At 29.2% G+C, this 49,178-nt stretch carries 44 protein-coding genes; 38 read left to right on the top strand and 6 right to left on the bottom strand.

Annotation, left to right across the window (positions count from 1 at the left end; all coding sequences use genetic code 11):
* The first annotated feature begins 131 nt into the window (after window positions 1–131).
* Window positions 132–734 carry a DUF1349 domain-containing protein gene (locus tag L1S49_RS19600; protein WP_238907059.1) on the top strand — a complete coding sequence of 201 codons (603 nt, stop codon included), beginning with the start codon at window positions 132–134 and terminating at the stop codon, window positions 732–734.
* 748 nt (window positions 735–1,482) lie between these two features.
* On the opposite strand, the gene L1S49_RS19605 is transcribed toward L1S49_RS19600, so the two are convergent.
* Window positions 1,483–2,847, bottom strand: coding sequence for a citrate/2-methylcitrate synthase (locus tag L1S49_RS19605; protein ID WP_238907060.1), 1,365 nt, complete (start codon window positions 2,845–2,847; stop codon window positions 1,483–1,485).
* 264 nt (window positions 2,848–3,111) lie between these two features.
* On the opposite strand from L1S49_RS19605, the gene L1S49_RS19610 reads away from it, so the two are divergent.
* From L1S49_RS19610 to scpB, 8 genes are all read left to right on the top strand, one after another.
* Window positions 3,112–3,336: a hypothetical protein gene (locus L1S49_RS19610; RefSeq protein WP_238907061.1), complete on the top strand. Its 225-nt coding sequence runs from the start codon at window positions 3,112–3,114 to the stop codon at window positions 3,334–3,336.
* A gap of 40 nt (window positions 3,337–3,376) precedes the next feature.
* Complete coding sequence (locus L1S49_RS19615) at window positions 3,377–3,901, top strand: NUDIX hydrolase (protein ID WP_238907062.1); 525 nt, start codon at window positions 3,377–3,379, stop codon at window positions 3,899–3,901.
* A 124-nt stretch (window positions 3,902–4,025) separates the two neighbouring features.
* Window positions 4,026–4,652, top strand: a complete 627-nt coding sequence (gene spoIIM / locus L1S49_RS19620) for a stage II sporulation protein M (RefSeq protein WP_073019696.1) — start codon at window positions 4,026–4,028, stop codon at window positions 4,650–4,652.
* A 45-nt stretch (window positions 4,653–4,697) separates the two neighbouring features.
* Entirely contained in the window at window positions 4,698–5,579 is an 882-nt protein-coding gene (locus L1S49_RS19625; RefSeq protein ID WP_073019694.1) for a tyrosine-type recombinase/integrase, read from the top strand.
* Window positions 5,580–5,714: 135 nt separating this feature from the next.
* Window positions 5,715–7,013 (top strand): pyrimidine-nucleoside phosphorylase, encoded by a 1,299-nt coding sequence (locus tag L1S49_RS19630; protein WP_238907063.1) that lies wholly within the window; start codon window positions 5,715–5,717, stop codon window positions 7,011–7,013.
* Between the two features lie 114 nt (window positions 7,014–7,127).
* Entirely contained in the window at window positions 7,128–8,312 is a 1,185-nt protein-coding gene (locus L1S49_RS19635) for a D-alanyl-D-alanine carboxypeptidase family protein (protein WP_073019691.1), read from the top strand.
* A gap of 151 nt (window positions 8,313–8,463) precedes the next feature.
* A complete protein-coding gene (locus tag L1S49_RS19640) occupies window positions 8,464–9,213 on the top strand; it encodes a segregation/condensation protein A (RefSeq protein ID WP_238907064.1) in 750 nt (249 codons plus the stop codon).
* On the top strand, window positions 9,206–9,802 hold the full coding sequence (gene scpB / locus L1S49_RS19645; RefSeq protein WP_238907065.1) for an SMC-Scp complex subunit ScpB: 597 nt from the start codon (window positions 9,206–9,208) through the stop codon (window positions 9,800–9,802). The genes L1S49_RS19640 and scpB overlap by 8 nt, the downstream gene beginning before the upstream one ends.
* Window positions 9,803–9,824: 22 nt before the next feature.
* On the opposite strand, the gene ytfJ is transcribed toward scpB, so the two are convergent.
* A complete protein-coding gene (gene ytfJ, locus L1S49_RS19650; protein WP_073019684.1) occupies window positions 9,825–10,253 on the bottom strand; it encodes a GerW family sporulation protein in 429 nt (142 codons plus the stop codon).
* A gap of 624 nt (window positions 10,254–10,877) precedes the next feature.
* Between ytfJ and L1S49_RS19655 the strand changes: the two genes are divergently transcribed.
* The 16 genes from L1S49_RS19655 to L1S49_RS23310 all read left to right on the top strand — a co-directional run bounded on the left by L1S49_RS19655 (window position 10,878) and on the right by L1S49_RS23310 (window position 31,463).
* Complete coding sequence (locus L1S49_RS19655) at window positions 10,878–11,942, top strand: D-alanyl-D-alanine carboxypeptidase family protein (RefSeq protein ID WP_238907066.1); 1,065 nt, start codon at window positions 10,878–10,880, stop codon at window positions 11,940–11,942.
* Window positions 11,943–12,006: 64 nt separating this feature from the next.
* Window positions 12,007–12,555 carry a YcxB family protein gene (locus L1S49_RS19660; protein ID WP_238907067.1) on the top strand — a complete coding sequence of 183 codons (549 nt, stop codon included), beginning with the start codon at window positions 12,007–12,009 and terminating at the stop codon, window positions 12,553–12,555.
* A 192-nt stretch (window positions 12,556–12,747) separates the two neighbouring features.
* Window positions 12,748–14,097 (top strand): FAD-dependent oxidoreductase, encoded by a 1,350-nt coding sequence (locus L1S49_RS19665; protein ID WP_238907068.1) that lies wholly within the window; start codon window positions 12,748–12,750, stop codon window positions 14,095–14,097.
* A gap of 29 nt (window positions 14,098–14,126) precedes the next feature.
* Window positions 14,127–15,431: a Na+/H+ antiporter NhaC family protein gene (locus tag L1S49_RS19670; RefSeq protein ID WP_238907069.1), complete on the top strand. Its 1,305-nt coding sequence runs from the start codon at window positions 14,127–14,129 to the stop codon at window positions 15,429–15,431.
* A 56-nt stretch (window positions 15,432–15,487) separates the two neighbouring features.
* Window positions 15,488–17,632: a hydantoinase/oxoprolinase family protein gene (locus L1S49_RS19675; protein ID WP_238907070.1), complete on the top strand. Its 2,145-nt coding sequence runs from the start codon at window positions 15,488–15,490 to the stop codon at window positions 17,630–17,632.
* A gap of 20 nt (window positions 17,633–17,652) precedes the next feature.
* Entirely contained in the window at window positions 17,653–18,318 is a 666-nt protein-coding gene (locus tag L1S49_RS19680) for a hypothetical protein (protein WP_238907071.1), read from the top strand.
* A 98-nt stretch (window positions 18,319–18,416) separates the two neighbouring features.
* Entirely contained in the window at window positions 18,417–19,289 is an 873-nt protein-coding gene (locus L1S49_RS19685; protein ID WP_238907072.1) for an aldose 1-epimerase family protein, read from the top strand.
* A 140-nt stretch (window positions 19,290–19,429) separates the two neighbouring features.
* Entirely contained in the window at window positions 19,430–20,296 is an 867-nt protein-coding gene (locus L1S49_RS19690) for a MurR/RpiR family transcriptional regulator (RefSeq protein ID WP_073019672.1), read from the top strand.
* A 295-nt stretch (window positions 20,297–20,591) separates the two neighbouring features.
* On the top strand, window positions 20,592–21,107 hold the full coding sequence (locus L1S49_RS19695; protein ID WP_238907073.1) for a sigma-70 family RNA polymerase sigma factor: 516 nt from the start codon (window positions 20,592–20,594) through the stop codon (window positions 21,105–21,107).
* Complete coding sequence (locus L1S49_RS19700) at window positions 21,104–23,017, top strand: beta-propeller domain-containing protein (protein ID WP_238907074.1); 1,914 nt, start codon at window positions 21,104–21,106, stop codon at window positions 23,015–23,017. Before L1S49_RS19695 ends, L1S49_RS19700 begins: the two co-directional genes overlap by 4 nt.
* Window positions 23,018–23,162: 145 nt before the next feature.
* Window positions 23,163–24,602, top strand: a complete 1,440-nt coding sequence (locus L1S49_RS19705; RefSeq protein ID WP_238907075.1) for a 6-phospho-beta-glucosidase — start codon at window positions 23,163–23,165, stop codon at window positions 24,600–24,602.
* 94 nt (window positions 24,603–24,696) lie between these two features.
* Window positions 24,697–26,076 carry an MATE family efflux transporter gene (locus L1S49_RS19710; protein ID WP_238907076.1) on the top strand — a complete coding sequence of 460 codons (1,380 nt, stop codon included), beginning with the start codon at window positions 24,697–24,699 and terminating at the stop codon, window positions 26,074–26,076.
* Between the two features lie 126 nt (window positions 26,077–26,202).
* Entirely contained in the window at window positions 26,203–27,141 is a 939-nt protein-coding gene (locus L1S49_RS19715; protein WP_238907077.1) for an ABC transporter ATP-binding protein, read from the top strand.
* 9 nt (window positions 27,142–27,150) lie between these two features.
* Window positions 27,151–27,894, top strand: a complete 744-nt coding sequence (locus L1S49_RS19720) for an ABC transporter permease (RefSeq protein ID WP_238907078.1) — start codon at window positions 27,151–27,153, stop codon at window positions 27,892–27,894.
* Window positions 27,891–28,868 carry an ABC transporter permease gene (locus L1S49_RS19725; RefSeq protein WP_238907079.1) on the top strand — a complete coding sequence of 326 codons (978 nt, stop codon included), beginning with the start codon at window positions 27,891–27,893 and terminating at the stop codon, window positions 28,866–28,868. Before L1S49_RS19720 ends, L1S49_RS19725 begins: the two co-directional genes overlap by 4 nt.
* Window positions 28,869–28,910: 42 nt before the next feature.
* A complete protein-coding gene (locus L1S49_RS23310) occupies window positions 28,911–31,463 on the top strand; it encodes a LuxR C-terminal-related transcriptional regulator (protein WP_275299643.1) in 2,553 nt (850 codons plus the stop codon).
* Between the two features lie 32 nt (window positions 31,464–31,495).
* Here L1S49_RS23310 and L1S49_RS19735 read toward each other — a convergent pair whose 3' ends face one another.
* Window positions 31,496–32,164 carry an NAD(P)H-dependent oxidoreductase gene (locus L1S49_RS19735; protein WP_238907080.1) on the bottom strand — a complete coding sequence of 223 codons (669 nt, stop codon included), beginning with the start codon at window positions 32,162–32,164 and terminating at the stop codon, window positions 31,496–31,498.
* 151 nt (window positions 32,165–32,315) lie between these two features.
* On the opposite strand from L1S49_RS19735, the gene L1S49_RS19740 reads away from it, so the two are divergent.
* The 5 genes from L1S49_RS19740 (at window position 32,316) to L1S49_RS19760 (ending at window position 38,435) form a co-directional block, all read left to right on the top strand.
* Window positions 32,316–32,663 carry a helix-turn-helix domain-containing protein gene (locus L1S49_RS19740; RefSeq protein ID WP_238907081.1) on the top strand — a complete coding sequence of 116 codons (348 nt, stop codon included), beginning with the start codon at window positions 32,316–32,318 and terminating at the stop codon, window positions 32,661–32,663.
* A 273-nt stretch (window positions 32,664–32,936) separates the two neighbouring features.
* Window positions 32,937–34,211, top strand: a complete 1,275-nt coding sequence (hisS, locus tag L1S49_RS19745) for a histidine--tRNA ligase (protein WP_238907082.1) — start codon at window positions 32,937–32,939, stop codon at window positions 34,209–34,211.
* Window positions 34,212–34,303: 92 nt separating this feature from the next.
* Window positions 34,304–35,005: a YjbE family putative metal transport protein gene (locus L1S49_RS19750; RefSeq protein WP_238907083.1), complete on the top strand. Its 702-nt coding sequence runs from the start codon at window positions 34,304–34,306 to the stop codon at window positions 35,003–35,005.
* A 141-nt stretch (window positions 35,006–35,146) separates the two neighbouring features.
* A complete protein-coding gene (locus L1S49_RS19755; RefSeq protein WP_238907084.1) occupies window positions 35,147–36,328 on the top strand; it encodes a cytochrome c biogenesis protein/redoxin in 1,182 nt (393 codons plus the stop codon).
* Between the two features lie 172 nt (window positions 36,329–36,500).
* Complete coding sequence (locus L1S49_RS19760) at window positions 36,501–38,435, top strand: [FeFe] hydrogenase, group A (RefSeq protein ID WP_238907085.1); 1,935 nt, start codon at window positions 36,501–36,503, stop codon at window positions 38,433–38,435.
* A 62-nt stretch (window positions 38,436–38,497) separates the two neighbouring features.
* Here L1S49_RS19760 and L1S49_RS19765 read toward each other — a convergent pair whose 3' ends face one another.
* Entirely contained in the window at window positions 38,498–39,337 is an 840-nt protein-coding gene (locus L1S49_RS19765) for a metallophosphoesterase (protein ID WP_238907086.1), read from the bottom strand.
* A gap of 190 nt (window positions 39,338–39,527) precedes the next feature.
* Between L1S49_RS19765 and L1S49_RS19770 the strand changes: the two genes are divergently transcribed.
* The 6 genes from L1S49_RS19770 (at window position 39,528) to L1S49_RS19795 (ending at window position 44,976) form a co-directional block, all read left to right on the top strand.
* Window positions 39,528–40,346: an AraC family transcriptional regulator gene (locus tag L1S49_RS19770; protein WP_238907087.1), complete on the top strand. Its 819-nt coding sequence runs from the start codon at window positions 39,528–39,530 to the stop codon at window positions 40,344–40,346.
* A gap of 91 nt (window positions 40,347–40,437) precedes the next feature.
* Window positions 40,438–41,388, top strand: coding sequence for an iron-hydroxamate ABC transporter substrate-binding protein (locus L1S49_RS19775; protein ID WP_238907088.1), 951 nt, complete (start codon window positions 40,438–40,440; stop codon window positions 41,386–41,388).
* A gap of 19 nt (window positions 41,389–41,407) precedes the next feature.
* Window positions 41,408–42,409, top strand: a complete 1,002-nt coding sequence (locus L1S49_RS19780) for an iron ABC transporter permease (protein ID WP_238907089.1) — start codon at window positions 41,408–41,410, stop codon at window positions 42,407–42,409.
* Complete coding sequence (locus tag L1S49_RS19785; protein WP_238907090.1) at window positions 42,406–43,428, top strand: iron ABC transporter permease; 1,023 nt, start codon at window positions 42,406–42,408, stop codon at window positions 43,426–43,428. The genes L1S49_RS19780 and L1S49_RS19785 overlap by 4 nt, the downstream gene beginning before the upstream one ends.
* 13 nt (window positions 43,429–43,441) lie before the next feature.
* A complete protein-coding gene (locus L1S49_RS19790) occupies window positions 43,442–44,239 on the top strand; it encodes an ABC transporter ATP-binding protein (RefSeq protein WP_238907091.1) in 798 nt (265 codons plus the stop codon).
* A 2-nt stretch (window positions 44,240–44,241) separates the two neighbouring features.
* Window positions 44,242–44,976: an alpha/beta hydrolase-fold protein gene (locus L1S49_RS19795; RefSeq protein ID WP_238907092.1), complete on the top strand. Its 735-nt coding sequence runs from the start codon at window positions 44,242–44,244 to the stop codon at window positions 44,974–44,976.
* A 96-nt stretch (window positions 44,977–45,072) separates the two neighbouring features.
* Here the strand turns inward: L1S49_RS19795 and L1S49_RS19800 are convergent, their stop codons facing one another.
* Both L1S49_RS19800 and L1S49_RS19805 read right to left on the bottom strand, forming a co-directional pair.
* Window positions 45,073–46,044, bottom strand: a complete 972-nt coding sequence (locus L1S49_RS19800) for a serine hydrolase (protein ID WP_238907093.1) — start codon at window positions 46,042–46,044, stop codon at window positions 45,073–45,075.
* Between the two features lie 172 nt (window positions 46,045–46,216).
* Window positions 46,217–47,986: a tetratricopeptide repeat protein gene (locus tag L1S49_RS19805; protein ID WP_238907094.1), complete on the bottom strand. Its 1,770-nt coding sequence runs from the start codon at window positions 47,984–47,986 to the stop codon at window positions 46,217–46,219.
* 161 nt (window positions 47,987–48,147) lie between these two features.
* Here L1S49_RS19805 and L1S49_RS19810 point away from each other — a divergent pair, with 161 nt between their 5' ends.
* The gene (locus L1S49_RS19810) at window positions 48,148–48,528 is read left to right on the top strand and encodes a hypothetical protein (RefSeq protein ID WP_073019622.1); all 381 of its coding nucleotides are present in this window, start codon (window positions 48,148–48,150) and stop codon (window positions 48,526–48,528) included.
* 90 nt (window positions 48,529–48,618) lie between these two features.
* Window positions 48,619–49,020, top strand: coding sequence for an Rrf2 family transcriptional regulator (locus L1S49_RS19815; RefSeq protein ID WP_021801507.1), 402 nt, complete (start codon window positions 48,619–48,621; stop codon window positions 49,018–49,020).
* The last annotated feature ends 158 nt before the right edge of the window (window positions 49,021–49,178 follow it).

Consider the following 49,178-nt stretch of genomic DNA (forward strand, 5'->3'; position numbering starts at 1 on the left):
AGGATAGTTTATCCATTATAGGTGGGTCAACTTTACTCGTTAAAGGTGGGTCAGTTTTAAGTATAAATCAACATATAATTAATTAAACAATTACAAATTATTATGTATTATAAAGGTATGGAGGATTTAACATGTTTGAATTTAATATTAAAGAGGCAAAATGGTTTTATAAGCCTGAGAGTTATGTGATTGAAAAAGATAGGGTTGAAATTACAACTGATCCAAATACTGATTTTTGGCAAAGAACTTATTATGGATTTAGAAATGATAATGCTCATGTGTTTTATGTTACAACAGATGAAAAACACTTTACTTTTACGGTAAAGGTTGATTTTAATAGTACAGCATTATTTGACCAGAGTGGAGTTGCGATTTATCAGGATAGCGATAATTGGGTAAAAGCAGGGGTGGAATTTCACGACAATAATACTGCATGGCTCGGAAGCGTAGTAACTAATCATGGATATTCTGATTGGGCAACCACCGACATTAGTTCATCTATAAAGTGTGTCTGGTATAGAATAAGTAGAAGAGAAAGTGATTATTGTATTGAGCATTCATTTGATGGTATAAACTTTAAACAAATGAGAATTTTTCACTTGTTCGAAGGTGGAGATGAAATTAATATTGGTTTACTTGCATGTTCTCCAAATAATAATTCTTTTAAATCTATATTTACTGAAATGAAAATAACAGAGTGTTTATGGGAAAAATATAATCCAATTACAAATTAAGAGTCTAAAGTTATAGGCTCTTTTTTTTATAGGAATTCTAGCATTAAGGCATCGAGGTAAAGAGGTAAAAAGAATTAATAACAGATAAATTAAACTTTTTGATAAAAAGATTGACAATAAATAATTGAAGAATTGCACTTCTGATCTGTAGAAGCGTTCCTCAGCTTCATCAATTCCTTTTAGCGGCTTATCTGTAGAAGTTCAAAGAACTTCATCAAATCCCTTCTCTTTCTCAGCGTCAGTCTAATCCATATTGGTATAAATAAATCTAATGAGACTTGCACCGCTAATCGGTAGAAGCTCTCCTCAGCTTCAATCTAATCATTTAAGTCTCTACAGAATAGAAGTGCAGCTTCAATCTAATCCTTTTAGAAGTTTAAGAATATTTTTTTATAAAAGATGAATAATGAGTAGGAAGAAAAGTAGACTACCTATGTCAAAATGTCAAAATGTCAAAATGTCAAAATGTCAAAATGTCAAAATGTCATTATGTTGTTGTGTCGTACTTAGAAGGAATCTAATGAGGATTGAGAAGAAGCCTCTACAGGGAAGTGGGGCAGCTTCAATCTAATCCTTTTACTTATATTTTGTAGATGAAATTATTTTTTGGATAAAAACAGCTTGCAAAAAAAGTCGCAGAAAAAGTTGACTGCCCTAAGAAAGCGAGAAAGCGAGAAAGCGAGAAAGCGAGAAAGCGAGAAAAATGAGAGCATACTAGACTTAAAAAAATCTAGTATGCTCTCAAATTTTATCGTTCATTAATCCCTTTATATAATTTTTCGGTAACTATACTTTCGTATGCTGGTCTTATTATTTTATCTGTATTTATAAGTTCTTCAAGACGATGCGCGCTCCAACCAACAATTCTTGCCATTGCAAAAATTGGAGTATAAAGCTCTAAAGGAATGTCCAACATACTATAAACAAAGCCGCTATAAAAATCTACATTAGCACTTACTCCTTTATAGATATTACGCTCTTCTGCTATTACTTCAGGAGCAAGTCTTTCTATAATTGAATATAGTTTAAAATCAGTATCTCTAGATTTTTCTATTGCTAGTTTCTCTACAAAACCTTTGAAAACAGTTGCTCTTGGATCGGAGATTGTATATACAGCATGTCCCATTCCATATATTAAACCTCTTTTATCAAATACTTCTTTATTAAGCATCTTTTTAAGATAAGCTCTTATTTGATCTTCATCATTTATATTATTAACATTTGATTTAATATCCTCCATCATTTCTACAACCTTAATGTTTGCTCCACCATGTTTACCTCCTTTTAAAGAGGATAAAGCTGCTGAGATAACTGAATAAGTATCTGAACCTGATGATGAAACCACTCTTGTTGTAAAAGTGGAGTTATTACCGCCACCATGTTCCATATGAAGCATTAAGGCTGTATCAAGTACACTTGCTTCAAGAGATGTATATTTTGTGTCAGGTCTTAACATTCTTAATATATTTTCAGCTGTTGAAAGATTTTCATCTGGTCTATGAATATAAAAACTTTCTTTAGCCTCATAGTGGTTATAGGCATGATATCCATAAACTGCAAGCATAGGAAATATACTTATAAGCATTAGACATTGTTTTAAAACATTGTCTAATGATAGATCAGAAACATTTTCATCATAGGATGAAAGTGTTAAAATACTTTTAGTTAAGGAATTCATGATATCATTACTTGGCGCTTTCATAATTACATCGCGTACAAAATTTTTAGGAAGCTCTCTTGTGATATTTAATACGCTTTTAAACTTAGTAAGCTCACTTTCAGTAGGAAGTTTGGAAAATAAAAGTAAATATGTAGTCTCTTCAAAACCGTAACGCTTGTCATTAACAAAACCCTTAATTAAATCTATGATATTATAACCTCTATAAAGAAGTTCCCCTTCACAAGGAATGCTTTTTCCATTAACTTCTTCATGTGATTTAATTGAAGATATACTTGTAATTCCAGTAACTACACCTTTCCCATTTTGATCTCTAAGCCCTCTTTTTACCCCGTATTTTTCATATAAGCTTATATCAATAAGACTAGTTTCACTACATATTTTGCTGTATTTATTTGTATACTGGTCAAGAGTTTCTCTTTCTATTTCTTTCATAATATTTTGCCCCCATTAATATTTTATTTGATGACTTAATTTTTCATATGAATATATATAACTGTTAATGATTTTCTGTTATTTAATATATTCATAGAATTATTAATGAATAGATTTACTTAAACAAAATATATTACAAAAACAATAATATATCAATCTTTTTTATATTATTTTACTATTACAAATATAGATTATAGGGGTATTTTTATTTAAAGTGGTAAATATAATAATGAATTTATTATTTATAAAAATAGGGGGACTACAATGAATAAAGAAAAATTAAAAAACGAAATAGAAAAAAATGATGTGATTTTTAGATATAATAATAGGTATTATTCTATATGTTATTTTGGAGATAAATACAGTGTATATGAAACAGATGTTGACTATAGTGAACAAAGGTTTAGCTCTTTTGAAGAAATGATAGAAAATTTTAATATAGAGGGAAAAGCATTTAAGGATGTAATAGGGGAGATTATTCTGGTATAATATACTAAATATTAATAAACTATGTTTTAAGAGGTGTCATATGAACTTAGTAGAAAAAACTTTAAAGAAAAGTACCGTTTATGAAGGTGATTTTCTAATATATGAAAAGATACAAGTAGAATTACCAGATGGAAATACAGCTAATAGGGATGTAATAAGACATCCAGGGGCAGTTGCGGTAATAGCTATTACTGAAGATAATAAGGTGTTGTTTGTTGAGCAATATAGGAAGGCATTAGACAAAATTACATTGGAAATACCAGCAGGAAAGATAGACAAGGGAGAATCTCCTGAAAAAAGTGTTGTTAGAGAATTGGAAGAAGAAACTGGATTTAAATCTGATAATATAAAATTTTTAGGGAAAATAGTTACGGCCCCTGGATTTTGTGATGAGTATATACATATTTATTTAGCGAAAGACCTAAAAACAGGAATTAAGGAAGGAGATGAAGATGAATTTATAAATGTTAAAGAATTTTCAATGGAAGAAATTAAGAAGTTGATATTAAATGGAGAAATATATGATAGTAAAACATTATCAGCTCTATTATATGTTTTAATTTAGAAAACTGCCTTTAGATAGTATTTATCTACTATTTCAAGGCAGTTTATTTTTTTATTTTTTTAATAAGAATAATTATATTCCTTATATCATAAAGATAATTATGGTAACAAGGAGGTATATAAGAATGAAGTTTAAAAGTTTGTTTGAGGAAAGTATGAGAAAAAATAAAGGGGCCTACTTAATGACATTTCTCTTCTTTTCAATAGGAATTGTTTTGGGAGCATATACCATAAAGTACATGGGAGATTTTAATAGATCAGAGTTAAGTAATTATTTTACTAGTTTTTCAACAAATTTAGGAAATGAAAATATAAATCATAGTGACATATTGTTTTCATCAATAAAAAACAATGCGATTCTTTTTATAGCAATAATTTTATTAGGAATCTTTATTTTTGGTTTTCCTTTTATATTATTAATAGATTTATGGAAAGGATATTCTATAGGTTTTACTTTTTCTTTTTTACTTACAACATATGAATACAAAGGTATTGGACTAGCCTTAGCCGCAATAATTCCTCAAAACATTTTCATTATACCCTGCTTAATACTTTTAAGTACTATATGTTTTAGTATGTCATTTGATAAATTTAAAAGTAAATTTACAAAAAATAAAAAAATATCTATAGATATAGCGGAGTTTGGGAATATATTGATAATATTTTCCATATTATTGGGTATAGGAATTTTTATAGAAGCCTTTATAAGTCCGAGTATAATAAGATTTATTATTACTACAATCTATCTTTAACAGTTCTTTGAATGGTTTTATTAAGTAATTTTATGGGAGAGAAAAATGAAGGAGATACTAAAAAGTTATGAGGAATATTTATATGATAGCTCAAAAAGTAAAAATACAGTATTAGCCTATGTTACAGATATAACATTATATAGTAAATTTTTATTAAATACGAAAAAAATTGAAATTCTAGAATCTGATAAAGACTGTATCAGTGAATACATTAAGTATTTAATTAGTCAAGGAAAAAGCGAAAGAAGTGTCAACAGGATAATTATTTCTATTAGAAATTTTTATGGATTTTTAAAGAAAAAAGCACTTATTAAAGAAGTACCAGAAATAACCTACAAAACTTCAAATTTATCCAAAAAAATACCGGAGATATTGACAGTAGATGAAATTGATAGGATAATCAATATTGTAGACAAAGATAGTCTTAAAGGAGTAAGGGACAAGGCTTTACTTGAGATTATGTATGCTACTGGTATGAAGGTAAGTGAATTAACGGCATTAAAAATCCAAGATATTAATACAGAGATGTCCTTTGTTGCATGTAAAGATAATAAAAGAACAGATAGATTGATTCCTATAGGAAGTTCGGCAGTTAGAGCTTTAAACGAATACTTATCAGAAAGAGATAGGGTTGGATACCTTACATCTCCGTATTTATTTATTAATTTAAATGGAAATAAGTTAACAAGGCAAGGAGTTTGGAGAATAGTAAAATCTTATTGTGAAAGAGCAGGAATTAGGAAAAGTGTTAATCTTAATACTTTCAGGCATTCTTTTGCAGTTCATTTATTGGAAAATGGAGCAAATGTTAGAGCGGTTCAAAAGTTATTAGGGAATCAAGTTTTAACATATATGGATACTTACTATGAAATAATAAACTCTGATAGATTAAATGTAATCTATAAGAGATCTCATCCAAGAGCTTAATTAGGGACCTTAATTGTGTCCCTTTAAAAGAAAATAATGTGTGAGCGATTACACAATTTTAAAAATATACTTAAACAATTATCCAAAAGGATAAAAAAGATGGATAGTGGAAAACTTAAAGCGGAGGTATATAAAATGAGAATGGTAGATATTATTCAGAAGAAAAAACAAGGTGAAGCTTTAACAGCATTAGAAATTGATTTTGCTGTTCAAGGTTATACTAAAGGTGAAATTCCAGATTATCAAATGTCAGCATTTTTAATGGCAGTATATTTTAAGGGTATGAATAAAGAAGAAATATCCAATATGACCTTATCTTTTGTTAATTCAGGAGATCAAGTGGATTTAACAGCTATTGAAGGAATAAAAGTAGATAAGCATTCAACAGGTGGTGTTGGAGATAAAATTAGCTTAATAGTTATACCACTAGTAGCTTCATTAGGTATACCTGTAGCTAAGATGTCAGGAAGAGGATTAGGGCATACAGGCGGGACTATAGATAAATTAGAATCTATAGAAGGATTTAAGACAGAGTTAACTAGTGAAGAGTTTATAAACAATGTAAACAAGTATAAAATGGCAATAGTTGGTCAGTCAGGAAATTTAACTCCAGCAGATAAAAAGATATATGCATTAAGAGACGTTACAGCAACAGTAGACAGTATACCACTTATTGCAAGTTCAATAATGAGTAAAAAAATAGCTTCTGGAGCTGATGCTATTGTTTTGGATGTAAAAGTTGGAGCTGGAGCTTTTATGAAGACAGTAGATGATGCTAGAGAATTAGCTAGAACTATGGTAGACATAGGTAAGATGCTAAATAGAAAAACCGTTGCTATAATTACAGATATGAATAATCCTTTAGGCCATGAAGTTGGTAATGCTAATGAAATTAGAGAAGCTATAGAAGTTTTAAAGGGGCATGGATCAGAGGATGAAACTACTGTAGCATTAACCATTGCATCTCACATGGCTGTATTAGGTGGAGCATTTAATGAATTTGAGGAAGCTTATAAAAACTTAGAAAGTATAATAAGGTCAGGAAAAGCTATAGAAAAGCTAAAAGAGTTTGTTAAGATTCAAGGTGGGAACTCTGAAGTTGTTGAAAATGTTGATTTACTTCCTAAAGCTAAATATCATATAGAAGTTAAAGCAAAAGAAGATGGATATGTTTCTCATATAGAAGCAGAAAAGATAGGTATTGCTGCAATGCTACTTGGAGCTGGAAGAAAAACTAAAGAAGATAGTATAGATTTTGCAGCTGGAATCACCCTAAACAAAAAGGTTGGAGATAAGGTAAAAGTAGGTGAAGCTATATGTACTCTCCATACTAATTTGGAGGTTTGCGAAGATGCAAAAAAAGTAGCTGAAGAGGCATTCTACATTAGTGATAAATGCAATACTATACAATATATCCATGATATAGTAATGTAGATAATGATGTGATTTTTGGATGAATATTACATACAAAAATAAGATGTTAAAGAGTCTTATTTTTGTATGTTTTTTTTTATTTTGGTAAAGATATTTCTGAAAGGAGGAGTACAAATGATGAAATTTGATAAAAAACTTATAGCAAAAATATTATTAATTACAAGTATATTTTCACTAGGAAGCACAAGCTTAAGAGTTAAAGCGGAAGACGCTGGCACTAATGGAGGAATAGAGGTTGAAGCAAAGAGTGCATTACTTATGGAGGCTAAAAGCGGTACAATAGTGTATGAAAAAAATTCCCATGAGAAATTTGCACCTGCATCAGTTACGAAAATAATGACTATGCTTTTAGCTATGGAGGCTGTTGACTCAGGAAAAATAAAAATTGATGATAAAATAACCGCATCAGAAAATGCAAAAAAAATGGGCGGAAGCACCATGCTATTAGATATAGGAGAGATAAGAACTGTAGAAGAGATATTAAAAGGGATAGCGATTGCCTCAGGTAATGATGCAGCTGTAGCTATGGGAGAATATCTTGCAGGAACACAAGAAGCTTTTGTTGAATTAATGAACAAAAGAGCACAAGAACTTGGAATGAAGGATACTACCTTCAAAAACTGTACTGGTTTGCCAGCAGAAGGTCATTTATCCTCAGCATATGATATATCAATAATGTCTAGAGAACTATTAAAGCACCCAACTATACTAAAATATACAGGCACTTATATGGAGACTATATCAGAAGGAAGAAAAGCACCAATTGAATTAGTTAATCATAATAAGTTAGTAAGATTCTTTAAGGGCTGTGATGGACTAAAAACTGGATATACTGAGGAAGCTAAATATTGTATATCTGCTACAGCAACTAGAGAAGGTGTAAGAATGTTAAGTGTAATTATGGGAGCACCTACATATAAAATAAGAAATAGAGATGCATCATTATTATTAAATTTTGGTTTCTCTAAATTTGAAGGTAAAAAGATTCTAGATAAGGATGCAGATGTAGTTAAAGTACCGCTTAATAAGAGCGAAGATAAATTCTTTATTGCAAAAGCTAAAGAAGAAGTGGTATTAGTATTCCCTAGAGGTTCAGGAGATAGCGTTGAACAAAAGATTTCTTTAGATGAAAGTAGAAGATCATACACAAAAGGTGAAAAAATAGGGGTATGTGAATACTACTTAGGAGAACAAAAAATAGCAGAAGTTGAGCTATATGCAGATAGAGATGTTAAAAAAGGTGGATTTATAGATAATCTAAAATACAACTTCAGGAACCTTTTTAAAGGTGGAGTTTAAATATATTAATGAGAAGGATTAGAATAATATAAATAAAGATGAGAAGGATTAGAATAATATAAATATTAATGAGCGTGACTTTTTTCTTGAACTAAGTTACGCTCATTGATATTATTATAAATGTGCTATAAAATGCAGGAGAGTAATTATTATGGATATTATGAAGATAAAAATAGAAAACTTTGAAGGACCATTTGATTTATTATTACATCTAATAAGAAAAAATAAAATGGACATATATAATATTAGAATTTTTGAAATTACTAATCAATATCTAGAACATTTAAAAACAATGAAGGAATTAGACTTAGAGATAACTTCAGAGTTTATTGTAATGGCTTCCACGTTACTGGAGATTAAATCTAAAACCTTACTTCCTAAAATAAAAAATGAAGAAGAGGATGAAAATCCTGAACTTTCCCTTGTAGAAAAACTTATAAGATACAGAAAGTTTAAGGGGGCAGCTGAATTTTTAAAAGAAAAAAGTTTATATAATGGAGTTGTCTTTTCGAAGAAACCTGAAATAATTGAAGAACCTAAAACTGATAAAAATAATGAAGACATATTTAAAAATATTACTATGTTAGATCTATATAACATATATAATAACCTTATTGAACAGATGAAAAATAAGATGAACGAATCTAATGTAAGTAATATGAGCAAAACTATTGAAATGGATAGATATAGAGTTGAGGATAAGATAGTGTACATAAAAGAATTGTTAGGTAATAAAAAAGTGTACAAGTTCAACGATATAATAAGTGAATGTGAAAGCAAAATAGAAACTATAGTTACATTTTTAGCTTTATTAGAACTTATTAAAGACAAGCAAGTAAAAGTATTACAAGAAAATAGTTTTGAAGAAATTTATGTTGAAAGGATTGAAGTAGATGAGTAAATTAGATATTAATCAATATGAATTTACTGAAGTTTCTAAAAAAGAATCGTTAAAATCTATAATTGAAAGCTTGTTATTTGTAGCTGGAGAACCATTAAAAATAAAAGACATTGGGGCTATTTTAGAATGCTCTGAAGAAGAGTGTTTGGAGTTGATTAAAGAAATGGAAAAAGAACTTGATAATGATAAATCCAGAGGGATTAAGTTAATCTCCATTGAAGGTGGATATCAATTTGTTACTAAGTCACATAATAGTGATTATATACAGAAATTACTTAAGAAAAATGTGAGACAATCTCTATCGCAAGCTTCTTTAGAAAGTTTAGCTATAATAGCATATAGACAACCTATCACAAGAGTAGATATTGATGATATAAGAGGAGTAAAAAGCGATTCAGCTCTTCATAGATTATTAGAAAGAAACCTTATAAAAGAAATAGGGAGGTTAGAGGTTCCAGGAAGACCGATACTTTTTGGAACTACGGAAGAGTTTTTAAGGGCTTTTGGTTTAGAAACCCTAAAAGAGCTACCTTCTCTTGACTTATTTAATACAGAAGAACAAAAAGAAGAACCAGAGTTTGAAGAATAATCTTTAAACTCTGGTTTTTTAGTTATTCTACATTAACATTAACTTTAGTATGACCATCTTCCTCAGAGTCTTTAGATAACTTGTTTTTAATCATTTCTATGACTTGAGGGATAGTATCAACAATTCTATCATAAGTATTATTAGCATCAACAGGTAATAATCTAACAGAATTATCACGCATTACTAAAAAAGCTACAGGTTTTACTGACACACCAGCACCAGAACCACCACCAAAAGGATAACGTTGATCTTTCTCACTGGCTATTTTTTCAGTTCCAAATTCACTTCCACCAGATGCAAATCCCACACTAACCTTAGATATAGGTATTATGCAGCTACCGTCTTTTGTTTCAATAGCATCACCTATTACAGTGTTAACATCAATCATTTCTTTTAAATTTTCCATGGTACATTTCATTAAATTTTCTATAGGATGATTATCATTGTTCATATGCCTCCCTTAAAGGGGACACCTCCTTTTTTATGCATTTTAATAAATTAATAGCAATAATGATTAGTTTTACAAAATTTATATAAATTATTCCTTTAAATTGAAATTCAATGTTAAATTCATTTTTAAATAAAGGATTTACTTGTATATTAAATTTCTTAATTTTAAAAAACCATAATAATAAATGATGAAGTGAACTTGATAATATATTTAAATATCCATTTAAAATTGCGGTGTAATAAGCATCAGAGGTATCGTAAAGAAGTTTATACTTGTAAGATAATCTAGGCTTAAATTTAGAATGTTTTATTATATGCAAAAATTTTTTCCAATTAAAAATAAAATTATAGTTTTTCTTTTTCTTTGGAGACTTTTTTTTCTTATCAGATTTTTTTATTTTTATCTCTTTATTATATAAATAAATTTTAATTATCTTATTATTAACATAAAGTGAAAATTTTATAGGAAAAGGGATAAAAATAAGAATAACAAGAACAAATATTATATACAAGTAAATCACCTCATTAACTATATCTTTAAGTTTATCCATAAGTGTTAAAATTAAACATTTATTAATTGAATTAAATTTAAATAATAATACACACTATAAAATGAGGTGATTTTATGGCAAAAAAAATATCATTGTTGTTTATTTGTTTTTTATTTATGATAACAACTGCAGCGCAAGCAAAAACAAAAAAAATATCAATTGACGCAAAGGCAGCTGTAGCTATAGACGGTAAAAGTGGCGTAATATTATATGCAAAAAATGCCCATGAAATAGTACCTATGGCTAGTACAACTAAAATTGTTACTTCATTAGTAGCCTTAAATAGAGGAAATGTAGATGAAAAATTTAAAATAAGTAAAAGTTCTGCAACCATTAATGGCTCTACTGTAGGTTATAGAGAAGGAGAAGAAATAGCTTTAAGAGAACTTTTATATGGACTTATGTATAAGTCAGGCAATGATGCTGCTATTGCAATAGCAGAAGGAATAGGGGGAACTAAAGAAAATTTTTATAAACAGATGAATGAATGTTCAAGAAATATAGGACTAATTAATAGTTCTTTTAACTCTCCCCATGGTTTAGATACAGAAAATCATTATTCTACAGCCTATGATTTAGCAATTGCTACTAAAAAAGCTATGGAAAATGATATTTTTAGAGAAATAGTAGGAACAAGAGAAATATCTAGAGTTAAATATAACTTCTCAAGAGACTACAACAATATAAATAAAATGCTTTTTCAAGTTCCGGAAGCTAATGGAGTTAAAACAGGATATACAGGTGGAGCAGGTAAATGTTTAGTATCTTCCTTTAGGTATCAAGACAGAGATATAATTACTGTTGTTTTAAACTGCCCAGAAAGATGGAGAGAAAGTACTAAATTGTTTGAATATGTAAAAGAAAATTATTCTGATTATTCGGTTAATGTTCATGATTATTTTAAGGATAAAAATAGCAAGTTTCTTGATTTAGTTAAGGATGACAAGATTAGTATTATGGCTCCTAAAGATGGAATAGAATCCGAAATGGTTCTTATAACTCCAACTAAAAAAATAATGAAAGATGATTATCTAGGATATATAAGCATAAAATCAAAAGTTGGAGATGAAATATATAAAAAAAATATATATTCTGAAGTATCGATGAAAAATAAAGAGTTTTTGGAGTTAATGAATTAATTAAGTTTGCAGGTAATAAAAAGTTACCTGCACTTTTAATAAGTTAATTGAAAGGAAATAATTTATGTTTGAACTAGAATATGAACTTTCAAAAAAAGATTATATAGAGTATGACCTCTTTACTTTAATGGCATCAAGTACAATGAAGAAATTACTGTTTATACAAAGATATATAATATCACTAATTTTTTTAGTTGCGCCATTTGTAGGAAGAAAGATAAGTACAATATCTTTTGAGATATGGCTTATTGTATTTATAATTATATATTTGGTTTGGGTTATTTTTTATCCAAAATTTTTTGAAGCCATGCTTAAAATAAGGCTAGAAAGAATGATTAATAGAGGAAAACAGGAGTATTTATTTGGTAATCATAAAATATTAATACGTCCTGAAGGAGTATTTGAAAATAATAAAACTGGGATATATGAAAGTCACTGGACTGCAATAAAAAAAATCGTTGAAACAAAAGAAAAGATATACATTTATAGAGAGGCTATAGGGGTAATCATTATACCTAAAAGATTCTTCTTTAGTTTAAATTATAAAGAGGAGTTTATTAAATTGGTTGAAAAGTACAGTGAATTAGAAAGAATAAGCATTGAATATCAATAAAAATCTTCATGAAATATAATCATGGAGATTTTTATTTTGACTCTAAAAAGGAGGATTAAGAAAATTTTATCCGAAAAAAACGAAAATAATGAAAATTATTTTTAAAAACTATTTACAAGAAAGAATGCGTGTGGTAAATTAAAAATGTAGTATTAAAACGATATCATGAATTTTGTTGAAGGGAGAGAATAAATGAAAAACTATGATTTAGTTATTGTAGGTGGTGGAATTTCTGGTTCAGTTGCAGCTATAGCAGCAGCTAGAATGGGTGAAAAAGTACTTATAATTGAAGGCGCAGGGTTTTTAGGAGGAGCATTAACTTCTTGTGGAGTAGGACCAATGATGACTTTTCATGCAGGAGAAAAACAAGTTATTAAAGGAATTACTGATGAGTTAATCGAAAGAATGAAGAAAGCAGGAAAATCACAGGGACATATAATTGATTCTACAACTTACACTTATACTGTAACACCTTTTGACTCGGAGGGTATGAAATATGAGTTAGAATGTATGTTATTAGAAAGTGGAGGAGAAGTTCTATATCACACTATGCTCACAGATGTAAACGTATATGAAAAAAAGGTTGAGAGTATAGAAGTATGTAATAAGTCAGGTAAAAGTTTACTTAGTGCTAAAGTATTCATAGATGCAACTGGTGATGGAGACCTTGCATATTTGTCTGGAGTTCCTTGTAAAAAAGGAAGAGAAAGTGATGGAGCTGCTCAACCTATGACATTAAAGATGAAGATGAGAAATGTTAATATGGAGGAAATTAAGGAATATATAAAAAATAATCCTGATAATTTTACTAGAATTCATAGAGACGTTTCGTTGATGGACAAGGTATCAAGGTTATCGGTAATAGGATTTGTAAAAGAATTCGAAGAAGGTAAAAAAAATAAAGAGATATCTATTAAAAGAGAAGATGTACTTTTCTTTGAAACAAATAACCCAGGTGAAGTAATAATAAATACAACTAGGATTTTAGGTTGTGATGGAACAGATGCTTGGAGTTTAACTAAGGCCGAAATAGAAGGAAGAAAACAATGTAGGGAATTAGAATTATTCTTGAAAAAGAGAATTAAAGGTTTTGAAAATGCAGTGGTTGTTTCAACAGGACCATCAATTGGAGTAAGAGGATCAAGGCAAATACAAGGTATATATACAATAACAGCAGAAGACTTACTAGAACAAAAGAAGTTTCAAGATGTTATAGCTCACTCTGGTTATCCAATTGATATTCATAGTCCAGATGGAGAAGGAACATCTCATGGGCATCTAAAGTGGGGAGAATATTACGGAATACCATACAGAAGCTTAGTAAGTGAGAAGATAGACAATTTAATTGTTGTTGGAAGATGTATATCAGCGACTTTTGAAGCTCAAGCTGCAATAAGGACAACCCCGACAGTTGGAGCAATAGGACATGCTGGAGGTATAGCAGCAGCTTTGGCAAGTAAAAATAATAAAGCAGTTAAAGATATAGATATTAATGAACTTCAAGAAAATTTATTAAATCAAGGGGCATATTTAGATATATAAAATTAATTATTTTAGGGAGGAATTATAAAATGGGTTCAATTCAAACAATTCAGGCTATCGGAATTTTAGCGGTATTTATAATATCAGTTATTCTTATGATGACAAAGAAGGTGCCAACAATATTAGCTTTACCTATAATGGGAGTTGTCTTTGCTTTAATTGCAGGGGTTCCATTTATGTCAAGTAATGCAGAGACTTATACAATTGCTAAAAATGTTTTAGAGGCTGGAGCTATGAAGATGTCAACAGCAATAGCTGGATTAATTTTTGGTGCTTGGTTTGGACAGATACTTAGCAAGGTAGGCGTGACTAAATCAATTATAAAAAAAGCAGCTGAACTTGCTGGAGATAAACCACTTGGAATAGCTATTACATTTTTTGTAGCAGCATCAGTAATATTTTCAGCATCTTCAGGTTTAGGTATGGTTATATTAGTTGGAACAATCATAATACCAATAATGCTTACAGCAGGGTTAAGTCCACTAGTAAGTGCTATGGTACTATTATTAGCAAATGCAGTAGGGGTAACCTTTAACGTTTCAAACTGGGGTGTTTACACAGATGTAGTGAAACTTCCAGTTAATACAGTTGCAGCTTATACTTTAATACCAGCGATTCCACTAATAGTAGTATCTCTAGCAATGATTGTATTTTATACAAAAAAAGGTGGAAGAAGCAAAAGAGCTTGGGCTATGCCAATAAAAAATGAAGTAATAAATAATGATAACAAAAATGTTAGAGCAATAGCTATGATAAGCCCAATTATACCAGTAGTATTAGTGTTTGCATTTAAGTTAACTATAGTTCCATCTATCTTTATAGGAGCAGCAATAGCAATATTACTTGCAACACCTAAAAGACCTATACATGTATTATCAAGTGCACTTATAGACGGAATTCAAGATGTTGCAGGTGCAATGGGACTTATGATAGGGATAGGAATATTATTAAATTCTGTTATGGCACCACAAGTTGCTACAATAATAGAACCATTAATAAAAGCAATAATACCTACAAGTCCAATAGCTTATATACTTATATTCACTGTATTAGCGCCTTTAGCAATCTATAGAGGACCACTAAATGTTTGGGGACTAGGAAGCGGTATAGCAGCTCTTATGATTTCAGCAGGAATGAATCCTATAGCTGCAATGTTAGCATTACGTATAGATAGTAATCTACAAGCAGTATGTGACCCTACAAATTCACACAATGTTTGGGCAGCGGACTTTACTAAAACAGATATAAATGAAATTTTAAAGAAAACAATAGTATGGATTTTAGTATCAGTATTAATTTCAATGATAATAGCAAGTTTTGTAGTATTTAAATAAATAAAAGAATGGGATGCGTTTAGTATCCTATTCCTATTCATAATAGGAGGTATAGTATGGGAAAGAAAGTTAGAATAGGTATAGATGTTGGAGGAACTTTTACAGATGCAGTTGTTATAGATAATGAAAGCTATGAAATTATAGCTAAGCAAAAGATCCCAACAACTCATGCTAGCAGTGAAGGAGTTGCTGGAGGAATAGTTAGAATAATAGATAAGGTATTAAGTGATAATAATATATCTCCTGATGATGTTATGTTTATAGCACATGGAACAACTCAAGCAACTAATGCATTACTTGAAGGTGATGTAGCTAAAATAGGAATCATTGGAATGGGAACAGGAATAGATGCAGGTAGTGCTAAAAATGAGACTAAAACCTCTGATATACAATTAGCACCAGGAAAGTTTTTGAAAACCTATCATAATTTCTGTGATTCTAAAACCTTAAATGAAACAAATATTAATAGTACAATTGATGGGCTAATAAAAGAAGGTGCAGAGGTTATAGTTGCCTCAGAAGCCTATAGTGTTGATGATCCATCAAATGAACTTAAAGTAATAGATATAGCTAATTCAAAAAATATATATGCAACTGGTGGACATGAAATTTCACAATTATATGGACTGAAAATTAGAACAAGAACAGCAGTAGTTAATGCAAGTTTAATACCTAAGATGATGGAAACTGCTAATATGACAGAAAAGGCTGTTAAGGATGCTAAGATAAAATCACAGCTTATGATAATGCGTTGTGATGGTGGAGTAATGAGTGTTGAGGAAGTTAGAAAAAGACCAATACTTACAATGTTATCAGGACTTGCTGCTGGAGTTGCAGGTGCACTTATGTATGAAAAAATATCTGATGGGATATTTTTTGAAGTTGGTGGAACCAGCGTAGATATATCAGTAATTAAAAATGGAAAAGTAATGATAAAAAATGCTCAAGTAGGAGGGCATAAAACCTACCTTCAATCTCTAGATGTAAGAACATTAGGAGTTGCTGGAGGAAGTATGATAAAGGTTGAGGATAAGAAAATAACTGATGTTGGTCCTAGAAGCGCTCATATTGCAGGCAAGGATTATGAATCTTTTGCAGCAGAAGATAAGATTAATAACCCTAAAATAAAATTTATAAGTCCAAGAGATGATGATCCTAAAAGCTATGTAATTATAGAATGTGAGGATGGGAAAGAGTATTCACTAACTTTAGCTGGAGCTTCAAATATATTAGGGTACATTCCAGAAGATGATTATGCTAGAGGGAATGTAAATAGTGCAAAAAAGGCATGGCAAGTTCTTGCAGACTACCTTGATATATCTGTTGAAGAGGCAGCTAGGCAGGCTATGGACATAGCTGTTAAAAAGGTTATGGAAATAGTAAATGAAATGATAGATGAATATGATTTAGATAGAAAGTTTATTACTTTAGTTGGAGGCGGAGGAAGTGGAGCAGTATTGGTTCCAGCTCTAGCAGACAAAGAAGATTTTAAATGGAAAATAGCAAAAAATGCACCATACATATCGACAATAGGGGTTGCACTTGCTATGGTTCGTGAGCAGATAGAGAAATCTGTATTAAATCCAAATGAAGAAGATATAAAGAGAATAAGAGAAGAAATTATAGAGAAGATAGTAAAGTCAGGAGCAAATGAAGCTACAGTTGATGTTACAATAGAAATAGATAGCCAGAAAAATATATTAAGAGCTATAGCTACAGGTTCAACAGAATTAAGATCTAAAGATCTTACTCAAAGTGAAGTATCCGAAGATAAGATGCAAGAGATAGTATCTGAGGCCTTAAGTGTAGAGAAATCAACGGTTCAAGGTATAGCTAAAACTGGAAGATGGAGTTTGTTTAAATCTGTACAGCAAAAGAAAATGTTTTTTGGGCTATTTAAGAAAAACTTAAATAATCTTTGTGTGGTGGATCGTGAAGGAATTGTAAGATTAAAGAAAGAAAACGCAAATAACTTAATTTTTAGAAAAAATCAACTAGGCAGTGTTTTTGATGAATTTTTAGATGACAACACCATATACTCAGATGCAAATGCAACAATTCCTAAAGTGTTTTTATTTTACAAAGAAAAGATGCTTGATTTAACAGGAATGCAGACCAAGGAACAGCTTTTATCAATAATAGAAGTAGAAACACAATATCTTCAAGAGGATAATGAGATTATTGCATTAGTTTATCAATAAAAAAGCAGGGAGTAATTGATATGGAGAAAATTCTTGATATTTTAGATAGGTTGGATGATGAAGTTTTAGCTTATGGAGAGCTAAAAAATGATCTGGTATTTCATAAAATTCCTAAAGATAAAGTAAGCTACTATATAACTGAATCTTTAAGACTAGGTGAAGAAAAGGGAAAACAGTATAAAACCTCAAATTTGATTAAATTATGTAATGAAAATGAGATTAAAGTAGAGTTTGTAAAAAAATCGGGTAAATTTTATAGCGTTCAGTTTAGAGCAGAAATAAACTTCTCAAAAAAAGAGAACATTATTAAAATATATGAAGACTCACTTATGGATCTTATGAATACCTATAATAAGATGGTTGAGGAAAAAGATAAACTCACTTATGAAGAGGTAATAAATATTCATCTAGCTCACGAATTTTATCACTATTTAGAACATAGAGATAAAAAATACACAAATGATATATTGGAACCTATCTGTACATTTCAATTACTAAGCTTTAAAAAAGAAGCTTCTGTTTTAAAGTGTTCAGAAATAGCTGCACACAAGTTTTGCAAAGAGGTATTAGGATTAAAATATCTTCCTAATATTTATGATTATGTATATTTAATTGAAACAGGAGAAATAAGTTTAACTAATTTCAATGATATGATAACTTCTTGGAAAAAAGAATTAATAAGTTAATAGGGTGAAGGGAATCTATATATTAACTCGGTAAATCTTAGTGTTTTATAATCTCAAAGCTTTATATTAAGGCTTTGAGAATTTTTTTGAGGTGATTTATGATAGAAAAAATAGAAAATGAGTATCTTAGTATAGAAATTAAAACTTTTGGAGCGGAGCTTACAAGTGTAAAGAGCATTAAAGATAAGTGTGAGGTTTTGTGGCAAGGAGATGAGAAGTATTGGAAAGGCCAGTCACCTATATTATTTCCCATTGTAGGAAAGCTGCCAGAAGATAAATATACACATATGGGAAAAACATATGAAATGATGGGACATGGTTTTGGAAGTAAAAGTGAGTTTGAAGTGGTTTATAAAAGTTCAGATTCAATAGCTTTTAGATTATGCAGTAATGAGGAAACAAGAAAAAGTTACCCCTTTGAATTTGAGCTAAATATTAAATATACCCTTTTAGAATCTTCACTTAAAACAGAATTTGAGGTTATAAATAGGGATAATAAGGACATGTTTTTTTCAATAGGAGCTCATCCAGCATTTAAGTGTCCACTTTTAGATAATGAATCCATGGAGGACTATTATTTAGAATTTGAAGTGAATGAAAATGTTAAACGCCTACTATTAGGGGAGAGACTTCTTACTGGAGAGAAAGTAGATTTTTTTGATAATGAAAAAATTCTAAGTCTTAATCATGCCTTGTTTTACAAAGGAGCTATAATATTAGAAAATCTAAAATCAGAATATATAATATTAAAAAATAGAAAAAACTCTAAAGAAATAAAATGTAGTATTAAGGGATTTCCTTATGTAGGAATATGGTCAGCAATTAATGATGCTCCATTCCTGTGTATAGAACCTTGGCATGGAATAAATTCAACCTATGGTGATGAGTATGATATAACAAAAAAAGAGGGAATAATAAAGCTAGAGGAAGATAAAAGGTTTAAAACTCAATATATAATTGAAGTTAATTAGCTATATATTTACATGAATATATAATAATCTATGTAAAATTTTGTTTTGATGGTATAATAAAGGTTATCGAGATAAATTTTATGTGGATTATTTTTATTTAAATGATTCATTTTGTTTGAAAGTGAAAGAAGGAGGACTTAATGAATACCAGTATTCCCGTTGTAATAACTAAGATTATATCAAAGCAGAAGAATTTTACCTTTAGTGAAAATGAAATAGCGAATTTTGTTATTAATAATCCTGAAGTAGTTGTTAATAACACAATAACATATATGGCTAATGAAACTGGCACATCAGAAACCAGTATTAATAGATTTTGTAAAAAGATTGGATTTAAAGGCTTTAATGATTTTAAGATAGCTTTAGCTCAAGATAATTTTTATAGAAACATGAGAGAAAAAGATAAAAGTAAAAAAAATGATAATATTATAGATTCTATTTCATCAGATTATAATGAACTTATATTAAATACAGCTTCTTTAATTAACGAAAAGGATTTAATAAAGGCAGTTGAATTAATAAAAGGTGCTAGAAGGATATACATATTTGGAGTATTCAGCTCTTGGCTTGCTGCTTTAGAATTAAAACAGAAGCTTAATATGATAGGTATAAGTGCTGAAGCCTATAATGATGGACCTAATATGAAATTAAGTAGCATTAATGCAAAAGAAAATGATTTGTTTATAACAATATCTAGATCTATTTCTGTTAGAGATATAATTGAGTCCTTAAACATAATAGAAGAAAGAAATGCTAAACTAGTTACAATTACAAGTTATGATTATCAGAAATCAAATGCTATTGCAGATGTAAAGATAGTTACTGCTGACAGACTTTCAATTAAACACAGCTCAGTAATTTCTGAACATATTCCTTTTTTATTAGCTATTGATTTGATTTTTGAAATGCTTATTGAATCAAATAAAAACTATTTAAAGATAAAACAAAACAGTGATGCTTTATTTGAAAGCGAACAAGTTAGTAATAGTTATTTTTATGATTTGTAATGCTAAAAGACCTCCAAGAGAAATTTTGGAGGTCTTTTTTTTAGAAGTTATAAAGAAATAAATATAAATTTATATATTCCTAAAAATTTAAGAAGTTAAGAATAAAAGAAGTTAAGAATATAAGAAGTTAAGAATATAAGAAGTTAAGAATATAAGAAGTTAAGAATATAAGAAGTTAAGAATATAAGAATATATAGTAAAAATGCGGGTTCCAAGGATTAATAGGAAAATTTCAAAAATTCTTGAACCAAAAGCATGATCCTTAAGTCTAATTTATGAGAGGAGGGATTTAACTTTGGATACAAGCCAATTGGTGAGAAAAGCTAAAGGTGGAGATGACAAAGCTTTTAGTAAACTTATAGAACCTATACAAGAAAAGTTATACGTTACAGCTTATTCTTATGTGGACAACAGAGAAGATGCTCTAGATATAGTGAGTGAAGGAGTTTGCAGGGCATATACCTCAATAAAAAAATTAAAAAATGAAGCTTTATTTAACACTTGGATAACTAGAATAGTTATTAATTTATCTATTGATGTCTACAACAAAAATAAAAAGAAAGCGCAAATTGTATACGAAGAAAATGATCAAGGCTATATAGAAGAGCATGATGAAAGAATAGATTTAAATAAAGCTATAGAAGCTTTAGATCCTAAATATAAAATTATCTTACAAATGAAGTATTATGAAGGACTAACCTTAGCTGAAATAGCAAAAATATTAGAGATACCGTTAGGAACAATAAAAAGCAGTCTTAATAAAGCTCTTAACATTCTTAGGTTAGAGCTTAAGGAGGAGGTTTTAGAATGAAGAAAGAAAATAACAAAAATGATATTGAGGATTATTATAAAAATATAGAGATACCGAAAGAATTATCTAGTGCGGTTAAAAGAGGGCTTGAAAAAGGGAAAAGGAAAAAAAGAAAAATACATTTTAATAAAGGGTTAAAAATTGCATGTAGCTTTTTATTAATAATTACACTTGGGGTAGCTGGGAAGAGTTTAAAACTTGGTAATAGCGAAATGAGAACAGCAAATGTTAGTGGGAGGATAGACTTGCCAAAGGTTAAAAATGAAAAAGAGCTGATCTCTATGTTGTCAAGAGAAAGATTGGCTATAGATTACGATACAGCAAATGAAGTAGCTAAAGGTTCAAGCAACATAGAGAGGAGTGGGAAAAGATCAGACTATTCAGAAACTAATAACCAGGTAGAGAATGTTGAAGAAGGGGATAAAGTAAAAACTGATGGTAAATATATATACACAGTTAAACATGACTATAAAGGAGGAAATGTCTCTGAGGTAATAATTGTTAAAGGTGATGACCCAACTAATATGAAAATAGAAACAAAAATTACTTTAGAGGGATTTATTCAGGATATTTATATAACTCAAAATAAGCTACTAGTAATTTCACAAAACAATAATTCTTTAGCAACCGATCTTAGCATTTATAATAAAGAAGATATTGAAAATTTAAAACTTGAAAGAAAACTAAATTATAGTGGACAGATAGTAAACAGTAGATTAATTTCAAATAAATTAATAATGATAACAAATAATAATCCATTTTCAATCTATCCAATGATGGAAGATAATAAATCTGGAGTTATAAAAGATAATGGGAAAACAATATCTCTACCTAGATATTATGACTCTCTTAATGATAAAGAAGAAGTTACAAACATTAAGGATATTTCTTATTTTCCAGATACTAAGGGAGAGAGCATAATTAATATAGCTTCAATAGATATAAATAATTATAATGAAAAAATTAAAACTGAAACAGTTTTAGCTAGTGCAGGAAGCGTATATTCAACAGCGGATAATATATATATTACTGCATCTAAGGGAAGTTTTTCTGACTTTGCTACTAAGAATACTATATTCTCTGATGGAGATACATTGATTTATAAATACTCTATTAAAAATGGACAAATAAATCCAGTTGCTAGTGGTGAGGTAAAGGGGAGATTATTAAATCAATTTTCTATGGATGAAAATAATAATACTTTTAGAATAGCAACAACTAAGGGTTTTTCAGAGGGAAGTACAAATAATTTATATATATTAGATGAAAATCTTAAGGAATTAGGAAAGTTAGAAGGTCTTGCACCAAGGGAGAGAATTTATTCAGTTAGATTTTTAGGAGATACAGCATATATGGTTACTTTTAAACAGGTAGATCCATTATTTGTTATAGATTTAAAGGACTCAAAAAATCCAAAAGTTACTGGGGAACTTAAGATACCTGGATTTAGTAACTATCTTCATCCACTAGATGGGGAAAATTTAATAGGGTTTGGTGAAAATAGAGATGAGCTGGGTAGATATAGAGGACTAAAGCTTTCTATATTTGATGTTAAGGATGGAACATCTCCAAAGGAAAAATCTACACTTGCCTTTGGAGGAAATAAGACTCATTCAGAGGTGAATTATAATCATAAAGCTTTCTTTTTAAATAAAGAAAAATCTATTATAGGTATACCAATGGTGAACTTCACTGATTATGGGGAAAATAGAGAAGGAATAGTATATTTAGCTAAATACTCAGAAGATAGAGTGATGTCAAAGTTTGGTGAGCTAAAATTTAATACGGGTTATTATGGTTATGAAAATAGAATAATTTATATTAAAAACAATCTATATGTAGTTACCAATGAAGGGATTTTTTCATATAACATTGATAGTTTAGAGTCTTTAGGAAAAATTGAATATTAAATTATAGGCAAGTTTTTAAATTTATAGGATTTAAAAACTTGTCTTTTCATATTCTGAAAATAATATTTTTCTTCATTTGATAAAATAAAAAAGTTAATTATTATGTATAATAATATTTGAGAAGATGATGAAGGAGGAAATAAAAATGAGTTTTCCAAAAGAATTTTTGTGGGGTGGAGCGGTTGCTGCACATCAATTAGAAGGTGGATGGAATAAGGGAGGAAAAGGACCAAGTGTTGCTGATGTTATGACAGCAGGAGCCCATGGAGTGCCAAGAGTAATTACAGAAGGGGTAATTCCAGGTAATAACTACCCAAACCATGAAGCTATAGATTTTTATAGTAGATATAAAGAGGACATAGCACTATTTGGAGAGATGGGATTTAAATGCTTTAGAACATCTATTGCCTGGTCAAGAATTTTTCCAAATGGAGATGAATTAGAGCCAAATGAAGAAGGCTTAAAGTTTTATGATGATATGTTTGATGAATTACATAAACATGGTATAGAACCTGTAATAACTTTATCTCATTTTGAAATGCCTTATGGACTTGCAAAAAAATATGGCGGATGGAGAAGTAGAGAAGTTATTGACTGTTTTGTAAGATTCTCAAAGGCTGTATTTACTAGATATAAGGATAAAGTTAAGTATTGGATGACTTTTAATGAAATAAATAATCAAAAAAATGTTGCTAATGGAATATTTGCTTGGACTTGTTCAGGAGTTCTTTTTGAAGAGGGAGAAAACAGAGAAGAAGTTATGTATCAAGCAGTTCATCATGAATTAGTAGCTAGTGCCTTAGCTGTTAAAATAGGTCATGAGATTAATCCAGAACTAAAAATAGGATGTATGGTATCATTCGTCCCAATTTATCCGTATTCATGTAATCCAGATGACATGATGTTATCAGTTGAATCTATGCATGATCGTTATTTCTTTGCAGATGTACATTGTAGAGGTCATTATTCTTCCTATGCATTAAAGGAATGGGAAAGAAAAGGTTACAACATAAAGATGGAACCAGAAGATAAAAAGATATTAGAAGAAGGAAAAGTAGATTATATTGGATTTAGCTATTATATGTCTGATGCTGTTAAATCAGGCGTCGATACTTTAGATGAAAATTCAGTAGTAGGTTCAAGTGCTAGTGTTAAAAATCCACATGTAAAAGCTTCTGATTGGGGATGGCAGATAGATCCAGTAGGACTTCGTTATTCTTTAAATATGCTTTATGAGAGATACGAACTTCCTCTATTTATAGTTGAAAATGGATTTGGAGCTATAGATGTAAAAGAAGAAGATGGAACTGTAAATGATGATTATAGAATAGATTATTTAAGAGCTCATATTGAAGAAATGGATAAGGCTATAAATATAGATGGAGTAGATTTAATGGGATATACTCCATGGGGATGTATAGATTTAGTTTCCTTCACTACAGGAGAAATGAAGAAACGTTATGGATTTATCTATGTTGATAAGGACAATGAAGGAAATGGAACTTTAGAAAGATCTAAAAAGAAATCTTTTGATTGGTATAAAAAGGTGATAGCTACTAATGGAGACGATTTAACTAATAACTAGAGACAGAATAAGATAAATAACTACAGGTGGACTAACAGCCACCTGTTTTTTATGCTAATATATATTAGTACATAAAAACAGGGGGATAAAATCAATGAGGATTAATATAAGTAGACTTTTTAGTGATAAAGAGTTTTATAAAAAGTTATTTATTCTAGCTATACCTATGATAATACAAAACTTTATAGTGTCGTCTATAAATATGCTAGATACTGTGATGGTTGGTGCGTTAGGAGAAAGTGAGATTGCGGCAGTTGGAATAGCAAATCAATACTTCTTTTTATATAATTTAATAATTATAGGTATAACTACAGGTTTTAGTATATTCATTTCACAGTATTGGGGAAGCAAGAATATAAGAGATATAAAGAAGTCTATAGGATTAGAATTTCTAAGTGTTATGGTGGTAGGTCTTATTTTTACATTAAGTGCATTAATTATTCCAGGTCTTATACTTAGAATATTCACAAAAGATATAACGGTAATAGGTTTTAGTGAAGGTTACCTTAGAATAGTAGTATTAAGTTACGTGATTACTGGAGTAACTATATTATTTACAGGTGCATTAAAAAGTATAGGAAATTCAAAGATTCCTATGGTTGTAAGTGCTATGGCATTACTTATAAATGGGATTTTAAATTATATACTTATATTTGGTAAAATAGGATTTCCTTATATGGGGGTAAGAGGGGCAGCATTAGCAACTCTTATTGCAAGACTAGCTGAGATGATAATAATTATTTATTTTAGCTTTAAACATACTTCGCCACTTAGAGGAAAAATAAAGGAGTTTTTAGATTTTGATTTTAGTTTTACTAAAAAAGTATATAAGTCTGTTACTCCTGTAATATTAAATGATGGAATTTGGGCTTTAGGAATTGTTCTTTATACAGTTGCTTATGGGAAGGTTGGAACTAAAGCTATAGCTTCCGTTCAAATATCAAACACCATTCAAAACTTGTTTATGATATTTTGTATAGGAATTGCAAGTTCTTCTTTGGTTATGATAGGACATGAAATAGGTAAGAAAAAGAGAGAAAAAGCCATAGAATATGCTAAGAAATTCTCTATATTATCATTTATAATAGGTGGGATTTTAGGTATTTTACTAATTATATTTTCACCTGTAATTTTAGAGTTGTTTAATGTTTCTAGTGAAGTGAGGAATTCCACAAGGAATATTCTAATAATATATGGAGCTATTTTCCCTATAAGATCCTTAGGAATAGTTTTAATAGCTGGAATATTCAGAGGAAGTGGAGATGCAAAATTTGCATTAAAAGCAGAAGCTTTTGCAATGTGGGCTGTAGCTCTACCACTATCTTTTATTGGAGCTATTGTTTTTAATTTTACGGTGGAGATGGTAGCTCTTATGGTTATTATTGAGGATATAATAAAGTGCCTTCTTTGTGTTATACATTTAAAAGGTGGAAAATGGATGCATGATTTAGTTAATCTTAAAGAAGCAAGTTAGAGTTTTGTTTTAAAAAGAAATATGGAAAATATAAATTTAATTAATCAACCTTTAAAATCAACCGAAAGGTTGATTTTATTTTTTGCCTTAAAAGATAAAATGAATATTAAGGAAGGTGATTAATACATGAATAAGATATTCGAAGTAAAAGGTTTAGAAAAAAGTTATAAAAATAATAAGGTTATAAAAAATATTTCTTTTGAAGTTTTAAAAGGAGAAATACTTTGTATATTAGGCCCTAATGGTGCAGGAAAAAGTACAACTATAAACGTTCTTACAGGGGTTTTGGGTTATGAGTTAGGAAACTTATTTTATAGTGGCAGGAAAATTAAGAAAAATGATAAAGAGTTTAAAGGGAAATTAGGAGTAGTACCACAAGATATAGCTTTATATGAGGATATAAGCGCAGAACAAAATCTTAGATTTTTTGCATCTCTGTATGGATTAAAGGGGAAGGCGTTAGATGAAAAAACGAAAGAGGCCTTGGAGTTTGCTGGATTAAGTGAAAGAGCTAAAGATAAGGTGCGTACATTTTCAGGTGGAATGAAAAGAAGGCTTAATATAGCATGCGCTATAGCTCATAATCCAGAACTCTTAATAATGGACGAACCTACAGTTGGAATAGATCCTCAATCCAGGAATCATATTTTAGATTCTGTAAAAAAAATGAGAGAAAGAGGGATGACTATTATATATACAACTCATTACATGGAGGAAGTTGAAGAAATATCAACAAGGATAATTGTAATGGATAAAGGTGAGATAATAGCTTCAGGAACAAAGGAGAAGCTTAAGGAAAATGTAGTGAATTTCAAAAAAATAATTATAGAAGTTGATGATACAAGTAAAGTTAATTTAGAGAAATTCTACGATGTTGAGGGGATTAAAGAAGCTACTATAAAGGAGAAAAAAATTGAAATTATAAGTTTAACTGGAGTTGAAAATTTGGATAAAATAATTTCAATTTTAATAAATGACTCTATTAAAATCAATAATCTAACAACAGAGGTACCAAGTTTAGAAACAGTATTTTTAAATCTTACAGGGAAAACCTTAAGAGATTAGGAGGACGTAATGTATAAATTTTTACAGATTTTAAAGAGAGATTTCTTAAACATGTTATTTAATCCTATGTGGGTGTTTTATGATACAGTTTTCCCCTTAATGCTTATTTTGATTTTGGGTTTCTTAAATAGTGGAGCTTATGGAAATGAAGTGTCTTCTTATGATTATTATGGAGTAGCTATGATACTTTATATAATATTAAACACTGCAACTTTAAGTGCTAATGGTTTCATGGAAGAAAGAATTAAGAAAGGAAATATGAGATTAATATATTCACCATTACCTAAAAGTTATATATATTTATCTAAAATTTTAGCAACCTCTGCATTTGCGTCTTTATGCCATATTTCAGTAATGATTTTATTAGAGCTTTTTATGAAAGTTAATTATGGAGGAAAAAATATTATTTTTATAATTATAATACTTATTTTTGCTGAGATATTTGCTTCAGTTATTGGAGTGTTGTTTTGTTGTATTTTTAAAAGTGAAAATATAGCAAATCAAATATTAAGTATTGTTGTAAATATACTAGCTTTACTTGGAGGGTTATTTTTTAAAGTTGATAGCATGGGAAAGGCTTTAGAGAAATTAAGTTATATATCTCCAGTAAAATGGATGATGATAAGTATATTTAAAATAATTTATGATAGAAACTTTTCAGATTATATGATGACTATAGGAATACTAATAATTTCATCAATAATAGCAGGAGCTTTATGTGGAAAATTTTATAAGCCGGAGGAATATATATGATTAACATTCTAAAAAATAATTACTTTAGACTAAAAAGCAAAAAATATTATAGTATCATTTACTTAATAATGACTATACTTTCAATAGTAGCAGCAGTATATATGACATCAAAATTTCAGACTAAAGGAAATATTGCTTTTGTAACAAATGATAAAGAAAAAGTAATTAAGTCTGAATATTTTAATTTTGTTAGCTTGGAGAGAGAACCAGAGAAATATGAACTGGCTTTAGGTAGATATGATGGAACAGTAATAGATAATGGAGCTGGGGAATATGAAATATATACTATAAAAAATACTGAATATAAACAAATGCTTAAAAACGTTATGGATAATCCTGATTCTAAAGAGATAGAAATTGAAAGTAATAGAGGGGTAGGTACAAATATAATAGGCTTTTTAATGGTTTTTATTCTGCTCCAAAGTATTTTATTTATGTTTACCTTAGCAGAAGAAATTGAATTAAAGCAGATTGAAAGAATAGCTGTATCGCCTCTATCCTTTTTTAAATATATATTAGCTCACTGCATTTTTAATATATCTTTTATAGTTGTACCTACATTTTTAACTTTAACTATTATAAATATTTTCTTTAAAGTAAATATAGGTTTTAGTTTAACACAGTATTTAGGAGTATTAATGCTTTTAGGTGCCTTAGGAACAAGTTTTTCTCTATTTATGAATGCATTTATAAAAGGTGCTGATAATGCTAATATGATAGGTTCAGCTAGTGTACTTTTAACAACAATCTTATCTGGAAGTTTTTATTCTTTTGAGAATGGAAATAAAGTTCTTCAAAAAATATTATTAATTTTTCCTCAGAAAGAGTTTTTAAATTTTGTTAAGGCTCTAGAAGAGGGGAAGGATATATTAAATTCACTACCTCAAATATTATATGTAATAATAATCTCGTTAGCATTTTTCCTTATTTCCATAATAAAAATAAAAAAAGACTATGTACTAAGGAGCGAGTAAAGTAAAATAATATTAAAGTAAATTAAAATTTTAGGTGATGATATGAAAGATACACCATTATTAATATATACAAGGCTTAAAGTACCGGAACCAAGGAAAGGTTATATAATAAGAGAGGATTTGTTTTTAAAACTCGAAAAAATAGATGAGTATAAGGTTGTTTTAATTAAGGGTGGAGCTGGTACTGGAAAGACCACCCTTGTAAGTTCGTTTATAAAGAAGAAGGATCTTAATGCTAAATGGATATCTCTTGATGAAAGTTCTAATAATGTTTTTTCATTTTGGAACTACATGTTAGAGGCTTTAGGAGATGTTTTAGGAAGAGATAAGGATGAAATTAAAGCTATTTATGATTCTAATATGCAAAAAGACAATCTTCAAATGTTTCTAGTAGCTATATTAAATCTTTTAGATATAAATGAAGATATTTATATAGTACTTGAGGACTTCTATTATATTAAGGAAAAATTTTTAATTGAAACAATAAACTTTTTCATAAAAAATCTTTCTTTAAATGTACATTTAATAATAATAACAAGAGAGTCTCCAGATATATATTTAGGGGCAATAAGTATGGAAGGAAGACTTCTATCTATTGAAGATAATGAGTTAAATCTAAGTAGAACTTTAGGAATTAGCTTTTTAAAAGATACTCTAAAACTAGATTTTAAAGAAGATATATTGAACTATATATATGAGCTCTCAGAAGGCTGGATTGGAGGATTGCAGTTAATTGCTTCATCAGCCAATATAAAAAGTGAAAAAGAAATATTTAAGCTTAATTTCAAAAATAGAGTTATAGAAGAATATATAAACAAAGAAATATATGAGTTTTTTAGTGAAGAAGAAAAAGAGTTTTTATTAGAAACTTCAATACTTTCATATTTTAATGAAGATATATGCAAAAGGTTTATCCCTCAGTTTGATTTTAAAGGTATACTTTATAGCTTAGTAAATAGAAATACTTTAATAAGTTGCGTTAATGAAGAGTTTGAAATATATAGATATCATAATATATTAAGAGAATACTTAGAAGAAAAACTAGATAGAGATAAAAAGATAAAAGCTCATATAAGGGCTTCAAGTGTATTTAAAGACTTAGGAGATTATAGTGAGGCTATTAATCATCTTTTGCTTGCAGGGGATTATGAAGAGGCAATGGAAACTATTTTGGAACACTCTAGGAGTTTAAATCTATTTTCCTACATAGAGAGAATCCCTAAAGAGTTCATTATAAAAAATCCTGATTTTGCCTATCAAAGTTTTTTCTATTATTATGCTAATTTAGAAGTTGATAAAGGTAGTGAACTATACGATTTAATTATTAGAAATATGCATACTAGCCCTATATTAGAAGCCTTTAAGTTTTCTAATATGTTTATAGAAGATAATTTTAAATTAAACGAGATTGAAGTAATGCCTCTAGCTGAGATTGATAAACTTAAGCTAAAAGATTCTACAAAAGCATACCTATTATTAAAAGAAGCATCTTTTTTATATGTTCAATCTAAGTACAATGAAGCATTAGATTTTCTTGAAAAAATTGATAACTACTCAATAACCAAAGACAATTTCTATATTCAATTTTTCTCTTTTAGTGTTAAATCGCAGGTTTTAGAGGATATGGGAGAAATCAATAAAACCTTTGAATTATATGAGGGAATGAAAGAGATGATTTTAACCTATAAAAAGTTGCCTATGCTTACTGTAAGCTTTTATATAGGTATTACTGGAATGTATTTAAAAAGAATGGAATTAGAAAAAGCAAAAATATCATTATCTGAAGCTTACAAGTATATGCCAAATGAAGCTGTAACAATGAACAGGGGATATAGGTATAATCTATGTGAGTATAAGTTTATTATAGGAGAAACAGAAGAAGCTATTAAAATACTAGAAGAACTTATTAAACTAGAGTCCTACAAGAATTATGTATTTATATCCCCACTTCTTAAATATATATATAAATTTGAGAATGAAATAATAAAAGATTTTATAAGTGGATATGAAAAACAACAAGAGGAGAGAAAAAGTTTAGATAGCAAGCTTTTGTATGGATCAATTCTTTTTAAAAAAGGCAAGAAAGAAGAAGCTCTAGAGTTAGTTAATGAGGTTTTAAGATATTCTAGAAAAAGAAAAATTAAACTTAAGATGGTTCAAGGATCTTTGCTTAAGATAAGTATTATCATAGAGGATTTGGAAAAAAATAGAGAAGTCAAAAACCTATTTATAGAAGCATTACATTACAGTTATGAAAATAAAATTCTTCAACCTTATTTTTTCGAAAAAGATATAGTTAATAGACTTACTACAGAAGGAAGATTTAATATAATTAGCGAACTTACAAATAAGGAAAAGCTTCACTACGAAGAAATCATTAATATTATTAGAACTAAAGATGATATTATTTTAAGTCAGCGTGAGATAGATGTTCTTAAAGAGATTGCAAAAGGATCTACTAATAAAGAAATAGGAGAAAATTTGTTTATCTCAATTTCAACAGTTAAGACTCATATAATAAATATATATGGTAAACTTCAGGTTAGTAACAGGGTTTCAGCTGTAGAAGAGGGTAAAAGGCTTAAAATGATATAAGGGAACATTTAAATGTTCCCTTATAGTAAATATTATATAATCCACTCAGTTAATTTACTTATAGAACCTCTTGTTTTTTCTCTTGGTTCATTTTTTCTATAACCAAAGGCTACCATAACTGAAACTCCAAATTTTTCTCTATCAAGAATCCCTTCTTTTTCTAGTATAGTTTCTACTTTCTCAATATCAAAACCTTCTATGGGGCAGGAATCTATTCCAATTTCAGCGGCTGAAGTCATCATGTTTCCTAAGGTTATATATGTTTGTTTTGATGACCAATCAAATAAGTTTCTATCGCTTTCTAAAAGTTTAAAATCATTCCTTTGGAAGTTTTCAAAAGTTTTCTTTTTACCTTCCATTACATCTTTAGGTAAATGTTGAACGTCATTCATAAAATTTAATATATAAGCTGAGTTATAAATCATTTCAGATTGCTTTCTTGCTAAAATAATTACAAAATGGCTGGCTGTAGGTAGTTGTTTTTGAGCACCCCAGGTTACTTCTCTAAGTTTTTCTCTTATAACTTCATTTTGTAAAACTAAGAACTTCCAAGGTTCAAAGCCAAAAGAACTTGGAGAAAGTCTGCCAGTTTCAAGTATAAAGTTAAAATCATCTTCAGAAATTTTTTTGCTTGAATCAAATTCCTTACAAGCATGTCTAAACCTAAATGCATTTAATATTTCTTCTTTTTGAATTGTCATGTTTAAGTCCACCTTCCGTATATCAATTAGTATAATATGATTATAAACCTATAAATTTATATATTGAAGAATGCACATTTTTTATATATAATATACAAAATGGTACTTAAGTATACTTTTTATACTATGAGAAAAATTTTGAGGTGATAATATGAGTGAATTTCTAAAAAGTGAAATAAGTGAAAGCTGTGGCAAAAGAATCTGTCCTGTTGAAACAAGTTTAAATATAATAGGTGGAAAATGGAAGGGTATAATAATTTATAGATTACTTTATGGAAAAAGAAGATTTAATGAACTTAGGAGAGAAATGCCTAAGATAACCCATAGAATGCTTACTCTTCAACTTAGAGAACTAGAAAGTGATGGTATAGTTAAACGAACAGTATATGCTGAGGTTCCACCTAGAGTTGAGTATGAGTTAACAGAGTTTGGTATGTCAATAAGGCCAATTATCGAGTCTTTATATAATTGGGGAGAAATAATTCAAGCTAAACAATAGAAGCTTGATTTTGGGCTTGAAAAATTTTAATGAATAATATATTATAAATACAATAAAACTTTGGAGGAATATTATGAAAACACTTTCTTTAAAAAATTTACATCATCATACCTAGAGACTTGATCTGCTTAGACGTAGATACAAGTCTATTAATGTAGGCTTGTATCCTCTAGGTGATGATGAATTAAGTGTAATCATAATTTGTTAAGCCATGTGGGATTTTGCCTGCATGGCTTTTTGTTATATAAAAATATATTAAAAGGAGAGTTAAACATGAAAACAAAAATTAAACCAAGTATATTATCAGGATTTATGGAGCTTTTGCCAAAAGAGCAGGAAAAGTTTAATAATATTTTAGAGAAAATCACTAATGTTTATGAGAAAAATGGATGCCTTCCTATGGATACTCCCATAATAGAAAAAGCAGAAGTTTTATTAGCTAAATCTGGAGGAGAAACAGAAAAACAAGTATACAGCTTCTCAAAAGGGAAAAATAATTTAGCACTACGTTTTGATTTAACTGTGCCATTTGCAAGGTATGCTGCACAATATTATAATGAACTGGTTTTTCCATTTAAGAGATATCAAGTAGGTAAGGTTTATAGAGGGGAAAGAAATCAAAAAGGCAGATATAGAGAGTTTTATCAATGCGATGTAGATATTATAGGAAAAGATGAGCTAAGTATAAAAAATGATGCGTGGATTATAAATCTAGTATCTAAGTCTTTTAAAGCCATTGGATTAAGTGGATATAAGATTCAAATAAGCAATAGAAAGATTTTGAAAGGTTTGTTAACTGAGCTATCTATTGAAAATAGTAAAGAAGTTATGATTTTAATAGATAAGTATGACAAGATAGGAAAGGAGGTTTTTATAGATGAATTAAATAGCTTAGTTGGGGAAGAAAAAAGTAAATTTATTGAATCTATATTAGATATGGGATTAGAAGATTTAGAAAAATTGACTATAAACAATGAAGATTTCAAAAAAGGTATAGAAAATCTTAAAGAAGTGAAGTCAATGCTTAAAGTTTTTGGAGTTAAAGAAAATGAGTACGAAATAAATTTAAAGATTATAAGAGGACTTGACTATTATACAGGAACAGTATTTGAAACAATACTTGAGGGAAATGAGAGCTATGGATCTATATGTTCAGGAGGGAGATATGATAATTTAGCTGAGAATTATACTGATAATATACTACCGGGCGTAGGTATGTCAATTGGACTTACTAGATTGTTTTTTATACTTCAAGAAATAGGGTTTATAGATAATTATAAAATTCCAAATAAATTTAAATATTTAATTTTGCCTATAGGAGATACCTTAGAATATTGCGGATTAATAATAAAAAGATTAGAGGAAAAAGAATTGGATTATTCTATATATTTAGAGAATTCAACATTAAAGAAAAAAATGAACTATGCAAATAAACTTGGTTTTGAGAATGTAATATTGGTTGGAGAAGATGAGGTTAAAAATAATGAACTAATAATAAAGAAAATGACAACTGGAGAAGAAGTTAAATTAGATATAAAGGAACTTTAAAACTTTTCTAAACTTTTTTACTTAATATAAATATTGTTTGGATTTTTGAAATATAAATATATAGTTATTAATTTTAATATTAGGGGGCTTAGATGTACACAACATCAGAACTTTTTGCTAAGATGATTCAAATTGTATTTATAAACTTGGTTTTATCAGGAGACAATGTAGCTATTATATCACTTTCGGTAAAAAACTTGCCGGTACATAAAGCAAAATTAGTAAGTATGATAGGAGTTATTTTAGCCCTAATTTTTAGAATTTTTTTTGTGGCTATAATAGGTGTTTTATTTAATTTGAAATGGCTCCATCTAAACTTAGTTGGCGGAATAATACTTATATTAGTTACTATTAATATGTTTAACCATGAGAAAAGCACTTCTGATTCTGATAAAGATGATAATGAGGGGTTTATGAAGGCTTTATTTTCAATAATTATCTCAGATATTAGTATGAGTCTAGATAATGTACTTGCAATTACTTCTATTACCATGGCTGACAGTGGAGTAATCAGTAGGCAAGAAATGACGCTTATAATATTTGGAACAATAGCGTGTATGCCTATTATATTTTTTGGAAGTGAGGCTGTATCAAAATTAATGAACAAATGCCAGGCTGTTATATATCTTTGCGCAGGATTATTAGTATATACAGCTACAAAAATGATTTTAAGTGATAGTATAGTTTCGAACTTAATTAATAAAGTGAATCCTGTAATAGGACTAGCTGTAATTGTAATTATGGCAACAATTTTAATTGTAATCATGATTAAGGATAAAAAGAAGAGCTGCTGATTTATTAAAGAAATGGTAAAAAGATTTTTAGTATAATTCTAAAAGTCTTTTCTTTTTAAAAGAACATTAGTAGAAAAATGGCAATAATTATGATATTATTACATTTGGTATTTTATTTTAAATACATTAAGGAGGAAGTGGATGGATAAACTTAATTTGGTATTAGTATTTTTAGAAGGAGTAATATCTTTGTTTTCTCCTTGCGTGTTACCAATACTTCCAGTATACATAGGAATGCTTTCTAATAGCAGTGTAGATAGCTTAAACAGAAATTTTAAATTCAAAAATTCTATATTGTTAAAAAACACTCTATTTTTTATATTAGGAATATCATCAACATTTTTTATATTAGGTTTTTCTATAAATAAATTAAGCAATATATTTATAACTAATAAATACTTAGTTGAAATCCTAGGGGGAGTAATAATTATTTTTTTAGGGATATTTTATATGGGATATCTTAAAATACCATTTTTGTATAGAGAAAAAAGGTTTAATATAAACCATAAAACTATGAATTTCTATACTGCTTTTCTGCTAGGATTCTTTTTTAGTTTTGGGTGGACACCATGTATAGGTCCAATGCTTGCATCGGTGTTATTTTTAACTGCGCAATCAGATAGTACCTTATTCAGTGGTATTGTAATATTAATATACTCTTTAGGATTTACTTTACCATTTTTATTAATAGCTATTTTCTATAATAAGTTATTTGTGTATATTGATAAAGTAAAACTAAGAATAAATGATATAAAAAAGCTTGGAGGGGTAATACTTTTAATAGTCGGATTTATCATGTTCTTTAGAGGTAGTAACAGTTTATTTGAAGAACAGAAGGGGAAGATTAGTAACTCTACAAGTATTAATGAGAACATCACCAAAGATGCGGAAGATGAAGAAGTTCAAGCTCCTAATTTTACTTTGATTGATCAATATGGAAAGATTCATGATTTGAAATCTTATAAGGGAAAAACAGTTTTCTTGAATTTTTGGGGCACTTGGTGTCCACCTTGTAGAGAAGAAATGCCGAATATAGAATCTGTATATAAAGAATATGGAGAAAACAAAAATGAAGTAGTAATATTAGGGGTAGCTGCTCCTAGTTTAGGAAATGAAGGTTCTACAGAAGATATTATAAAGTTTTTAAAGGATAATGGTTATAGTTTCCCCGTGCTTTTTGATAATGGAGGAAGGGTAATGAATAGCTATAATATTAGTGCACTACCTACAACCTTCATTATAGATAAGGATGGAAATATAAAAGGGTATGTTCCTGGTGCTATGGATAAAGAAACAATGAAAAAGATAATAGGGCTTGAATAAAAGTTTAGGTTTGAAATTAGCATTTATTTTGATAATATATAAATAGGGTTTACCTAAATTCCACAGAAAGATAACTAACTTTAACAAAGGTAATATATCAAAGAATTTAATTTGTATTCAAATGTTTATAAGTTAAGTTTAAGATAGCTCAAGAAGATTAAGGAGTGATTTTATGGCAAACAATAGAACAGAATTAATACAAAGCGCCCTAGGTTCAGTTTTTACAGTTTTTAGTGAAGATCAGTTAAAAGAATTAAGAGGAAAAAATAGAAAGATAGCTATCTGTGGAAAAATAAATAACCCAGGAATTATAGATATTCCAGAAGGAGCTACTCTTCAAGATATAATAGAGTTATGTGGTGGAATAATAAACAAAAGCAATTTTAAAGCTGCCCAAATTGGACTTCCTTTTGGAGGATTTCTAACAGAATCAAGTTTAGATAAAGAATTTGATTTTGATTTATTTTATGAGAATATTGATAAAACTATAATAGTTTTATCAGAAGAAGATTGTATAATTCAATATCAAATGTTCTATATTGAATATTTGTTAGCTAAGGTGAAAGAAGGATCCTATAAAAACTATGAGATAGTAGTAGATGAAATAACTAATATGCTTAAGACTTTAGATAGAATAAGTAAAGGCGTATCTAATATGAGAGACGTTTATCATCTAAGAAACTTAGCACAAATAGTAAAAGGTAAAATGAAACAAAAGCATAATTCAATGGAAGATATAATTACTACTTTCTACCATGAAATTGAAGAGCATATAGAAGAAAACAAATGTTATACAGCTCAATGTAACCATTTAATAAAACTAACAATAACTCCAAAATGTATTGGATGTGGAGCATGTAAAAGAGCATGTCCGGTTGATTGTATAAATGGAGAGGTAAGAAAGCAACATTACATAGACTATAATAGATGTACACACTGTGGAGCTTGTGTATCAGCTTGCCCTGTAGATGCTATAAAAACAGGAGACAACACATTAAAGTTTATAAGAGATTTAGCTACACCAAATAAGGTAGTGATTACACAAATGGCGCCAGCTATTAGAGTTGCTATAGGAGAAGCATTTGGCTTTGAGTCAGGAGAAAATGTTGAAAAGAAACTTGCAGCAGGTTTAAGAAAACTTGGTGTTGATTATGTATTTGATACAACTTGGGGAGCTGACTTAACAATAATGGAAGAAGCTGCTGAGTTCCAAGAAAGATTAGAAGGACATTTAGCTGGGGATACTAATGTCAAACTTCCTATACTTACTTCATGTTGCCCTTCATGGATTAAATTTATAGAGGAAAACTATGCAGATATGCTTGAAGTACCATCATCGGCTAAATCTCCAATGCAGATGTTTGCTACAATTGCAAAAGAAGTTTGGGCAAAAGAAAAAGGTCTTTCAAGAGAAGAAGTAACATCAGTTGCAATTATGCCATGTATTGCAAAAAAATATGAAGCATCAAGAGCAGAATTTTCTGTAGATGGTAATTATGACGTTGATTATGTTATAACTACTAGAGAACTTATAAGAATATTTGAGAACTCAGGAATAAACTTAAAGGAACTTGAGGATGAAGAAATAGACTCAGTTATGGGAGAATATACAGGTGGTGGAATAATCTTCGGTAGAACAGGTGGAGTTATTGAATCAACTGTAAGAACTGCTGTAGAGAATATAACTGGAAATAAACTTGAGAATGTGGAATTTGAAAAGCTTAGAGGCTGGGATGGATTTAGAATCTGCGAGTTAGATGTTGAGGGTATAAAACTAAGAATTGGTGTTGCCCATGGACTTAGAGAAGCCGCTAAGATGTTAGATAAGATAAGATCAGGTGAAGAATTCTTCCATGCCATAGAAATAATGGCTTGTATAGGTGGATGCGTAGGTGGAGGCGGTCAGCCTAAGATAAAGAAAAATAGACAACAAGGATTAGAGTTAAGAGCTGAAGGATTAAATAATATAGATAGACAAAAAACTCTTAGAGTATCAAAAGAAAATCCAGAAGTAAAAGCGCTTTATGAAAAATATCTAGATCACCCATTAAGTGCAAAAGCTCATGAATTACTTCACACTACTTATTTCCCAAAAATAAAAAGATAAAATGACTAATCATTAAAATTTAAGCTATTATTTCAAGTGTTAATTTGAAATAATAGCTTCTTTTATTTTTCTAAAGTTACTACCACTAATTCAGGAGAATTATTAATTCTAAAGGGGAAAATACTATTTCCAAGCCCTCTACTCACAATCATAGAAGTATTCTCATCTTTATAAATACCACTTGTATATTTAGGGAAAAATCCTTGGTTTGGAGCAAGTAATCCACCTACAAAAGGAATTCTAAACTGTCCACCATGAGCATGACCGGAGAAAACTAAATCCACTTTTGCATCTTTATAATCTACTAATTTTTCTGGACGATGAGATAATAGTATTTTAAAATTTGAATCCATATCCTTTGATAAGTCAACTAATAATTTTTTAAATAATTCATCTTGATTTGATGTTTGAATAAATGCGGGATCATCAAGCCCAATCAGACCAATAGAAGAACTATCTTTTTGAATAAAAACATTTTTGTTATTTAATATTTTAACTCCAGATGAAGTAAGTCTAGCGCATAACTCATTGTAAGACTCAATACGGCTCTCATGGTTACCTGGAATAAAATATATTGGAGCTATGTCTGTTATGCCATCGATGTATTTCATTGAAATATCTATGTTAGTATTATACGAATCTATTAAATCACCTGTAATGAATATTACATCAGGATCAATTTCTTTTGTTTTTTCTATTAAAGTTTTTTGATTTTTACCAAACTCTGCGTTGTGTAAATCAGAGATTTGAAGTATTTTATATCCATCAAAAGATGAAGGGATGTTACTGTTTTTATAAGTAATATTAGATATAACAAGTTTTTTATTGTAAACAATAACTAGAAGTACTATTAAAACTAAAATTATTATAGAAAAGAGTAATTTATATTGTGCAAATTTCACCGATTACCTCCTAAGTATTATTAAATTTGAACTTCATTATAGAAGTAAGTATTAAGAAATAATACTTTTATAGATATATTTTATACTAAAGCTATTGATTTTAGAAACTATAAAATTTATATTTTATAGTTGAATTGAAAATGAGAACTATTTTCTCTATAATATATTAGAGGTAATGGAGGTAGATTTAATGGATTTTAAAAAACTAGTTGAAAGATTTACTGAGGTGTCTTTTTCTATAACCGATGTTCATTGGTTTGTAAGGGAACCAGGAAGTTGCGCTAGAGGCATATATACAGATTGGTGTTCTTTTGTATTTCCAATAACAGGCAAGGCTAATTTTGCTATAGGAGGAGTGGAATATGAATTAAAAGCAGGAAAAGTGATGCATTGTGGATCAAATGAAGTTTTAGATAAATGTGTTCTTGGGAATTTGCCCTGGGGGTATTATGAGATATATTATAAACTTAATAATCCAACTCAAGAAGATTCGAAAACAATAGATAAAACTTATATTCTTGATATAGGGGATATTTCACAAATAAAAGAGCTATTACATGAGATGCTAAAAACTTATAGAACTCCGGGAATAATACCAGAATTTAAGGTGAAAAAACTTTTTTATTCTATTATATATGAAGTTCTAGTAAGTAACAGGGATGTCCTTAATTCAGAAAATCAATGGGTAGTAGAGGATGCTGTTGATTATATACATAATAACTATATGTATAGTATTAATTTAGAGGATCTGTCTAACAGATATAAGTTAAAGGAAGATAAATTTTCATATATTTTTAATAAATATACAGGTATTAGACCGATTAATTATTTGATTGAACACAGAATGAAAATTGCAGAAAAATTATTAGCTACAAACAAATATAGTGTTAATGCTGTTTCTGAGAAAGTTGGATATTCAGATCCATATTATTTTAGCCGATTATTTAAAAAACATAAGAATATTTCTCCAAGTGAATTAAAGAAGAGATTTAAGAATAATCCATTATAATTTTAATATTTATCTATTTTTTATATTCTGGCCTGCTGATATAATTTACACAGAATGATAATTATTATCAATTGCAGAGGGGAGAAATAAAATGAAAAAGAAATTACTAGCATTAACTTTAGCAACATTAACAGTTTTGGGGGTGACAGGTTGTAGTAACAAGGGAGCAGCTCAAAAAACTCCGAAAGAATCTGAAAATAAAGAGATAAAGTTAACATATAAAGACAAGGAATATACAGTTCCAGGATCTGATGCGAAATTAGTTATAACAGGAAGTTTAGAATCTCTTGAAGATGCACTTTTACTTGGGGTTAAGCCTATGGGGGCAATGACTGTAGGAGGAAGTTTCCCAGATATGTTTAAAACAATCACTGGAGATTCCAAAGCTATAGGAGAGAAAACTCAACCTAATGTTGAAACTATATTATCATTAAAACCTGATTTAATATTAGGTTCAAGTAAGTTCCCAGAAGAAACATTAGAAAAACTTAATAAAATTGCTCCAACTGTACCAGTATCACATATAGCTACTGATTGGGAAGCAAATCTTATTTTAATGGGACAACTAAGTGGAAAAGAAGATAAAGCGAAGGAAATTATAGCTAACTATAAAAAAGATGCAAGCGAATCAAAGGAAAAGTTGGCTAATAGTTTAAAAGGAAAAAAGGTATTAGCAGCTAGAATAAGAGCGGGCAACATAGCTATTTATCCAGCAAACATATTCTTTAATACAGTACTTTATAGTGATTTAGGATTAGAAGTACCAGAACCAGTTGCAGCAGCAAAAGCTCAAGAAAATATTTCTTTAGAAAAGCTTTCAGAACTTAACCCAGATTATATTTTCCTTCAATTTTCTGAAGATGAAAATGCAGACAAACCTAAAGCTTTAGAAGAATTAGAAAGTAATCCTATTTGGAAAAATCTTAACGCTGTAAAAAATGGTAAGGTATTTGTAAATGTAGTTGATCCTTTAGCACAAGGAGGAACTGCTTGGAGTAAAACTGAGTTCCTAAAGGCAGCAGTTTCAAAGTTATCTAAATAAATAGGAGTGAGAGCACATTATGGCAAAAAATAGGCCGATTCCAATTATAATTTTGTTATTATCACCAATAGTAATAATATTGGCTATAGTATTATCAGTTATTTATGGAGCAAAAGATATTAATATAAATGTAATAAGAGATGCTTTTTTAAACTTTGATAGGGAGAATGTAAATCATCAAATCATAATGTACTCTCGAATACCTAGGGTTATAGGTGCACTACTAATTGGAGCTTTTTTAGCTATATCAGGTGCAATAATGCAGGGGATGACAAGGAATTATCTTGCATCCCCTTCTATTATGGGAGTATCAGATGGGTCAGTTTTTGCAATTACAATATGTATGATATTTTTTCCAGATACATCATCTCTTAATATGATTTTTTACTCTTTTGTAGGATCTGCAATAGGAGTGGGTTTAGTATTTGGACTAGCATCTTTAACACCAAATGGAATGTCTCCTGTTAGGCTAGCTATAATAGGAACAATAACAGGAAGTTTTTTAAGTAGTATTTCTGCTGCTTTATCTACATACTTTCAGGTATCACAAAACATAAGCTTTTGGTATAATGCTAAGCTTCATCAAATAACCCCAGATAAAATAAAAATAATAATTCCCTTTGCTATTATAGGAATAATAACTTCATTAATTATTTCAAAATCAATAACTATTTTATCTTTAGGAGAAGAAATATCTATAAGTCTTGGACAAAATACAAAATTGATCAAAATAGTAGCAATGGGGACAGTAGTTATATTAACTGGAATATCTGTAGCATTAGCTGGTAAGATTGCTTTTGTGGGGCTTATTATTCCTCATATCGTAAGATTTTTTGTTGGCAGTGATTATAGATGGATAGTACCTTGTTCAGGTGTAATGGGAGCTATATTATTAGCTTTTTCAGACATAATAAGTAGATTTATAAATTATCCTTTTGAAACGCCAATAGGCGTTGTTACATCATTTATAGGAGTGCCTTTCTTTTTATATTTGGCTAGGACAAAAGGAGGCAAAAAATGAACAAGGATTCGTTAAGAAGATATAGTACAGTTTTAATAGTAAGTATTATTTTAATTTTTTTAGCAGTATATGTAAGTCTTACTAATGGAACGTATGATCTTTCTGTGAGAGATATATTAGAAACTTTATTTAGGATAAATCCAACTCCAGATAAAGATTTAGTAATATTTGAATTTAGGTTACCAAGAATAATAGTTGCGGCTCTAGTGGGATTTGGGCTAGGTATTGCAGGAACTGTAATTCAAGGAATTACTAAAAATGGACTTGCTGATCCTGGAATATTAGGTATTAACTCAGGAGCCAGTTTAACAATAGTATTATTTATATTCTTATTTAATGGAAAACTTAAGGGAGCGGGATTGATTTCTATATTATCTATGCCCTTATTTGGACTTATAGGTGGATTAGGCTCTGCACTATTAATTTATCTTTTTGCATGGAAAAATGGAAGGTTAGATACTCAAAGATTGATTTTAGTAGGGATAGCAATAAGTTCAGGGTTGGGAGCATTATCGTTGTTTATATCCTTAAAAATGGATGCAGCAGATTTTGAAATGGCCGCAGTGTGGATTAACGGAAGTATATGGGGAGCTAACTGGAAATATATAATATCAATAATTCCTTGGCTTTTAGTTCTTGTACCTATTATTATAAGTAAATCTTTTGTATTAGATCTTTTTCAATTAGAAGAGGACTCTGTTAAAAGTTTAGGAGTTTCAACTGAAAAAGAAAAAGGGGTTCTTCTATTGGCAGCTATAGGTATAGTAAGTGCTTGCGTATCTGTATCTGGAAGCATTGGATTTGTTGGGCTTTTGGCACCTCATATAGCTAAAACCTTAGTTGGAATTCATCATAATAGAGTAATTTTTGTATCGGGATTGGTAGGAATGCTTTTACTTATTGCTTCAGACTTTATAGGTAAAACAATATTTTCTCCAGTTGAATTACCTGTAGGGATTGTCATTTCTATAATCGGGATTCCTTATTTTGTATATCTATTAATAAAGTCAAAAGCTTAATGGAGGGTGTTATATGAGTATATTAAAAGTTAAAGATCTAGAATCCTGCTATGAGAATTTTAGGGTATTTAAAGATATTGATTTAGAAATAGAGGAAGGTAAGATAACTACTATAATAGGTCCTAATGGTTGTGGAAAATCAACGTTACTGAAAACAATGGGACGTATTATAAAACCAAGTTCAGGGAATGTATATTTAAAGAATGAAAATATATCTAAAATGCACACAAAGCAGATTGCAAAAAGTTTAGCACTTCTTCCACAGAATCCTATAGCACCATCAGAACTAAAAGTTGAGGAATTAGTTTCTTATGGGAGATTTCCTCATTGTAAAAAGATGAGTAAGTTAACGAATAAAGATAGGGAAGTTATTGATTGGGCAATTAATATAACTAAAATTAGTGAGTTTAGGGAACGTGAAATAGGAGCATTATCAGGTGGTCAAAGACAGAAGGTGTGGCTTGCAATGGCTCTAGCTCAAGAAACAGAAATTTTATTGTTAGATGAACCTACAACTTATTTAGACATGTCTCATCAACTTGAAGTACTAAAAATCGTAGAAGAGTTAAATAGAGAAAAGAAATGCACTATAGTTATGGTTTTACATGATATTAACCATGCATCTAGATTTTCTCATAATATTGTTGCTATGAAAAAAGGGGAGATTATTGCTACAGGTGAACCTAAAGAAATAATAACCAAGCATATTTTAAAAAATGTATTTAATATTGATGCTAGGGTTATGATAGATGAGGAAATAAATTCCCCAGTTTGCTTTGGGTATGATAGTATAGATTTAGAAGGAGCATAGATATGAATGGAGAAATAATTGAAGAATTTTTTAAAGAAAGAAAATTATTTATATACCTACCGCCATCTTATTCTAATGGAGAGCAAGGGTTTCCAGTAGTTTACGTTCAAGATGGAGATTATTTATTCGGCCCTAAAAAAGCAATAGAAGAGCTTGAAGTCATGTTTAAAAATGGAGAACTTAAAGAGATTATACTTGTTGGAGTTACTAGTAATAAAAGAAATGACGAGTATACACCATGGTATGGTAAGCCACTTGCTGAAAAATTTGATGATTTTGGTGGGAAAGGAAAAGAATATTTAGATTTTCTTGTTAATGAATTGAAGGTTTATATTGATAACAAGTATAGCACTTTAATAGAAAATACAGCAATAGCAGGAGCTTCTTTAGGAGCATTAATTTCTCTATATGGGGCGTATATATATCCAGAGGTTTTTAATAAATTTGGATGTATATCTCCATCTTTATGGTATGAGAGGTTTTTAGAATTTATGAGTAGAGAAAACTTAGAAGTTTCCACTCAAAGAATATATATGGATGTGGGAAGTAAAGAAGGAAGCGGTAAAAAAAGTATACAATTATTTATGCCAGAAAATGTTGAGGAAGGATATAGACTGATATCCTCCAAGGCTTTAAATCCTCAAAATGTAAAGTTTATAAAAGAAGAAGGGGCAAGTCATACTGAAGAAGCTTTTGTTAGGAGATTTCCTAATGCAATAAAATGGCTTTTTTCTTAAATGAAATGCAACTTTAAACTTTCAAATTAATAATAAACATTAAAACCATGAATTTAGCCTTAAGTTAAATTCATGGTCTTTTGTTATTGAGGAGATTTATTTTTGAAGCTGAGCACTATATATGATATTGGATAGGGTAGCTATTTTTTCAGTTGCGTCAGTTAATTCGTTGGTATAAATTACTAATATGTAGGGTTTATCTGTAAATATAATTCCAACATCGTTTATATAAGAATCATAGCTACCAATTTTATGGGCTACTAGGTTGTAGGGTAAATATTTATCAATTCTATCATGAAATTCTGTGTTTTTCATAACTTCAATTAAGTGAGAATGGTATTGATCAAATCTATTTGAATATAAGTTTTTTAGTAATCTAAATTCTGTTTCAGGAGTTATTACATTACCTGAGACAGTGGGTTCACTAACTCCAGTAAAGTAACTTACTGCTTGCCTAACTGAATCGAATCCTCCAAGTTTTTCCGTAATCATATTTGTAGCTATATTGTCTGAGTATATTATGGCGTAGTCTAATAACTTTTGAATTGAAATGGGAGAGTTAAGAGTAGTATCTATTTGACTTTGAAGTATGCCAGTTCCTTCCTCATAGTAGCCACTAGAATATTTTATACTATCATTTAATGATAAAAATCCTTCTTTAACCATGTTATAGGCTACAATATTCATTCCAACCTTATATGTACTTGCAGCAGTAAAAAGTTCATCTCCATTTATAGATATTTTTTTGTTAGTAGTTAAATCATAGTATATAAGTCCAACATTATTAAGTTCATTTCCTAGATAGTCTTTAATTTTGTTCTCTAAATTTTCTAATGACGAAGTTTCTTCTTGTACACTTACTTTTCTTATGTAAGACATTTCTTCTTGTATATTAATATTGTTCTCATTTTTTCTAGAAGATAGTAAATTTTCTTCATTTTCTTCAGATATTTGTAGGGATTCAATGGCTTGTACATTTTCATCAAAATAACTAGAGGAATTAAAAATTCCCAGTGAGATAAAAATGATTGCAGTTAATGAAAACCCAATAAAAGCTCTTCTTTCCATCCATAAAACTCCTTAAAATACTATTTTAAATAGATTATAATAAATAGTATTTTATTTGAGTATAATTATGGGTAAAGTCACATTATTATGTGAGAAATCACATAATGGTATGCATAAATTTAAAAAAGGTAGGCGGATATTTGAAAAATCAGCCTACCTTAATTAAAAAATACTAAATTATATTTAAGTTATTTATTTTTTCAAGAACAATCTCTTCTCCAGATTCAAATTCTATCAGATTATAAATTTTTAGAGCATTTTCATAGTATTTGCTGGCTTCTAAACAATTAGATTTATTATAAAGAAGATCTCCTATACTTATAAGAATATTGGCCTTTAACTTTTGGCTTCCAGTACTTTCTTGAAGATTAAGTGCTTCATTATAATAATTTAAAGCTGTATCTAAATCGTTTGTGCTTTGATATAGTTGTCCTATGTTATAAAGAGTATCTGCTTCAACTTGCTTATAGTCACTATCTCTACAAACATATAGAGCTTCGTTATAATAGTTTAATGCTTCACTTACATTATTTTGATTCTTAAATACAGATGCAATATTATTAAGTTGAACAGCTATACCACGTTTATATTCTGTTTCTTTGTATATTTCAAGTGCATCGTTGTAATATTTTAAAGCATCGCTAAAATTATTATATGAACATAGTATGTTTCCTATATTTCCAAGAGCATTAGCTTGACCTTGTTTATAAGAAATTTGTATATGTATTTTTAAAGATTCATTTGAAAATTTAAGTGCTTTTTCTAAATCTCCTTTTAGCTTATAAGTTGCTCCTAAGTTTAGAAGCTGATTAGCTTCCCCCTGCCTACTACCAATTTCATTATTAAGCTGAACAGCTTGAGTAAAGTAATTGATAGCTTCATCATAGTTTTCTTTTGAGCTATATATATAGCCTATATTAGCTAAAGTGTTAGCTTCTCCTTGACTATTGCCATTTTCACGATTCATTTGAAGGGTATCCATCTGATATTTTAGTTCTTCATTTTGTTTAACATTTAAATAACTTTCATACAAACTAGGGTTAAGTTCTCTAATTCTGTCCATAATCTGATCAACGATTGAGCGAGTTTTGGTATTTGAATTAATTCCAACAAGAAACTCTTTTAGATATTCTGGTTTGTTAAAATTAGAAGATTTTAAGCAATTAAATAATAAATCTACACGTCCTAAAACAATTTCTCTTTGAGTTTCTTCACTGACAGATCCTAATTGGTTGTAGAGAAACATAGCAAGTTCATAATGATTATTAAATTCCTTCCCAGCTTCACTTACTCTTGTTCTTACTGCTTTTTGAAGACGTTCAAGAGCAATTTCACCAGCTAGAACAAGGCCATTAAGTTCATCTAGAATTTGATATTCTTCATAAGATAATTTCCCGCTAAAAGGCTTATAGATTAAATCATGTTCAACTTCAGCCCAAGCAAGCATAAGTGCAGAAGCGATTTGAATTTCTATAAGAGCATTGGAATACTTTTTTAAATCACCAGTTAAATCTTTGCTTTTTAAATAAACTCTGTAGTGAGTAGCCCAATAACCAGAGAAACGCTTTTTATAGTCACGTTTTTGAGGATCTGGATTTTCAATATCTTCAGGAAAAGATTTGAATTCCTTAATTTCAAAGTTTGATTCTATAAATTGTTGAACTTTATTTAAGTCTCCAGGGAAGTAAAGCGCAATACGAACCCCAGAAAAATCTACAATATCTTCATTAATATCTTCGAAGGAAGAATAGTTTTTATGAAAGTTTCTCTTTTCTAGTTTATCTCTAAGTCTTTCTATTTTTTTTGCACGATTAGTAACAATAGCCCTGATACCCATCTGCTCCATATTAGTTTCACATATTTGAGAGCAAAGTCTAGATGCTTCTCTATAAAAATCAAACTCTTCTGTGTAATGCTTCATAAAATTCTCAACTATGTTCATAATATTGCCCCCTATTTTAGCCTTTGATTAGCCCTGCATAATTTACCTTTAATATATCATATGAAATATAATACATGCAATGTAAGGTTTATATAAATCCTTTTATTTAGACAAGGTTACTGTTAAAATTATAGTAATATTACTATTGGAGGTATTTGCATTTGGGTAAGTATGGTCAAACAGCTATTAAGGCCGTAAATTTAATACAAAAAAATCCTGAAATTTCTCCTGATGATGCTTGGGAAAAAGCAGTTGTTGAAATCTTTGGCAATAAAACAGTAAATCAAACTAAAAAATGTCCAAAAGGAATTTTTTTAGGGTTATGTGAAGAAGGTTTAATAAAAGGAATAAAAAAGGGTAAATATACAAAGTCCAAAATGAATAAGCAGTATGCTATTAAAGGACTAAAATTAATTAATGAGGATCCAGTTCTTTGTGAAAATGAAAGTTTATTATGGATAAAGGTTATGGGGGGATATGGAAAAAAGTATAACTTCCAAATGGATGTAATTATTTCTTTAAGGGAAGAAAAGCTAATATAATAAAGAGCTCTTGATTCTATCTAAAGAATAAGTATATAATTATTGTAAACAAACTAAGTTTACAATAATTTATGATAAGAGGTAATAAATTTGAAGCTATCTAGAAAAGGTGAATATGCGTGTTTGGCATTAATTCACTTAGGAAGAAACTACAATATTAAACTTGTAAATGCATCTGAAATATCAGAAGAAAATGATATACCTAAAAGATATTTGGAACAGATATTGTCTTTACTTAAAGGTACTGGGTACGTAAGAGCAGTTAGAGGAATAAGTGGAGGATATAAACTTTCAAAAGCACCAGAAGAAATAACATTAGCTGAAATTATAAGACTTATGGATGGGGCCTTAGCTCCAGTAGAATCAGTAAGTGAATATTTTTATGAAAATTCACCAATTGAGCAAAATCAAAATCTAGTTAAGGTTTTTAGAGATATTAGAGATTACATATCTGAAAAGTTAGAAAATACAACAATTAAAGATTTAATTTAACAAATGAGTATCCGTAAAGGGTACTCATTTTATTGTCTAGAAAACCTCCGGCTATGCCGGTGGACAAAAAGGCTGTAGCTCTGAGCAGAAAAAAACTCCTATGATAAAATGAAAGCGACTGACAATCGCAAAACAAATAAATCATAGGAGGTGTCGTA

Source organism: Clostridium sp. YIM B02506 (assembly GCF_022324845.1).
GTDB classification, from domain to species: Bacteria; Bacillota; Clostridia; order Clostridiales; family Clostridiaceae; genus Clostridium_T; species Clostridium_T intestinale.

Bases quoted from the DNA above. Each gene is read 5' to 3' on its own strand.
- L1S49_RS19605 (WP_238907060.1), bottom strand. From the start codon at position 2,847: ATGAAAGAAATAGAAAGAGAAACTCTTGACCAGTATACAAATAAATAC.
- ytfJ (WP_073019684.1), bottom strand. From the start codon at position 10,253: ATGAACAATGATAATCATCCTATAGAAAATTTAATGAAATGTACCATG.
- L1S49_RS19640 (WP_238907064.1), top strand. From the start codon at position 8,464: ATGGATATTATGAAGATAAAAATAGAAAACTTTGAAGGACCATTTGAT.
- L1S49_RS19800 (WP_238907093.1), bottom strand. From the start codon at position 46,044: ATGGAAAGAAGAGCTTTTATTGGGTTTTCATTAACTGCAATCATTTTT.
- L1S49_RS19710 (WP_238907076.1), top strand. From the start codon at position 24,697: ATGAGGATTAATATAAGTAGACTTTTTAGTGATAAAGAGTTTTATAAA.
- L1S49_RS19670 (WP_238907069.1), top strand. From the start codon at position 14,127: ATGGGTTCAATTCAAACAATTCAGGCTATCGGAATTTTAGCGGTATTT.
- L1S49_RS19775 (WP_238907088.1), top strand. From the start codon at position 40,438: ATGAAAAAGAAATTACTAGCATTAACTTTAGCAACATTAACAGTTTTG.
- L1S49_RS19600 (WP_238907059.1), top strand. From the start codon at position 132: ATGTTTGAATTTAATATTAAAGAGGCAAAATGGTTTTATAAGCCTGAG.
- L1S49_RS19780 (WP_238907089.1), top strand. From the start codon at position 41,408: ATGGCAAAAAATAGGCCGATTCCAATTATAATTTTGTTATTATCACCA.
- L1S49_RS19675 (WP_238907070.1), top strand. From the start codon at position 15,488: ATGGGAAAGAAAGTTAGAATAGGTATAGATGTTGGAGGAACTTTTACA.
- L1S49_RS19790 (WP_238907091.1), top strand. From the start codon at position 43,442: ATGAGTATATTAAAAGTTAAAGATCTAGAATCCTGCTATGAGAATTTT.
- L1S49_RS19635 (WP_073019691.1), top strand. From the start codon at position 7,128: ATGATGAAATTTGATAAAAAACTTATAGCAAAAATATTATTAATTACA.
- L1S49_RS19715 (WP_238907077.1), top strand. From the start codon at position 26,203: ATGAATAAGATATTCGAAGTAAAAGGTTTAGAAAAAAGTTATAAAAAT.
- L1S49_RS19750 (WP_238907083.1), top strand. From the start codon at position 34,304: ATGTACACAACATCAGAACTTTTTGCTAAGATGATTCAAATTGTATTT.
- L1S49_RS19685 (WP_238907072.1), top strand. From the start codon at position 18,417: ATGATAGAAAAAATAGAAAATGAGTATCTTAGTATAGAAATTAAAACT.
- L1S49_RS19610 (WP_238907061.1), top strand. From the start codon at position 3,112: ATGAATAAAGAAAAATTAAAAAACGAAATAGAAAAAAATGATGTGATT.
- L1S49_RS19760 (WP_238907085.1), top strand. From the start codon at position 36,501: ATGGCAAACAATAGAACAGAATTAATACAAAGCGCCCTAGGTTCAGTT.
- L1S49_RS19720 (WP_238907078.1), top strand. From the start codon at position 27,151: ATGTATAAATTTTTACAGATTTTAAAGAGAGATTTCTTAAACATGTTA.
- L1S49_RS19705 (WP_238907075.1), top strand. From the start codon at position 23,163: ATGAGTTTTCCAAAAGAATTTTTGTGGGGTGGAGCGGTTGCTGCACAT.
- L1S49_RS19655 (WP_238907066.1), top strand. From the start codon at position 10,878: ATGGCAAAAAAAATATCATTGTTGTTTATTTGTTTTTTATTTATGATA.
- L1S49_RS19725 (WP_238907079.1), top strand. From the start codon at position 27,891: ATGATTAACATTCTAAAAAATAATTACTTTAGACTAAAAAGCAAAAAA.
- L1S49_RS19680 (WP_238907071.1), top strand. From the start codon at position 17,653: ATGGAGAAAATTCTTGATATTTTAGATAGGTTGGATGATGAAGTTTTA.
- L1S49_RS19615 (WP_238907062.1), top strand. From the start codon at position 3,377: ATGAACTTAGTAGAAAAAACTTTAAAGAAAAGTACCGTTTATGAAGGT.
- L1S49_RS19630 (WP_238907063.1), top strand. From the start codon at position 5,715: ATGAGAATGGTAGATATTATTCAGAAGAAAAAACAAGGTGAAGCTTTA.
- L1S49_RS19735 (WP_238907080.1), bottom strand. From the start codon at position 32,164: ATGACAATTCAAAAAGAAGAAATATTAAATGCATTTAGGTTTAGACAT.
- L1S49_RS19740 (WP_238907081.1), top strand. From the start codon at position 32,316: ATGAGTGAATTTCTAAAAAGTGAAATAAGTGAAAGCTGTGGCAAAAGA.
- L1S49_RS19755 (WP_238907084.1), top strand. From the start codon at position 35,147: ATGGATAAACTTAATTTGGTATTAGTATTTTTAGAAGGAGTAATATCT.
- L1S49_RS19700 (WP_238907074.1), top strand. From the start codon at position 21,104: ATGAAGAAAGAAAATAACAAAAATGATATTGAGGATTATTATAAAAAT.
- L1S49_RS23310 (WP_275299643.1), top strand. From the start codon at position 28,911: ATGAAAGATACACCATTATTAATATATACAAGGCTTAAAGTACCGGAA.
- spoIIM (WP_073019696.1), top strand. From the start codon at position 4,026: ATGAAGTTTAAAAGTTTGTTTGAGGAAAGTATGAGAAAAAATAAAGGG.
- L1S49_RS19805 (WP_238907094.1), bottom strand. From the start codon at position 47,986: ATGAACATAGTTGAGAATTTTATGAAGCATTACACAGAAGAGTTTGAT.
- hisS (WP_238907082.1), top strand. From the start codon at position 32,937: ATGAAAACAAAAATTAAACCAAGTATATTATCAGGATTTATGGAGCTT.
- L1S49_RS19690 (WP_073019672.1), top strand. From the start codon at position 19,430: ATGAATACCAGTATTCCCGTTGTAATAACTAAGATTATATCAAAGCAG.
- L1S49_RS19795 (WP_238907092.1), top strand. From the start codon at position 44,242: ATGAATGGAGAAATAATTGAAGAATTTTTTAAAGAAAGAAAATTATTT.
- scpB (WP_238907065.1), top strand. From the start codon at position 9,206: ATGAGTAAATTAGATATTAATCAATATGAATTTACTGAAGTTTCTAAA.
- L1S49_RS19665 (WP_238907068.1), top strand. From the start codon at position 12,748: ATGAAAAACTATGATTTAGTTATTGTAGGTGGTGGAATTTCTGGTTCA.
- L1S49_RS19770 (WP_238907087.1), top strand. From the start codon at position 39,528: ATGGATTTTAAAAAACTAGTTGAAAGATTTACTGAGGTGTCTTTTTCT.
- L1S49_RS19785 (WP_238907090.1), top strand. From the start codon at position 42,406: ATGAACAAGGATTCGTTAAGAAGATATAGTACAGTTTTAATAGTAAGT.
- L1S49_RS19660 (WP_238907067.1), top strand. From the start codon at position 12,007: ATGTTTGAACTAGAATATGAACTTTCAAAAAAAGATTATATAGAGTAT.
- L1S49_RS19625 (WP_073019694.1), top strand. From the start codon at position 4,698: ATGAAGGAGATACTAAAAAGTTATGAGGAATATTTATATGATAGCTCA.